The following is a 55,382-nucleotide window of genomic DNA, read 5'->3' as shown; positions in this document are numbered from 1 at the left end:
TCCTTCGGATCGGTCGTGGTCGGCAGCACAGACAGGCCGTCCTGACCGCAGGCCCACGGCATCTTCTTCCAGACGTCGTCGCCAAGAATGTGTGCGGTGGCTTCGGCTTCCTTCAGACGTTGCAGCGGAATCGGGCTATGAAACCCCTTCGGCAGCACATTGCCGCTGCCCGCATCCTCGAGCCGTTCAAACAACTGACGCATGATGCGGAAGCTCGACGGTGCAATTCCACCGTAACCGCCCGAGTGGATGCCCTCGTCGAGCACCTGCACTTCGAGACTGCCCGAGATCAGGCCGCGCAGCGACGTCGTGAGCCACAGTTGGTCGTAGTTGCCTGCACCGGAATCGAGACAGACGACGAGACTCACGCGACCGAGGCGGTCGCGCAACGCGTCGACGTACGGCAGCAAATCGTAGCTGCCCGATTCTTCGCAGGTCTCGATGAGACCGACGCAGCGCGGACGCTCCACGCCCTGCGCGTCGAGCGCGGCAAGCGCCGTCACGCTGGAATAAATGGCGTAGCCGTCGTCCGCACCGCCACGGCCGTAGAGCTTGCCGTCTTCGAACTTCGGCGTCCACGGCCCGAGGTCCTTGCGCCAGCCGTCGAACTCGGGCTGCTTGTCGAGGTGGCCGTACAGCACGATGGTCTCGGTGCTGCCCGAACGCGTGGCTGGCACTTCGAAGAAGATCACCGGCGTGCGGCCTTCCAGACGAATCACTTCAAGCTTGAGGCCCTTGACCGGCTGACGCTCCGCCCACTGAGCGGCGTCGCGCACCACGCGATCGATGTAGCCGTTGCGCGCCCAGTCGGCGTCGAAGCCGGGGCTTTTGGCCGGTACCGCAATGTAGTCGGTGAGCGCATGCAGGATTTCGTCGTTCCACTTGCGTTCGACGAATTCACGCAATGCGGCCGTGTCGAGCGACGGCTGAGTCGGGGTGACGATGTCGTTCATGGGTGAGTCCTTGGGGATGTCGTATGTCAGTGACGTGCCGCGCCACGTGCCAACCGGGCGGCCCGTCAGTGCAGCCAGATCCTGCACCGTGGGTTCGAGACGATCGAAAATCAGTCGGACGCGCGCTGGCCGTATGGCGTCATGATAGCCATTCCGCGCCGCTTCGGTGGCCGAAGTTCACGCCATTCAATTGCCCGAGCCCGGCGGCCCGAACCGGAACACAATTTCGCCAGCAGCCCCGCTGGCCTTCACGCATGTGACGGTTTGCAGGCCTCTGCCCGGCACGTCGACCGAATGCTCGGTATCGGCCGCGCTGCAACGCCAGTAATAGGTCACCTGGCGCTCGCAGCGATTCGTGACTTCGTAGCGATAGTCGGTGACGTTCGCCGGCAGCGCGCGAATCGCGCCGCACGGCTGACCGCTGTTGTCGAGCGGCTCCGTAGGCGTTGACGGTGTTTGCGCGTGCAACGTGCCACTCGCCGCGAAGGCGAGAAGCACCAGCAAGCCTGAAATCCCCGCGTGCCGCTTTCCGTGGGTCGACATCAGATCCAACGCCATGCAATGGCGATGGCGCCGATGGCGACACCAATCGAGATGACCACGCCGAACCAAGCCAGCTGCGCACGCCGCGCACGACGACGGCTGGATTCCGACGTGTCGTAGAAACGACCCAATCCGCCCGAATAAAGCTTTTCCCAGCGAATTTCCATGGCGCACCTCACAAATCGATCAAACCGGCCCGCACTGCTTGTTCTTTTCTTCTTTATCGAAAGTTTTGAGGCGCAAGACAATTCGGATAAATCCGGGCACATTCCATAGCATGAAATACCTTGGAATCTTCCTAAAATTCCGACACCGCGCCGTCGCTTGAAGATCGCACTATTCTTTAGGAATTGCAATAGCGTGAACTCGCATAATGCGACGCCAAAGCCACGAGAGACCACGTCATCGACGATGGTTATCAACGTCCGAAGCGATCTCACGCACGCTTAAACGTGGTGCACGGAATGGATTTAACGGGGGAATTGTGAAGACTTAGGAGAATTGTGCCGGAACGGCTTTTACGCAGACACTGCGCGCTTGTAACAAAACGTTTCAATGAGGGGACAAGCGGTCGTTCGAATCGGGCGATTGAACGTGCGCGTCAAAACGCATCGGCCAGCGGTAAAGCGCCGCGACAATGGTGGAGAAAGCCGGAGGCTTGTCAGTCCCGATGGCTGAAGGCAACGTAGCGCGGCGATCCGCCGGAGGCGGTGCCGCGCACGAAAAGGAAGGGGAATGTGACTTTAGCGTCCCAGGAAGGCCGCCCCTACTGACAACAGCACGAATCCGCCGACACTACAGGCGATCGCGATTGCCAACAGGCGTTGAAAGAGTTGCTCGCGCTCACTAGCGCTGCGATGGGAACGGGGTGCATCGTGATGAATCGTTCCCCACCCACTCGAATACACTTTTTTCCAACGGATGTGCATAAGTTACCTCGCGTTGTTTAGTGCTCGTAGCCTTGCCGGTCATCGATTCTCGCTATCGGAATCGACGAGACGCAGGGCTAGTATGCGCTTTGTCTGCGAACGGTAAACCCCTCATCCGTGCTGCGTCGCCGCAAGCCAAACGGTTGATTCGTATGGTTTTCGAGACGGGAAAGTGCGATACCGAATACCGTCACAATGACGCGATTCGAGCTTTTTGGCCTGACGTGTCAATGCGACAGAATGTCGCAGGTGCGACAAGTTGTCGCGCAACCCGCATGAACCGTGGAATCCACTGATTTTCTGACTGCGACACACGCGAGCCTGTCGCAGGTCACACTCGGGCAATCAGTGCCGCAGCGACACCGGACCCACTGGGAAATAGGGATCGCGCACCGCGTTTCGTGCGGCGCAACATCGATTTTTTAAATAAACGACAAATCTGGGGTAAATCCGGGGGAAGCGATCTGCCCGGCGCTCGACTCCCCCCATTCCCATCAAGATTCAAACGGATTTTTGACCTGTTTCTCTGTGGTCCCTGCCGGTGATTCGGCATGCGCGGGCAAGTCGGCGTCGGCAAGCTCGTTCACCACGGCATCCAGCACCGCTTTGAGCACCCGCGCGTGACGCAACCCTTCGGCATCGCGGCGCAACTCCAGATTGCCGAAGATCACCACGTGATCCTTATGGTTTTCGACGCTCAGCTCGCCGAGCGAGAGGGCATCGGCATCGTTGGCGAACGGCGAGAAGCGGTCATTGGCGGAAGACGATGACGTCATGAGGACTCCTGAATCGGGGGAAATCAGTCGTAAAACCGGTTGAGGGTCAACGCACGACAACATCCGGGGGATATCCCAAATGCTGTCGGTGAGCTTAACGGATGATCGTACGCAAGAAGTCGAGCACCGTCTGCACTTCGCGATACGTCGGCACGTCCTGCTCGCGTTTTCGCTTGCTGCCACCGCCCGCCGCCTTGGGTTTAGGCAGCGACATCGCCGTGCTTTTAACGCTCGCGGGCATGCCGGGGAAGAAGTCGATTCCGGCGAGTTTTTCAAGTTCGGCCACGCTCACGACCGAATAGTCGCCCGTCGCCTCGTTCGCCACCAGATACGCGCCCGCCTGCTTGCGCTTCGGGTCGTAGACGACCTTGAAGAGCTGCGTGGGCACCATCACCCGGTCACCCACTTGCGTGATCGTCTTGCCCTTGAAAAGCGGTCCGGTGATCACGAACAATTCGCCCCGATCCTGCGCGAGCTTACGCACGCTCGACTCGATGCCCGCCCACAGGTAGCGATTGTTCTCGCTGTTCTGCGGCACCATGTTCGACAGCGAAAAACTTTCGGACTGTGCCTGCGAGTCCGGCATGTCGGCGGAAGGCGCCATGTGCCCACGGTCGTAGCCAGAGCGCACGTAATCGCGCAACTCGGCGCGTTCGCTCGCGGGCAGTTGCGACTCGGCGTGGAAGTTGTTCACGCGCGAGATCTGGCGAGCGTCGCTCAGCCCGGCGCGGGTGAGATGTTCGGCGGACCAGAGCGGTGTGCGCGTCACGCCCGAGTGCATCACGCCGAACGCACTGAAGCACACCTCGCGTGCGGCACGCGTCATGGCGCTGTTGGTGATGTCGGGGGCCGTGCCCGACCAGTAGTGATCGCCACACGCCGATACCGCAGCATTGGCCGCGTTCGGGAACGCCACGACCGCAGCAACAGCCCCGATAGCGAATACGGAAGAAAGGGAGAGAGAGATTGCCAACTGCCCGGCCATCGCGCGCAAGCGGCTTGCGCGCACTGCGGTGACCGTCCATCGAGACTGCTTCATCGCACTGCTTTGGGGAAGACGTAAGGGGGTGCGATTGTAGCGGATGAACGGCTATTCGGGGACGACGTTCCCCGCGCCGTAAGCGGCGCATTGCAATGTCTGGGCGGGGCCGAGATTGTCACATTCGTCCGCCTGTGCGCTCGGCATCCAGGCCTGCTCAAGGAAGAGCAGGCAGAGCATCAACGCGAGCATGAGAAGCAGCGTCTTCATTGCGGCATCCGGGTTGGGTTGCCGCATTGTATGCGGGGATGTCCGTACAAAACCCATCCCCGGCGCACTGAATTGTTTCGTTTCGTTACCGAGCCTGGCGGCGCGAGCGGTCCGGTCAGGCGTCAGCCACGTCGCCACGCTGCGCGACGAGCGCCGCCAAGGCCTCGCTGTCCGGCCCCAGTGCACGCAGACCGTTCACCACGCCGACACGGTCGGGCATCGCGCGGTTCTGCGACATCTTGAATTTGCCCTCGATGCGACGAATCGGAATCTCCACACCCACAATGGCGCGCAGCATGCCGTCGATGAAGTCCTCCGGGGCATCCTCGACCGCCCACGGTGCGGGAAGGCGCAGCTCCTGCGAGTTCGTCAGGTCACCGACCAGTCGCCGCAGCCAGGCCGCGTCGTCGATCACGCGTGGCTTGCCCCATACGTGCACAGCTGCGTAATTCCACGTCGGCACGACCTTGCCGTGCTCGGCCTTGGCGGCGTACCACGAGGGCGTGATGTACCCCTGAGGCCCCGTGAATGCGATCAGGCAATCGTCCACATCGCGCAGTGCCGGTCCATGCGGATTAGCGCGTGCCAGATGCCCGCGCAGCGTCCCGAACTCACCTTCGTCGGCATACATCAGAAACGGAATCGAATCGGCGATCAGCCCCTGCGCACCGGCGCTCACGAGCAACCCGAGCGGATGCGTACGAATGAGATCGTGCAGGACTTCAGAGCGATCTTCGGTGAAGGCGGCGGGCTGATACATCGATGACTCCGGACATGGGGGTGGGGTTGGAATGACGCTAAGCGTACGTCCACGCGTGGCTCTGGGCCAAGACCCAATATCGATGATTTTTTTGATGCCACGCTCGAGTGTCGAAAAGCGACCTGACGGAGGGCATTCGCCGCCCGTCAGGCATCCGTTCCAACGATGCGTGGAACGGTCAAAGGAACGACTTGGCCTGATCGAGCACCTTGTCGCAGACCTTGCGGGTGAGTTGTTCTTTGAGGCCACCGCCGTTCAGATCGACGGTCTTGCCGTCGGGCGACGACAGCAGCCCCTTCGCGCCGTCGAGATAGCCGGGGCTGGCGGCAGGCGAGCCGGACTGCGTGCCGATCTTGCCGAGCAGCTTGTCCTTCACGTCCGTCGCCGAATTCAGATTTGCGCCGCCCAGATAGTTGTTCTTGATGCAGAACTGGAGCACACCGGTCGCATTGCCGATGCTGCTCGATGTGAGCGAGCCGCCCCCGCCCGACGCCAGGCCGCCGAGGCTGCCCGCCAGACCGCCCGTATTGCCACCGCCCGAGTTCCCGCCGCCAACGGCGTCCATCAGGTTGCCGATTTGCGCATAGGCGGCCATCGGCATGCCGACTGCCATCACCAGTGCGACGCTCGCGGCGCCCGCACCAGCCCATCGTTTCAGGCCCGCTGTCGTTACGGGGCTTGCCTTGCATTCCATGCGTCGGGACATACGATCCTCCGGGATGTGAATGACGTGGGGTCAGGTCGAGCCACTATAACAGGCCATCTCCCACGGTCTTTCACACGTCCCGTGCGCCTCAGAACAGCGCCGCAGTCGTATCCACGGTTTCCGGCACGACGACACTGGCGTCGACACCGGCATTTTCCTTGAGCAGGAAGACGAGATGATGTCCGGAGAGCAGCTCGATGCGACGGTCGCGCGCGAACTCCTCGACGCCGTCGTCGAACTCGCCGGTGGTGATCAGCATGCCGCGCGCAGCGCCGATCTGTTGCATCTCGGAGAGCATTGCACGCGCCGCCGTCAGTTCCAACCGCGCGCTGCGATCCATCTCGCGGAAGATGTGGACGACGACGTCGCCGCCGAAAATCGGATGCGGGTCCCATGCGCGGCACGTCAGCATGCCTTCCTGTTCGCCGGGCACCAGCGGCGGGCCTTCGAAACCATGCGAGCGCAGCAGATGGAACATCACCTGGGTGAAGTCCTTGTCGCTGAGCGTCATCAGATTGAAGCGGCGGTCGACGGCCACATCGGCATCGGTGATGACTTGCGTCATATCGACACCTGCCACCGGCGTTACCGGCTGCAGCGCGTCGGGTCGTGCCGACACGCGCGCACCGAGCGCCGCCAGATGCGTGGTGGCGTCACCTTCGCTCAGCACGAGCGCCGCGAAATCGGCGCGGGCCGCATGTACGCTCGCAAGACAGATGCGCGCGTCGCCATCATTCGCATAGAGGTTGAGAACGACGGCCCCCACGTGCCGCAGCGGATCGGCGGCGAACAACTCATGCAACGAACGCAACACAATCTGTTGCAGCGCACCGGCATAGGCCTGTGTGCGGACGGCCTCACCGGCGGGCACACCTTGCACAGCGTCTTCCGCCGCGTTGTAGTGATAGTCGAGCGCCGTCGGCACGGCAGCGTCGAGCGTCGGCACGTCGTACCCGATGGCCAACAGCTTGAGGTTCTCGACGTAATGTGCGGCGAGCGTTTGCTGGAACGCTTCCGGATAGGGACTGCGGCTGAGCACGATGCGCGCGTACCCCGTCACGGCAGCGGCCTCGCCGCGTAGCAGCGCGCCTTCGAAATCGGCCACGGCCGCGTTGTGACGGGTGCTCTCGGCGCGCGCTGCTTCCGTCGCCTTTTGTTGGGCGATCTGAAGGATCATCGACCCCTGGGTCCGGCGAATCTTCGAGGCTTCGTATTCGCGCTCCGCGTGGACAAACTCGCTGCGCGCCTTGGCGACGGTCTGCTCATAGCGTCCGGACGCGCCGGGCATTGCCAGCGCCAGTCGCCCCGGCTTCTCGGGTGCGAACGTCTCCCACTCGGGCTTCGCCAGAATCTTCGGCAAATGTCGCGTATCGAGCACGGGAGGCGTATTGCGCGCGCGCAGATCGGCCGGAGGAATGCGCAAGTCGCGGGCGAGCCCATCGGCAAGCAGGCGCTCCAGTCGCGCCACTTCGAACTTCGCGCGCGCACCCTGCGCGGCGGCGTCCGCCTGTCGCCATGCCAGCCGCAAGCGCTCGCTTGCGACCGGGTCGGCGGCCGGTGCTTCTTCCCAGGCACGTTGCGCCTGATCCAGCGCGCGGACTTCCGCCAGCGAGCGCGCCTGCGATTGTGCGTGCTGCTGTTCGCGCGTGTGCGCTGCGCGCCAGAACTCGCGCGCCAGCCGATCGATGATGCTCTCGAATCCCCGATTCACTACTGCCCCCGCATGCAATTTTGATTTTGTTTTGACGAGCGAACTGACTGCCGTACCTCGACCATGCTCAGACCGTGCCTGCGCTGCGCCGGGACGGTCCGTCTTTCTCTCGGTATCGTCATGCGGACAGACCATCCACCGCCGACAATTTCCGATCATTCCCAACCATTACGTAGGGGACGATTGTAGGACGTTGCCCCGGTTCGCCGCAAAAAAATCTTTGATTCTCAAGAGATCGGAGCATGTCACGGTTGCAACGCCAGCGTCCTGATCGTCATCAAACCGCCATCGCTTCCGGGCAAGCTCCGGGGTCGAGCCTCGCCATCGCGGTCTCCCCCCGGCAGACGGCCGACGCGCCGGTCGCGAACGCCAACAGCCTTCAATGAGGTACGTCGGCGGGTTCGCGTACCGAACGCCGCTCAACGCCGCGTGAATACCCCGCTTTTGGGACGAGCCCGTCTCCGCGACTCCAATGGCGACTACCATGACGCGATCTCGCCGAACGTCGCTCAGCGCCGATTGCGCCCGACTTCCGGCGGTTGCCCCCTCTTCTCCGAAATCGCGTCATGACCGAACTCGCTCCGAACGCCGCCCCCACCACCTCGGCCACCCCTGCCACTTCGACGCCTTGCCTGCGCACCGCGTGGTTCAGCGCACTGGCCTGCCTGCTGCTCGCGCTCGTCGCGATTCCCTGGGTCGACCGCCCTGTCGTCGACTTCGCCCATGTGCACACACAAGGCACTCGCTGGATTCAGCACATCGCAGAGTTGCCCTCGCCGCTGTTCGTGCTGGCGTGGCCGACGTTTCTGATCGTCGGCGCGGTGTTGTTCTTCCGCCGCAAGCTGCCGTCGTGGGCGGTCACGTTGTGGCTCGCGGCGGGCGCTGTCGGCGTTGGCAGTCTGGCCAAGCAAGCGCTGAAATTCGTCTTCGGACGCACCTGGCCCGCCACGTGGATCCATGAGAATCCGTCGTATTTGCGAGACGGCGTTTTCGAATTCCGGCTCTTTGGCGGCAACAGCGCCGCCTTCGCATCGTTTCCCTCCGGTCACCTCACCGTGATCCTCGCGTTCACGACCGTGCTCGCCCTGCGTCATCGCGTGCTTCGCGTACCGTGCGCCATCGCCATTGCACTGACGGCCTTCGGACAACTCGCCGCCGCCTATCATTGGACGAGCGACGCGCTTGCCGGGGCCGCACTCGGTATTGCCGTCGGCTCGCTCTTCGTCATGGGCTGGCAGCACTGGCAGGCAGGCCATCGCGCCTGAACCGGGCGTACGACAGCGCGGACAGCAGCGCCTACCGAATGCCACGACCCCGTGCATCTGCGCACGGGATCGCCGCATAATGTCGGCGGAAAACTAAAAACATGACCGCCGATCCACTGCTTCCCCTCCTCCCGCTCATCGCCGGTGCCTGCATCGGCGGCTTCGTCCAGGGCTTGTCCGGCTTTGCGTTCAGTCTGGTAGCGCTTTCGTTCTGGGCGTGGTCGTTGCCGCCCACGCTGGCAGGTCCGCTCGCCGCCTTCTGCTCGCTCGTCGGCCAGATCCTCGCGTTGCGCACCGTGCGCCGGGCGGTGCCGCTGGCGCGTCTTGCGCCGTTCGTATTGTGCGGACTGGTGGGCGTGCCGGTTGGCGTGTGGATTCTGCGCTACCTCGATCCGGTGTGGTTTCGGGCGGGCATCGGCACCATCCTTGTCATCTATTGTTCAATCCTGTTGCTCGCGGCGCACCTGCCACGCATTGCGCACGGCGGCCGGGCGGCCGACGGCGTCGTCGGTTTCATCGGCGGCGTGATGGGTGGCATCGGAGGGCTCGTCGGCGTGGTGCCCACGCTGTGGTGCACGCTGCGCGGATGGGACAAGGACATGCAGCGCGCCGTCATGCAGATCTTCTTCATCGTCATGCACACGCTCACCATCACGCTTTACGCCGTGCATGGTGTGATCACCGCGCAGACACTGCACGCGTTCGCGATTGTCGTACCGTCGATGATCCTGCCGACGCTCGCGGGCGCGTGGGCTTACAAGTTCCTCTCCGACCACATGTTCCGGCGCATGGTGCTGGCGCTGCTGGCCTGCTCCGGCGTGACGCTGCTCGTCGGCACGGTGCCCGAACTGCTGGCGCGTTAAGACGGACGTCGCACAGACAATGTCCGTCGCAACGCGTGAAAGTACGCGCGCGCGGACACATTCGATGCAAACGAGCATCAGGCCCCGGCGTTACGATGGGATGATTCCCGTCGCCTGCCGGGCTCGCCCCCGCGCCCTTGCCATGTCTGCCGTAGCCTCGTTTCTCGATCGTGCCGCCGCAGGCAATGCGCTGGCCGAAGTGCTCGCCACGCACGCGTTGCTGTCGCGCTGCGCACCTCCCCTGGTGCTCGCCATCCCGCGTGGCGGTGTGCCGGTCGCCATGCCGATCGCGCGCCAGTTGAACGGCACGCTCGACGTGTTGCTCGCGCACAAGCTGCGAGCGCCCCATCAGGCCGAACTCGCGGTCGGCGCAGTCGACGAATTCGGCGGCATCTTTCTTGCCGATCATGCGCTCTCGCTCGGCGCAACCGGTACGTATCTCTCGCATGAGAGCGCCCGCCAGCGAGCGTTGATTCAGCAGCGGCGTCAGGCCTATACACCGGGACGCGGCGCACCACACGTCATGGGTCGCCCCGTCGTCATCGTCGACGACGGCATCGCGACGGGCGCCACGATGACAGCGGCGTTGCGCGCGATGCGACGACTGGGCGCAACGCCGCTCGTAGCTTGCGCACCGGTGGGTGCGCGCGACGCCATCGCACGTCTGAGCCCGCTGGCCGACGCCGTCGTCTGTCTGGAAACACCGCAGCCGTTCTATGCGGTCAGCGTGGCATACAGCGACTTCGCACAGACGGACGACGCGACCGTTATCGCCTTACTCGCGATGGCGGCGGATCGTCCTTGATTCGCCGTTCTCCCCTGCCCATACGCCACCGCCAGCCCGTCCCTTCAACGTCCTCTCGCATCCGGCATTGCCCGCCGTAGCGGCGCACCCCGCGATTGCACTACACTTGAGCCTGCTGCGCGCAACGTATCGGTCGGCTCACCTTGAATCGCCACGACGTCAGGGACCACGACCGGCACATCCTGAATCACGAGCGCGCGGCATGCGCCGCCTCTTGCCCCTCAGTGTCGATGGAGCCTGTGATGACGACGTCCCTGATTCTCAACGTGATCGGTCCGGATCGCCCGGGTCTGGTCAATGCGATCGCCGATCGCGCCACCGCCGTCGGCGCCAACTGGCTGGAAAGCCGTCTCGCCAATCTTGCGGGCCAATTCGCCGGCATCATCCATCTTCAGGTTCCCGACGAGCAGACCGAAGCGCTCACTAAAGCGATGCACGCGCTTGAGACGCACGGCCTGCAAATCTCCGTCACCCACGCGCAAAGCGCCGCCGCCGATCCGGGCGCGCGCGCGCTTCAGCTCGATCTGGTCGGACAGGACCATCCGGGCATCGTCAAGGAAATCTCACACGTGTTGTTCACGCGCGGCATCTCCATCGACGAACTCGCCACAGAGTGTGTCGAGGGCTCGATGTCCGGCGGCACACTGTTTCGTGCGACGGCGCGCCTGCACGTGCCTGCGAGCGTAAGCACCGATGCATTGCGTGAGGTTCTGGAAAGCCTGGCCGACGACCTGATGGTCGATGTCGAACTCGATTCGCCTCCCGGTGCGTGAGCGCGCGCCGATGAAGCGAGTCTTCCTGTTCCTGCTCGGGGCGGTGGCCATCGTCGCCCTGCTGTCTTTGTTGCCTCTGCCGTTCGAGCGCCAGACGCATGTCGTCACCGTGGTCACGCTGCGCGCCCCGCCGCAAGCCGTCTACGACTACGTGACGACACCGGCGAACTGGCCGAAATGGCATCCGGCATCGCTTGCCGTGCAAGGCATGACCGATCATCCGCTGACGGTCGGGGAAGAAGTCGCAGAAGAATTCCGGCTCGCGGGACGTCACGGCATCCTTCACTGGAAGGTCGTGGAGGCAAAGCCGCCGTTCGAATGGCGCATCGAGGGTGAGGTCAATCGACGGCCGTCGGGTGCCGTGCGCTACACGCTGACGCCGGACGGCACGGGCACGCGCTTCAAGCGCGACTTCATGTATCGCACCCCGAATCTGCTGTTTCTGATCCTCGATCCGGTCTTTATCGGCCCGCGCATGCGTGCCGAGTCGGCGCAGGGGGCCAAGCAGCTTGAGCAGATGTTCGAGGCGCTCGCGCCGGGCGTGCCGTCACCGGCGTCGGTGCCGGAGGCCGCCAGCAGCGCAGGGCAATAAGCGACGTAAGCGAGGTAAGCGAGGTAAGCGACGCCCTGCCCCTGCCTGCACGCGGACGATTACTCGTTGAAGGTCGCCGCCATGGTCTCGGCGGCACGCTGAAGTTCGGGCAGGAACGTCATGAGCTGTTCGAGCGTGCAGTGTTGCGCGCTGGCCTGCACGGCGATGGCCGCACATGCGCGGTTGCGGTCGAGCATCACCGGCACCGCAACGGCGATCATGCCCGGCACGTGCTCTTCGTTATTGGTGCCCACACGGCGCTTGCGCGTCTCGACGAGTTCCTCGCGCAGATCCTCCAGATCGGTGATCGTGTTCTCCGCGCGGGGACGCAGCGGCAGGTGCGCAATCAGCTTCTCACGTCGCGCTCTGGGCAGGAACGCCAGCAACAGCTTGCCGCTGGCGGTGCAGTGCAGCGGCACGCGCGAGCCGGGCGAGAGCTTGAGCTGACGCGACCAGTCGGTCTCCACGCGATCGAGATAGACGAGGTCGTCGCCCGACAGCATCGACAGATTGCAGGTCTCGCCGAGCTTGTCGACCAGTTGCTGAAGCACGGCATGGCGCGCCGCCGCCGGCCCCACGTGCATCAGCGCATTGATGGCCATGGCGCGCACACGCGACGACGGCTCGTAATGTCGGCTGCCTGCTTCACGAGTCACGAGCCACGCGGCTTCGAGTTGTTTGAGAATGCGATGCACTGTCTGCTTGGGCAGACCGATCGCGGCGACGATCTCCGCGAGTGTCATCGGGGCGCCTGAGGCGCTGAGGATTTCGAGAATACGAAATGCGCGGACGGCCGCGGCGTTCGACTGATTGCTCATGCCGGTTGGGTCTCGGGTTCGAGTTGTGTTCTAGATCGTTATCGCTCGCGGCGGCTCCCTCCAGTCCCACATCGACACGCCACCGCGCCAGCCCGCTCCCAAGCCTCCACGTCGCCGTGCCGTCGCGCCGCGACGTCCCGTTTTCCGCATTCTAGTGCCAATCTTCTATTCAGACGATTGGAGATAAACCCGGAGAGATGCCTGATATTTCATACCAACGGCCAGAGACCGGGGGGATGGCGCGCCCGGGACGGCCTGCGACCAGCGTCACAAATCGTCCCCACAGAAGCTTGGTAGCGCAGCAGCACCGGACGCCCGAACCGGGACGCCCTGCCCCCTGACCGTTACGCCTTGCCCGACAACACGCGCAGACGGTGGATCAGGCTGGACGTGTCCCAGCGCGAACCGCCCAGTGCCTGAACGTCGCCATAGAACTGGTCGACGAGCGCCGTGACCGGCAGCGAAACGCCGTTGCGCTGCGCTTCCGCCAGACACAGCCCGAGGTCCTTGCGCATCCAGTCCACCGCGAAGCCGTAATCGAACTTGCCGTCGATCATCGTCTGGCCGCGATTGTCCATCTGCCAGCTGGCGGCTGCGCCCTTATTAATGACGTCGAGCACGAGCGGCATGTCCAGCCCGGCGCGCTGACCGAAGTTGATGGCTTCCGACAACCCTTGCACCAGTCCCGCGATACAAATCTGGTTGACCATTTTGGCCAACTGACCGGCTCCGGCTTCGCCGATGCGCGTGACGGCACGACCGTAGGCGCCGAGCGTGGCGGACACGCGATCGAATGCCGGGGCGTCGCCGCCGCACATGATCGTCAGCACGCCGTTCTTGGCGCCGGCTTCGCCGCCGGAGACCGGGGCGTCGACGAAATGCAGGCCCTTCTCGCGCGCGACGGCGTAGAGCTCGCGCGCCACATCGGCCGAGGCGGTGGTGTGATCGACGAAGACGGCGTCCGCCTTCATGCCCGCGAATGCGCCGTGCTCGCCGAGCACGATGCTGCGCAGGTCGTCGTCGTTGCCCACGCAAGCGGCGACGATGTCGGCGTCGCGCACGGCCTCGGCGGGCGTGGCTGCTGCATTGCCGCCGTACTCCTTGGCCCATTGCTGCGCCTTGGCCGCCGTACGGTTATAGACCGTCACCGAGTGACCGGCACGTTGCAGATGGCCAGCCATCGGGTATCCCATCACGCCCAGACCGAGGAAGGCGACGCGAAGGGAGATAGAGGCGGGGGTAGCAGCGGAGGCAGCGGAAGATTGCGTTGTGGGGGAAGTCAATTCAAGGGCCTCGCAGGTTGGTTCACTATGAGCGACCGGAGGGCACGCAGTGCAGGCGTGCGCACACGGCGGTCTTGTCTGAAATACAGGGGGCTTGCGAGCCGTCATTATAGAGACGGCCACCGCCCGCACGCTAGCGCCATCCCCCGCCACACGGGGCATCGCGACGATTTCGCCCCAGTTTGGTGCTTAACCGGACCGTCCGGACGACATCCAATAATCGCTCGTAACAATCAGGGGGTCCGGCCTGTTTGAAAAATTGTGTTTCCGTGACTGGCGTTACCGCTGCGTTCCGATACAATGCGCGGCATGGCTGATTTTGATACCTGTTGGTCAATTCGCGTTTACTACGAGGACACGGACGCCGGAGGCGTCGTCTTCTACGCCAACTATCTGAAATTCTTCGAACGGGCCCGAACCGAGTGGCTCCGTTCGCTTGGCATCGAGCAACTTGAACTGGCCCGCAATACCGGAATGATCTTTATTGTGCGCGCCACGGCACTCGATTACCTGAGCCCTGCCCGGCTCGACGATCTCGTCGTCATCAAGAGCCGCATCGAACGTATTGGCGGCGCCTCCGTCGACTTCCTTCAGGAAGCCTGGCGCGACGCCCCCGACGGCAGCAGCGAACTGTTGGCGCGCGGCAGCATCAAAATCGGCTGCGTGGCCGCAGACACGTTGCGCCCCGGCAAGATTCCCGCGCACGTGCGCCTCGCCATGCAATCGGCAGCCAGGACGGCTCAAGCCTTAGCGGATGCAGCTGCCCGATCGGCAGCCGCCTGAAGCCAGGACAATAATTCCGGTCAGTCAATAACCACACCATGCCCGATCAAGACCTTTCCATCATTTCGCTGGTCATGCATGCCAGCGTGCTCGCCCAGGCAGTCATGGGCCTGCTGCTGCTGCTCTCGCTGCTCTCGTGGACGCACATCTTCCGCAAGATCTTCGCGATCCGTCGCGCGCGTGCTCAGACCGAGCGCTTCGAGCGCGACTTCTGGTCCGGCGGCGATCTTCAGGCGCTGTATCAAAGCGCGCTGAACAACCGTCACCAGACCGGTGCGCTGGAACGCATCTTCGAATCGGGCATGCGCGAATACATCAAGGCGAGCGAGAAAGGTCTGAACGATCCGCATGCCATTCTGGACGGTGCGCGCCGCGCCATGCGGGCTTGCTATCAACGTGAAATGGACTCGCTCGAAGCGAATCTGCCGTTCCTCGCGTCGGTCGGTTCGGTCAGCCCATACATTGGTCTGTTCGGTACGGTGTGGGGTATCATGAACGCTTTCCGCGGCCTCTCGAACGTGCAACAGGCAACGCTCGCCAACGTGGCGCCGGGTATCGCGGAAGCGCTGGTGGCAACTGCCATCGGTCTGTTCGCCGCTATCCCTGCCGTGGTTGCCTACAACCGCTTCGCCACCGACATCGACCGGCTGTCGATCCGCTTCGAGAGTTTCGTCGAAGAATTCTCCAACATCCTGCAACGGCAGATTCACTAAGCATTCCGGGAGCGCCGAGACATGGCAGGTTCTATGCGCAACGCTCGCCGCGGCCGTCGCGCCATGGCGGACATCAACGTCGTACCGTACATCGACGTGATGCTGGTGCTGCTCGTCATCTTCATGGTGGCTGCCCCGCTGGTCGCGCCGTCGATCGTCAATCTGCCGAGCGTCGCCAATGCGAGCCCGCAGCAGCAGACGCCGCCGGTGGTCGTCAATATCGAAGCGGACAATCGCATGCTGGTGCGTTACAAGGATGGTGAAAACACCATCGAGCAACGCATGAGCGCGGGCGATCTGACCGGTTTCCTGCAAGGCCGTCAGGCGGCGAATCCGGATCAGCCGGTCGTCATCGCCGCCGACAAGTCGGTGCGGTACGAAATCGTCATGAACGTGATGTCCGATCTCAAGGCTCAGGGCGTGAAACGCGTGGGCCTGCTCGTCAAGCAGAAATGAGTCGCACTGTAGCTCGCTCCGACCGTCCCATCGGTCCGCGCAAAGATGAGCGCGGCACGGGACGGGCATTCCTTCTCGCGCTGTTCATGCATGCGCTGCTGTTCGCCCTGCTCTTCTACGGCATGCGCTGGCAGAACAGCTCGCCCGCCGGTTCCGAAGCGGAATTGTGGACGCCGACCGAAGTGGCCGAACCCACACCGCCCGTCGTGACGCCGCCGCCCACCCCGGCCCCGCCGGCCGTGGCCGCCCCCACGCCACCGGCCGAAGACGCCGACATCGCCCTCCAGCAGAAAAAGCGCAAGCAGGAACAGCAAGCCGCCGAACAGGCGCGTCTGCTCGAAGCGCAGCAGGAGAAGGCGCGTCAGGAAGCACTCAAGCAGAAGCAACTTGCCGAGCAGCAGGCGGCTGCCGAACTCGCGCGCAAGAAGGCGGCAGACGACGCGGCACGCCAGCAGAAGCTGGCCGATCAGAAGAAGGCTGACGAACAGAAACGTCAGAAGGAAGAAGACGCCAAGAAGGCCGAACAACTGAAGCAGCAACAATTGGCAGACGCGCAGAAGAAAGCGGATGCCGAGAAGAAGGCTGCGGAAGACAAGGCGGCCAAGGCCAAGGCTGCGAAGGAAGCGGCTGCGCAGAAGGCGGCGGATGCGGCACGCGCCGATCGTCTGGCCTCGTTGCGCGGCATGGCAGGAGGCACTCCGGGCGCGACCGGCAACGGTCTGGGCTCGCAGGCGGGCGGTACCGGCTCGGGCGCCGGCGGCACGGCATCGGCGGGTTACGCCGACCGGGTGCGCGCCAAGGTCAAGCCGAATATCGCTTATGGTGGCGACACCGAGGGCAATCCCACGGCGGTCGTGACGGTACGTCTGGCACCGGATGGCAGCGTACTGTCGATGCAGTTGGCCAAGTCGAGCGGCAACCCCGCGTGGGACGCCGCCGTACAGGCCGCCATCACCAAATCCGATCCGTTGCCGCGCGACACGAACGGCAAAGCCCCCCCGACCGTCAACCTGCGCTTCAGTCCAAAAAACTGAGTGTGTTGTCAAACGGGAACGAAAACCGAGCGATGCGAGTCCATTTTCATTCGAATGTGGTAAAAATGGCCCTTGCAACGCGTAACTGACCAATCGAACGCATGCGAATTTCCAGTCAATATGCATGGCGTGCGCTGGTGGCCACCTGGCTCACCGCGGCTTGCACGATCGCCCATGCGCAGACACCGCTGACCGTCGACATTACGGGCGTCGGCTCCAACCGTTACCCGATCGCCGTGTCGACTTTCAAAGGCACGGCGCCGACGGATATCGTCGCCGTCGTCAAGGCCGACCTGAGCAATAGCGGTCGCTTCAATCAGATCGATACGGGTGGCGCCACCGTCGGTGTGGACGATTCGGTCGATCTCGGTACGTGGCGCGCCAAGGGTGCAAACGCTTTCGTCTCCGGCACCATCGCCCCGGCAGGCAACGGCAACTTCCAGGTCAGCTTCCGTCTTTACGATGCCGTGAATGGCCAGCCGCTCGGCGGTCTGGCGCTGACGTCGTCGCAAGCCAACCTGCGTCTGACCGCCCACAAGATCGCCGACTACATCTATCAGAAGTTGCTGGGCGATCGCGGCGTGTTTGCCACGCGTCTGTCGTACGTGCTGCACAACGGCCCGAACTACCAGCTTCAGATTTCCGACTCGGACGGTCAGGATGCACGCGTCGCCCTGAACAGCCGCGAGCCGATCATCTCGCCGGCCTGGTCGCCGGACGGCACCAAGGTCGCCTACGTCTCCTTCGAGAAGCGCAAGCCGGTCGTGTACATCCACGATCTGCCGAGCGGCCGCCGTGCCGTGCTCGCGAACGAGAAAGGCAACAACTCGGCACCGTCGTGGTCGCCGGACGGCACCAAGCTGGCCGTGGCCCTCTCGCGCGACGGCAACACGCAGATCTATCAGGTCAACGCCAATGGCGGTGGCCTCAAACGTCTGTCGCGCAGCGGCGCGATCGACACCGAACCGCAGTATTCCCCGGACGGCAAATGGATTTACTTCACGAGCGATCGTGGAGGTGGTCCGCAAATCTACAAGATGCCGGCCGGTGGCGAGAGTGAAGGCGGCGCGCAGCGCGTGACCTTCAAGGGGAGTTACAACGTCAGCCCGCGAATCAGTCCCGACGGCAAGTTGCTCGCGTTCATCGCGCGTCAGGGTGGCGGATTCAAGCTGAGCGTGCAGGATATGAGCACTGGCGATGTTACGGCTCTGACCGACACCAGCCACGACGAGTCACCGAGTTTTGCCGCGAACGGCAAGTACATTCTTTATGCAACGCAGTCCGGGGGCCGAAAGGTTCTCGCGGCAGTCTCGGTGGACGGGCAAACCCGGCAGATTCTTCAGGTTCGAGGAGGGGAAGTTCGCGAACCCTCCTGGGGCCCTTTTATGCAATAACATCAACAGCAACATCAATCGGAGGCTCATATGAGTTCCCTGCTTCGTAATATCCTCGCCATCTCTTCGCTGGCCGCTCTGGCCGCTTGCTCGTCGGGTGTGAAGCTCGACGACCAGGCTAACGCCAACAAGGGTCAGACCACGACCGACGCACGTGCCGTCGCCCCCGTCGACGCATCGGCTGACGAACTGAACAACCCGAACGGCCCGCTCGCCAAGCGCAGCGTGTACTTCGGTTTCGATTCGTACAGCGTCGATTCGCAATACACCCCGCTGCTCCAGGCTCACTCGGCCTTCCTGTCGAAGTACTCGCAACGTCGCGTGCTGCTGCAAGGCAACACCGACCCGCGCGGTACGAGCGAGTACAACCTGGCCCTGGGTCAGAAGCGTGCTGAAGCCGTCCTGAAGACGATGACGGCACTGGGCGCCAACGCCAACCAGATGGAAGCCGTGTCGCTGGGCAAGGAAAAGGCTACGGGTACCGACGAAGCCACCTGGGCCCAAGACCGTCGCGTCGACCTGGCTTATTGATTGAATCGTCATGACGTCTCGTTTGCTTAAAAACATGATCTGCGCGGTGACGCTCGGCACTTCGGTGCTGAGCCCGCTTGCGCATGCCGGATTGTTCGACGACGACGAGGCGCGCAAAGCGATCCTCGATATCCGCAGCCGTCTGGATTCAGACAAGCAGCGGATCGAGGGGCTCACGCGCAACGTGCTGGATTTGAACAACCAGATCCAGCAGTTGCAACGTGATCTGGCCGATCAACGCGGCCAGAACGAAGATCTGAAGAACCAGCTTGCGAACCTGCAACAAAGTCAAAAGGATTTCTACAACGACCTCGATGGCCGTCTGAAGAAATTCGAACCGCAGCAGATGACCGTCGGCGGCGTGACCGGCACCGTCCAACCGGGCGAGAAGGAAGTTTTCGACGCCGCGCTGACGAAATTCCGCAACGGTGACTACAAGGGTGCGCAAACGGATTTTCGGACCTTCACGGCGAAGTATCCCGCCAGCCCGTATCAACCCGAAGCGCAGTTCTGGCTTGGCAATGCGCAGTACGCCAACAAGGATCTGAAGGGTTCGACTGCGACGCTGCAAGGGATCGTGACGAAGTACCCGACGAGCCCGAAGGCTGCCGAGGCCATGCTGGCAATTGCCAGCAACCAGGCGGAATCCGGGCAGACTGCGGCAGCGAAGAAAACGTTGCAGGATCTGGTGGCCAAGTACCCGGACACCGAATCGGCAGCGGAGGCCAAGAAGCGCTCGGCCAAGCTGAAGTAAGACGCCCCCTGGGAGGTTGAGCGAACCAACCTTCCGTGTGAGGTCACTCGTCAAACGAACGACGCCGCCCCTGGGCGGCGTTGTCGTTTCCGGCGCGCACTTTACGAGCGATGGGCATGACCTCAAGTAGAATACGGACTTTCCAAACGTTCGAGGCGCGGCGTCTCAGGGGATGCGTGTGGACCGTCAGTGTCCCGCACGTCATGGCGACCGTACCCGCGATGTGATCGTGCACAGGTTGCGCATCACGTCTGATAACAACACTGCCTGCCGCGCCCCGTGGCTCGCGTCAACGTATCGAACGGCCAGTCCGGCCGCTATCGTCTTCTCGCCTCATGACCGACGTCGATCTGAACGCCCTCTCCCACACTGTCGTGTGGCTCACCTTTGGCCTGGCCTTCGTGTTTGGCGCTGTGCTCCAGCGCACGCACTTTTGCACGATGGGCGCACTCTCCGACATCGTGAACATCGGCGACTGGAATCGCATGCGGATGTGGTGGCTCGCCATTGGCGTCGCGACCATCGGCACGGGCGTGCTCGCCTCGCAGGGCATCGTCGATCCGGTCAAGGCCATTTACACGACGCCGCGCTTTACCTGGCTCTCGTATCTCGTCGGCGGCTGGTTCTTCGGCTTCGGCATGGTGCTCGCATCCGGATGCGGCAGCAAGACGCTCGTGCGCATCGGCGGCGGCAATCTGAAATCGTTGCTCGTCTTCGTGATGATCGGCGTGTCGGCATACATGACGCTCAAGGGCTTGTTCGCTGTCTTGCGCGTGGCCGCGCTCGATAGCGTGCAGACGACGTTTGCAACGTCACAGGATCTGCCCACGCTCCTTGGCGGTCTGTTCGGTGGCGACGTGCACCGTGCGCAACTCGTGCTCGGCGTGATCGTCGGTGGCGCATTCGTGATTGCCGCCGTTGCCCGACGCGAATTCTGGACGTTCGACAATCTGCTCGGCGGGCTCGTGGTGGGCACGATCATCGTGGCGCTCTGGTACGTCTCGGGCAAGATCGGTTACGTCGCCGAGAATCCGAACACGCTTGAAGAGAGTTTCGTTGCGACGAACTCCGGCAAGATGGAAGCACTATCGTTCGTCTCCCCGCTCGCTTACACGCTGTACTGGCTGATGATGTGGAGCGACACCAGCAACGTCATCACGCTGGGGATTTCGAGCGTGCTGGGCGTGATCGCCGGTTCGTTCGTGTACGCACTCGTATCGCGCAACTTCCGCTGGGAAGGTTTCCACGGGACGGAAGATACGGCGAATCACATGGTCGGCGGTGCGTTGATGGGATTCGGTGGCGTGACGGCGCTGGGTTGCACGGTCGGACAGGGGCTCTCGGGTGTGTCGACGCTGGCGGTCGGCTCGTTCGTCGCCATCGCGGCGATTCTGGTGGGCGGCGTCTGTGCGTTCAAGTATCAGATGTGGCGCATTGAGCGCAGCGTTTGAGCGTAATTCGCGTGCAACTGCGAGAAACAGCCTCGAAATGGACACATCCGCGTCACAGAAGTCTTGACACTATAACGACCGCGACGCTATAATCTTTTTCTTCGTTGGGTCGTTAGCTCAGCTGGTAGAGCAGCGGACTTTTAATCCGTTGGTCGCAGGTTCGAATCCCGCACGGCCTACCAAACGAATTCAAGGGGTTGCGAGTCATCGCAACCCCTTTTCTTTTTTGCTCGCGTGGGCTTTTCTGCCTTCGCCGCACTTTCCATCGCTTCGGTGCAGGCGATGCCTCTATCCAATATCAGAGGCATCATAATCGCCACACCATCGATTATCGATGCTTGATCATCGCGAGTATCGCGTTCGACAGGTCGTTCCCTTCGATGCCCACACGATCCACTGCATCGAAGTGGTGACCGTCACGCTGACGCACGATCTGAACATCCAGCCCATGATCGTCCAGAAGCGTCTGAAACTGCGCTTGCAACCGATGAAACTCGTCTGACTCGTCTCCGCCCACGCTGAGAATGTAAGGCAACGGCACACGCGGAAGATGTCGGATCGGGCTGAAGTCGGCGACTTCGCGTTCGTCGAGTTGCACCGCCTTGTTCAGATAGCACAGGCGAATCGGCTCGAGATCGTAGAGTCCGCTAATGGCACACGCCCCCTTGATCAAATCGAGCGGCGCATCGTAAGACGTCCAGTCGGTGCCGGCCAATGCCGCCGTCAGATGACCACCGGCCGAGCTGCCGCATACAAAGATCGCGTCACCATCGACCCCAAGGTCCGCCGCATTTCTATACAGGTGCAACACAGCCTGTCGATTGTCCTCAACGATATCCCCCATACGAACGGCGGGCGCCAGACGGTAGTTCACGACCACGAAGTTGATGTCGTTGGCCTGATAGAGACCGGCGAGCGCGCTGAAATCCGACTTATCCAGCGATTGCCAGTAGCCGCCATGAATGAACACCAGGGTGGGTCTACCCGTACGTTGGGCAGGGAACAAGTCGTAGGTCTGCTTCTCGTCGGGTCCGTACGCCACATCCTCACGGACCGCATTTGCTCGGCGAAATGCTTCACTGGTGCCGGCCCATCGAGAGAAGATTTCGAGATGATCGGGAATGCCTGCGCGAACGTTGTATTGACGATCCAGCGCCTCTTGATCAAATGAACGGTAAACCGTCATGCTAGCCTCACTATTCGAAATTGAAGTTGATCTTCCGCCGCGTTTCTCCGGCGCGAAAAGCGAATCTAAGACGGATGCGCCACAGCTGCACGCGAGTAAGTGTCAATCTATGCCGAGGTCACGCCATGTTCGGGAAGAGTGAAAATCGAGAGGACTACCAGCTCATCAAACGCCCTGTGGGGGGCATGGCGCGCGACCTGCCCGATCGGTACTTCATCGACCATCACGAGCATGTCCGAGGTCAATTGATCTATGCATGTTCGGGCTCCATCATCGTGACCACCGCACAAGGCAACTGGGTCGTCCCTCCACTGCGCGCGGTCTGGGTTCCGCCGAAAGTGAGGCACTGCATGCAGGCCGTGGGCCCTATCGAGATGCGTACGCTGTATTTCGACGCCGATCACGTACCGCTTCGCGCCAGCGATTGTTGTGTGATATCGGTTTCGCCGCTGCTACGCGAACTCATCGAAGCCGTCACAAGAATTCCAGTCGACTACGATATGGAGGGAAGAGACGCAGCCGTTGTGAAGCTGCTGTATCACGAGATCAGACCGTTGCGCATCGAGCCTCTGCACCTTCCGATGCCATCGGACGAACGTATTGCCCGTATCTGCCGGTGGATTCTGTCGAACCCTGCCGAAGAAACGTCCGTCGCCGCATGGAGCCAAGTGGTCGGCGCAAGCGAGCGCACGATCATTCGCTTGTTTCCGGAGCAAACCGGCATGACATTCACACGATGGCGACAGCAAGCCCGACTGCTCGCCGCGGTTCAGATGCTCAGTGCACAACGCTCGGTGACGGACATTGCATCGTCGCTCGGCTATGACAGCACAAGCGCGTTCAGCGCGATGTTCCGTAAAGCGCTCGGATGCACACCGACCGAGTTTTTCAAAACCGGCGGCTCCTGATGCGAATTGGCGTAATCGCGACACACGTCTGCACCACCGCCACATTTTCTCCTTTTTGAATCCTCCAGAATTAATGGACAGCCGCAGCGGCGGCACCTTTCTGGAGATCAAATGAGCATCTACAAACGCATCGCCGAAGCGGGACTCACCCTACCGCAACTCTCGGTGACATCCGCGCCCTTCAAACCTTTCAAGCTGCACGAAAACACACTGATCGTATCGGGACAATTACCGGTGCGCGATGGCGCACCTGTCTGGACCGGCAAGGTGCCCGCCGACGTGTCCACCGATGACGCACGCAACGCCGCGAGACTTTGCGTCATGAACGTACTCGGATGGGTCCACGTTGCCACGGACGGGCAATTGGATCGCGTGAAGCATGTGCTGCGCGTTGGCGGCTTTGTTGCGACGTCGGAAGGATTTGCAGACGCACCTTCAATCGTGAACGCAGCATCGGAGCTGCTGACACAACTCTTCGGCGAGGCCGGTGAGCATGCACGGATCGCCATCGGCGTCGCAAGCCTTCCGTTCAACGCGCCCGTGGAAATCGAGGCCACGTTCGTGCTCGCCCCATGAACCCCACCACCGGTTACGCCGACGTACTCGTCGGACTGCAATATGGTGACGAGGGAAAAGCAAAAATCGTCGACAAACTTGCCAGCGATTACGACATCCTCGCTCGCTTTAATGGCGGTGCAAATGCTGGTCATACAGTGGATTCACCACAGGGCCGTGCCCGACTTGCCCAAGTGCCTTCCGGCGTGTTTCATCCGAAGACGTTGCTTTACATCGGATCGGGATGCGTGGTCAATCTGACTAAGCTGTCGGATGAGATCGATACGCTGGCCAACATCGGCGTCGGGCTCCATGACCGTCTGTTTGTCAGCGAGGAATGCGCGCTGATTCAACCCGCTCATCTGGAATTCGATGCGGGGAACGGCGCGGACATCGGTACGACCGGCAACGGCGTCGGGCCGTGTTACGCAGGTCTGGCCCTTCGTTCGCATCGTGGTGTACGAACTGCGCTTCAGCTTCGCGATCTGGTTGCGGATGAAGCCTGGACGTTCACGCAGATGGCGCAGTATGCGTCCCTGAGCGGAAACGCCCCGGAAGACGAGACGGCCAGGGCATTGACAATCGCCACCATGCGCAAAGCCTGGCAGCGCTTGCGAGACACGATCACTGTGGTGGACTCCCAGTGGATCACTCGCAAGGTCATGAACGGCGCGAGAGTGCTTTTCGAGGGGGCGCAGTCAGTCATGCTCGATGTCACTGCAGGAGCGCAACCCTACGTCACGTCCAGTCACACGTCGCCCTCGTTTGCTTTTGTCGGGGGCGACCTTCCCTGCAAGTATCACCGCAAGACGATCGGCGTCGCGAAAGCGATCGCTTCTCGCGTCGGCTCGGGTCCGTTTCGCTCGGAGTTCGGGGGCGCACGGTCCGCCCGATACTGCGCCGACGCCGCGCTACGGGGCATCGGCTGGCGAGAGGAAATGGATCGGTTCGACGCCGACGCCCTGCTCAGTTCAGACGACGATTTTTCCGTCGGCACCGCGCTTCGCATTCTGACGCGCGAGTACGGCACTGGCAGCGGACGCCCGCGTCGCCTTGGACGGCTGGATCTTGCCCAGTTGGCGGACGTCGTGAAGCGACATGGCGTGGACGAGCTCTATCTGAACAAATGTGACTGCCTATCCCTTTTCTCGAAGACACGCGACGGCCAGATCCCCGTACTCGTGAATGCTGCCAGTGACGGCACACCAGCGCCCGAGCTCCGGCACTTTCCTGCTTTCGACACACTGCCTCCAACGCCAAGCGCTTTCGATGAGCTTCCGCGCCCCTTGCAGACACTGCTCCAGACAATTCAAGCGTTCACCGCATGCCGCATCGTCGGCATCGGCCTTGGACCCGGCCGTGAGCAGCTACTTCCTATCACTGAAGGAGACCTCAGCCATGACACCTGATTACCTCGACACTGAAATGCGACGGACCGATCTCGCGTGGAGCGACTGGCCCGCCATCGAAGCCTTCTTGCAAGACGAACTGATTTGCCGTGCGGCAGTCAACGACACCCCGTTTCCTTACGTGGTGCCACAGAGTTTCACTTTCACGGGTGACGCGTTTCTGATCCACTGCTCGCGATTCGGGACATTCTCCAGGCTCATTCAACAAGATCCTCACGTAGTCATCGCTATCGATCGTCCCGTGGCTCTGCTGAAAGCCCCCAAAGGCCAAAACACCAGCCTTGAGTACTACAGCGTTATCGCGCGGTGTCGGGCGATGACCAGTCTCGACACGCATCACGTGATCGCGCACCAGAATGAAGCGCTGGCGAAGTTCCGCCCGGAAAACGACTACACCGCGATAGAGCCTGCCGCCGCGAATCAGATAATGGCCATCCGTTGCCGCATCGAGAGCCTCAGCGCGAAAAAGCGCATTCTGGCCGACGGCCAGCACTCACCGCCCGGTCAACCGAAAGCACCGTATCTTCGCTATGCGTTCGAGCGAGGTGCGTGCGTATCCGGCTTACCCGAGGAAGCCTTCGATCCTCATCGTTTCGGTCGCAGTCAATAGTCTTCCCACACGAGCCGAACGAACACCAGCCACGCCCGGCTGAAATTTGAAAGGAGTATCACAACTCACATTGGCGTAACTTCGATTGCTCACGACATTTTCCAGCGCGCCGCCCGAGTTTTGGCGCACGACATTGATACCGCCAGCATCGAAATTCGGTGCTGACGAATTCAACGAGACGCGCAAATGGAGAGAGTCGTATGCAAATGCAATCGATTGAAGTGAGCAGAGTTTCGGCAGCACAACGTTTGGAACGATTGCCAGTGTGTGGATATCACCGATGGTTATTTCTGGTGATATCGCTGGCATTTTTCTTCGACAACATTGATCTCGCAACCATGGCGTTCCTGCTCGGCTCGATCAAAGCCGACTTCGCACTCACAAACGTGCAGGCAGGCATGATCGGTAGCGCGAGCTTCGTTGGCATGGCTATCGGCGCCATCTGCTCGGGTGTTGCCGCTGACCGCTTCGGACGAAAGCCGGTGTTTCAGATCAGCATGCTGGTCTGGGGTGCCGGAAGTGCGCTGTGCGCGCTGGCACCGGGACCGGTAGCGCTCGGCGCTTGCCGGGTCTTGCTTGGCATTGGCATGGGGATGGAGTTGCCCCTTGCACAGACCCTGTTGTCCGAATTCATTCCGACCAAAAAGCGCGGTAAATACCTCGCGCTGATGGATGGAAACTGGCCGCTCGCATTCATCTGCGCAGGCCTCCTTTCCTACGCGATACTCGCCCAACACAGCTGGCGTGTCCTGTTCGCCCTGGAAGCCGCACCAGCCCTGTTTCTCTTCGCGGTTCGTCGATATGTGCCCGAGTCGGCACGCTGGCTCGAATCTCAGGGGCGATATGCCGAAGCCGACGAAGTCGTAGCCAACATTGAGCGCTCTGTGATGCGCAGGCTCGGTTTGGACACTTTGCCGTCGATTTCACCTACGCCGGTAGAACCCGTCGCAGGCGGGCGCGGCCTACGCGTCATCTGGTCGGCAAACTATCGGGTGCGCACCCTTGTGGTCGGGGGATTATGGTTCTTCGCGCTACTGGGATTTTATGGGTTGAACACATGGCTGGGCGCGCTGCAACAAGCCGCTGGCATCGCGGTAACGAAGTCCGTGTTGTTTACGGTCTACATATCGCTGGGTGGCATTCCCGGGTTCCTCGCCGCAGCCTGGGCGGTGGAGCGGATCGGACGAAAGTTGACGTGCGTCGCCACCCTCGTGGGCGGTGCAATCGCGACATACGTCTTCGGGCAACTGTTGCAGATTGCCGCTGCCGAATGGGCAATTTATGCGGCCGGGGCGTGCATGCAGTTTTTCTCTTTTGGCATGTGGGCCGTTTTGTATGCTTACACGCCGGAGCTGTTTCCCTCCAGAGCGCGCGCCACCGGTTGTGGATATGCATCGCTCTGCGGTCGAATCGGTGCTTTGCTTGGACCGACATTCGTGGGCGCCATCGTTACCTGGTCGACGAGCGATGCGGTGTTTCTCTTTTCGGCGACCTGCTTCGGCATCGCTGCGGCATGTGTCTGGTGCTTCGGCGTAGAAACCAGGGGATCTCAACTCGAGACGGTGTCGACGTGATGTGAGCTTCGGTTGGGGGGTACCACGCATATCTCCCCAACCGAATGGCATTCAATTCATCGAGCCTTCAGCGCGGTGCCCGCGATCACCGGACACGATGGAGGCAACGCCCGCCCGAACAGTACGGCGAGTCCGCACGCGGATGTGAACATGCCGAGTCCGTCATGTCCGATGCCCGGGACTTCTACGACCTGCTGTGCGAGACCGTCCGGATGGCGCTTTTTCAGGTAGTCGAAATACGCCAGCCCACGCGCGAGCCGGTACGGCCCCTGCGCCATTCCCCCACATGACCGATCGATGAAGTGCGTGTACGGATTCGTGTCGGCCTGCCCGAGCAGGTACACGACATCGCGCGCGACGTAATGCGCTTCGAGGTCACGTGCATCCTGCGAGGCCACGTAGGGCGGTGCGGACTTCAGGCCGTACTTCCATTGCGTCGCACGCGGACACGTGCCGTCCGCGATGGCCTGCGCATTCGGCCGCTCGTCGTCGAAATACAAATAGCTCGACGGATTCGCAACCACGTAACGCACCGCAATGCCCGCACGCGCGAGTGCATCGCCTTCGCGCCCCGTCACGGCGTAACGTTGCAACAACTGCGCGCCGGCCGAGTGCCCCATCATGACGACCGTCGACAACGACGGATACAAACTGCGATTGGCGAAATGTGCGAGCAACGCGTCGAGCGCCTCGAACGAGCTGATCGGCCCCGGCTTACGTGCAGGCTCCCCGCCCTTCCATCCTTCCTGCGACCACGCCAGCGTCGATGGTGACAACGAAAACGCCCGCGTATCGGCGGGCGTCAGAAACTGGGGTGCTACGACCATCGTACTCTTGCGGTCCTCGTCAGCCTTCTCGACAACCTGCAGCCCCGAGGCGTAGTACACATCGGCATTGCGCAGTGTGCCGTGAATGACGATGAACACACGCGTGACGTCAGGCGCAGGCTGATTCAGCGGATGGTCAGCAAAGACAGGCAGCACAGCGCTGCCGTGCGGCGTGTCGACGGCAATGCGTTGATCGGCAACCGCCTTAACAGGGGCCTCAAGACGCGCCCGCTCGCTGGACGTCGCCGCCTGGACGGGATGTGCACAACCCAGCACGCCTATGATGGCACTGGCGCTAAACTGAACACCCCGCGTCAAGAAGCTGCCGACAAACGGCTTCGGCGACGACCGCAATGCCGCAACGGCAACAGAAATGAATGACATGGTGACGGCTCGCTTAAAAGAGATGACGCGGAGCTGGAGTCAGCATGCGGAAATCATGTGATGTGACTCGGCATAGGCTCGCAACACTTCGTTAATTCGCGTTTGCCAACCGGTCCCAGTGGCCTTGAAAGCGTCAATGACCTCACGGTCCGCTCGCATGTTCAGCGTGACTTTTCGCTGATTCTCCGGGAGTACGGGACGACCACGGCGCTTGAGAATCGCGGCGGCCTCGGCTGGCCCCAACGCTTCGGAGAGCACCTCGCGCGCGGGTCGCATATTGCGCAATTGCGCTTCTGTTAAAGGGGGGTTATCCGGATCCGCTTTCGCTGCCCTGGTGATAGCGGCATCTTCGGCGTCGGTCATCGGGTGACGCTTACGCTTCGTCATACACTCTTACCTCACGTCTGTTGGCTTTGCGGAGGCTTATCACGCGAATCACCCCGCTTCTGACGGTGAACACCATCACGTGAATACGTTCGTCGATCGGGCCGGTCGCTACGAAACGCTTGTCGTTGTACTCGTGGCGAATGTCCGCCTGCAGCATCGCGCACTCAAAGTCGAACCACTCTGCAAAAGCCAGCGACAGTCCATGCTTTCTCCGGTTGGCTTCGTCTTTCACCGGATCAAACTCGATTTGCATTGATTTATTGTATGGGCATTAATTAACGTGCGTCAACAGATGCACTTGGTGACGATCCATACCCATCATTGCAGCGACACCGGTCTCGGAGCTTTCAGGAGAATCCGAACGACCGAAGCGTCCCTTTCAGAAGCCGTCACAACGCTTCGATGCTGTTCAGACCCACTACGATCCAAAGCTATTTCGTCGCCCACGGTCCCGACGGTGACGGTTCGCCATCAATCACTGCACCGTTCGGCTATACCCCGCCAGCTTCGGCACCATCTGCGCATACACCGCCGGGTTGCCAGCGACGATTTCGCCAAGGCGCAAGTAATCGCCGCCGCCCGCGTAATCGCCCACCCGGCCACCGGCCTCGGTGATCAGCAGACTCCCGGCGGCCATGTCCCATGCGTTCACGCCCTGCTCGAAGAAACCGTCGAGCCGTCCGGCGGCGACGTTCGCAAGATCCAGCGCGCATGCCCCCGGGCGTCGCAACCCAGCACATGCACCGCTCATCTCGATGAACAAGCGCGTGTAGGTCTCTACATCGTCCGTCTCCCGGAATGGGAAGCCAGTGCCAATCAGCCCATCGGCCAGTTGCGCCCGCGCGCCCACCCGAATCGGACGCTCGTTCAGAAACGCCCCGCCACCACGCGTCGCCGTGAACAGCTCGTTCGCGTTCGGGTCGTAGACCACCGCCTGAACCACCTCGCCCCGATACGCCAGCGCAATCGACACGCAGTAATAGGGAAAGCCGTGGATGAAGTTCGTCGTCCCGTCCAGCGGGTCGATGATCCATTCGAAATCGGAACCGCCAGCCTCCCGTCCCGACTCTTCCGCCAGAATCGCGTGATCCGGATAGGCCCGCCGCAGCATCTCGATAATCGACGCCTCCGACGCCTTGTCCACCTCCGTCACGAAATCGTTGTGCTGCTTCTTGCTGACGGTCAGCCGACTGAGATCGCCCGAAGCGCGATGGATGATCTGTGCCGCGCCGAGGGCGGCATGGATCGCGACATTAAGCATGGGATGCATGGAACGAAATCCTGATGAAAAGCGACGACAACCGCCGCTCGGGGGATGAAACGAAACACAAGCGTGCGTGACGGCGCATCACGTCTCCATTGAACGCGGAGCATCGTCGGCATCGGACGAGCCGCGCCGCCAGCGCGCATTTCGCGCCACCAGCTCGCGCACCAGCGCCCAATCCGCGTGCTCGCAAAAGTCGACCATCATCGTGCCGCACGGCCCCTCGAACGCGGTCAGCCGCGCGCTCAGCATGTCGTTGATGCCGCGTTGATCGGGCCTGACACCACCACATGCCACACGATGCGGATTCGCGCCCATGCCGGTGCCACTGCAAAAGTTGACCACCCAGCGCTCAGCAGCAAGCGCATCGCTGCGAGCGAGCAGTGCATCGATCCGCCGCCACTTGAAATCGATGGACGCTTCCACCGGCACACGGTACTCATCCTGAATCGTGAACGACGCACCGGCGCGCTCAATATCGAACGTGGCGTTGTCCGGCCACGCCGCGAGATCGATCCCCATCGGGGCAATCGCCGTCGGCGCATAAGCAAAACGCCGCCACAACACAATCGCCCCGCGCACATCTCCCAGACGAGGAATCGTGTCACCCAGATACCAGCGGACATGCGCCGCATAGCGCTGGACGTACGACGCAAAGGTCCGCGCGAAGCTCTGCGAGCAGTGCCGGTCGCCACACTCGTCCTTCACCGACATCACGATGCACTCGCCCGGATGGCGCACGAAAAACGCCGCACACGTCGCGATGACGTCGTCGAACATCAGCCCCAACGCAATGCGCTGATGATTGATGTGAAAGACATCGTCCTCGTGACGACAGCGAATATCGAGTACCCGCACGCCATGCGCCAGTTGAACAGCCAGACTCGCACGCTGCGTCCGGGCGAGCGCGTCGTCCACGGTGTAGGCACACGTGTCGTGACTGCCGGGCAACGTCAGGCAGTTGAGTGGGATGTCGTCCGGCAGATCCGTCATCCAGGCGGCCTTCGCGACACGTGCTACCGTTGCATCTTGTTCGTTCGTCATCTTCTTGCCCTTTTCGTCGTGCACGCTGCGCGAAGCAAGCTTTGCGTCCCCTTACTCGCCACGCCATGCCGAAGAAACAAACGTCCTGGGTCACCGCCGCCGATGTCGCCCGCCGCGCGGGTGTGTCGCGCTCCGCCGTCTCGCGCGCGTTCTCGCCGACCGCCAGCATCGCCCCGGAGACCCGGGAACGCGTCATGGAAGCCGCACGCTCGCTCGGCTATCAGGTCAACCTGATCGCCCGCGAGATGATCATGCAGCGCAGCAGCATGGTCGGCGTTGTCACCGCTGGCTTCGAAAACCCGTTCCGCGCGAAACTCCTCGCACAAATCATTGCTGCCCTCGGTCGTCACAAACTCACCCCCATCGTGGTGAACGCGGAAGATCCCGTGCAAATTCAGCAGTCGCTCGACATGCTGCTGAGCTACCGGATCGGCGGCATCATCATGACCTCGGCCTCTCCTCCGCTCGGACTCGCCCGCCAGTACCTTGAAGGCGAGATTCCCGTGGTGATGATCAACCGCGCGTCGAACCTGCCCGGCGCAGACGTGGCAGTGAGCGACAACGCCGAAGGCGCCGCACTCGCGGCCCGGCTCCTGAGCGACGCCGGCGCGACGCACCTCGCCTTCGTCGGTCCGACCAAACCCAGTTACAACGGTCGCGCCCGCTGCGCTGGCTTCCTTCGTGCGACGCAACACATCGCCAGGGAAAACCCGACGCTCGCTCACCCGGTCGAAACCCACAGCACACCTGGCGACACCTACGAATGCGGCGTCGCGGCTGCACACGCCCTGCTCTCGCCGCAGAACCGGCCAGGGCAAGCCCCGTGCCCCGACGGCGTGTTCTGCTCGTCCGATCTGCTCGCGCTCGGCTTCATCGATACGGCACGTCTGCACTTCGGCATGCGCGTGCCGGAGGACGTGCGCGTCGTCGGCTTCGACGACATCCCCGCCGCGAACTACGACAGCTACCAGCTCACGACCATCGTTCAGAACACGCATGCGCTGGCGGACACCGCCATCGAACTGCTCATCGACCGCATGAACGCGTTCTCGGGCGCCTCGCGAACGCGCATCGTCCCGGTCACGAGCGTGGTGCGCAGAACTTGCGCGCGATGACCTCGCCCATCACTTGAGTCCGCCGGAAAACCCGTGCAGCAAATAACGCTGCACGTATCCCGCGACGGCCAACGTCGGCAGCGACGCGATCATGCCCACGCTCATCAGATCGCCCCAATCGATGCCGTTCTCCGTGACGTAGCCCGCCACCGCGAGCGGCAACGTGAACTTGCTCGGCGACGAGACGAACAGCAGCGCAAGCAGAAACTCGTTCCACGCGGCAATCAGCACGAAGATCGCCGTCGCAACCAATCCCGGTGCGCACAGCGGCAACATGATGTCTACCAGCCGACGGAATAGCCCTGCGCCATCGATGCAAGCCGCTTCGTCGTAATCGACGGGAATCTCACGGACGAACGACAGCAGCATCCAGATCGATAGCGGCAGCGTGTACACCTGATAGGCGAGCATCAGCCCGACTTCCGAGTCGAGCAGATGCAACGTCTTCGCCAGCGAAAACAGCGGCACCGCGACGGTAATCGGCGGCATCAGCTTGACCGCCAGTACAAGCATCAGAAACACCACGTCGAGCCGCCCCGGAAAGCGCAGGCGCACTAGCGCGTAGGCCGCCGGGAACGCCAGCGTCAGCGACAGCAATGTCGTGCCACAGCTCACCAGCAGAGAATTGAGCACCTGACGCCCGATGCCGCTCTCCCAAACGGTCTGGAAGTGCTGCAAGGTCGGTGTCTGCGGCCACAGCGCCAGCGGATGGTCGAGACGCTCCAGCGTCGGCGTGAACGCCGCACCGAGCATCCAGACACACGGCAACAGCAACATCGCCAGCGCAGCGATGCGCAACGTCCAGAGCAACGCTTTCTGCCCCGACCGACGGAACGTGAGGGACGACGTACCTGCATTCATCGCGCCCCCGGCTTACGAATCGACATCCAGACATTGACCGAGACGAGTACGGACGCGACGAGCAACATCAGCACCGACGCCGCACTCGCGGGGCCCATACTGAAAAAGCGAAATCCGGTGTCGTAGACGTATGTCGACAGTGTCTGCGTTGCGTTGCCGGGGCCACCGCCGGTCAGCGCATAGACCTTGTCGAACAGCTTGAACGTGTCGATCGAGCGCAACAGCATGGCCAGCACGAACTGGGGCACGAGCAGCGGCAACGTGATGTCGCGCAAACATTGCCACTCGCTCGCGCCGTCGGTGCGCGCCGCTTCGAACAACGCCGGATCGATGGACTGAATACCCGCAAGCACGATCAGGAACGCCATGGGCGTCCATTGCCAGACGTCCACAAGGATCAGCGACCAGATCGCCAGTCCCGGATCGGACAACCATTGCACGCCCGGCAGACCGAACTTCGCGAGCAGCGCGTTCAGGAACCCGCTGAAATTCAGCCAGTTGCGCCAGATGGCCGAGCACACCAGCGTAGAGAGCATCATCGGCAGGATCAGCAGCGGCATGACGAAGCGCCGCCCGCGAAACGCGCGGGAGAACAGCAGCGCCAGCGCTGCGCCGAGCACCACCTCGCACACCGACGCCACGATTGTGAAATGCACCGTGTTGAAGAAACTCGCGGCGAAGTTGTCGTCGGCGAGCACCGTCCGATAGTTCTTCAGCCCGGTGAACGCCCGATGCCCCGACGCGTAGTCGACCTGGAAGAACGAATCGAACAGCACTTGCAGCACCGGATATAGCGCCAGCACAGCGATAACGAGAAAGGCAGGCCCCACCAGCCAGATCAGGGGCCACCAGCGACGTGCAGCGCGCATGGAATCGTCGGGACGTTAGTTGGCCGCGGTCGTCAGCACCGGTGCGATCTTCTGCGACACCTGACGCAGCGCAGCTTCCGGCGTGAGTTGCCCCGTAATCACGAGTTGCAGGGCGTCGCCCAGCAAGCTCTCGATCTGCTCCCAGTTCTTCACACGGGGACGCGCACGCCCGGCTTCAAGCGCCTTCAACTGATCCGGATACCAGCGGAATTGCTTCACCAGCGTGGGATCTTCGAACACGCTCTTGCGCGTGGGCGGAATTCCCATGACGGCCAGACGCGTCTGCGTGTCGCGCGACGTCAGATACGCCAGAAATTCCTGTGCGAGCGCCGCATGCTGCGCGTCCTTCGGAATGGCCATCTGCCAGATACCGAGCATCGGCGCCGGTCCCTTGACCTGCCCCGGTGGCGCCTGCAAGGCGACCTCGCCCACCACGCGCGACTGCTTCGGATCGTCCAGCGCGGGCACCCACGCCGGCCACACTTCAATGGCTTGCGCCGCCGCGCCCTTTTGCAAGGCATCGCGCACTTCGGCCGCGCCATAGACCGCAACGTCCTTCGGCGCATGCGCCTTGAGCGCGACGAACATCTTCAATGCCGCGAGCGCCTGTGGCGAATCGATGGCGGCGCGACCGTTTGCATCGATCACGTCGCCGCCATACGCCCACAGAATCGGAAGAAACCCCGTGACCACCGGATTGCCCTTGGTGCCGCGAAACACCACGCCGGACACGGTGGCGTCGGTGCCGGTCGTCTGGGCGATCTTCAGCACGTCGTCCCAGTTGCGCGGTGCTTGCAGCTTGTGCTTCGCGAGCAGATCGCGACGATACGCAAACATCTCGACGTTGCCGACCACCGGCAGCGCGTACAGATTGCCGTTCGGCGCGCGGCCGAGCGCCACGGTCGACGCCACCATGTCGGCGTCGACCAGCGTCGCAGGCAGCGGCTTGAGCCAGCCGTTGGCCATGAATTCGGGCGACCACGTGTCGTCCATCATCACGAGATCGTAGGCGCCCGTGCCCTCGCGCATCGACAGTTTCAGCTTCTGATAGAGGTTCGCGTTCGGCAGCTTCAGCAGCTCGATGTCTGCGGACGGATGCGACTTCTTGAAGCCAGCGACGGCTTCGACGAGGCCCTTGCCGTAAATATCGTCACGCCCGGCGATCACGAGATCGGCCGCGCTCACGCTCGTCGCCACGACGAACAGACCAACGGCGGCGGCAACAGCGGCTGACAAAGCGCGCAGACGGATAGACAGTTTCATGCGATCTCTCACTGGGTTGACGATGGCATCGAGCTTTGTTTGCACACGTGTGCAAATTCATCACTGAAAAATGCCACTTGCATGGCATGACCGTCATTCTGGCGAGGGATCGTTAAAGAATTGTGGCAAGCGAGACGCCCGGCCTCGCTAAAGTTTTCGGCTCAGGTGCCGAAGAAAGATTTCATACCCCGAAAAGTTGAGCATTGACGTCGTGCGAACAACGATTGGCGATGGAATAGCCGACTTCGGGATACACGGGGAAGGCAGCGGTATGCCTTGCAAGTCAGATGTCGAGGAGAAAAATTATATGTTGGTGAAAGTAGTGCTGGGCACACTTGCCGGTGTGGTGATGATGCACGCGGCGCATGCCGAAGACGCAGGGGACTGGATCACGGCAGCGGAAACGTCGAAGTCTGTCTGGCAGGGAAAGCGCGGCAGCGGCACGATAACCAATGTCGATGGCAAGAAGAACAACGGCTACAAGTACCTCTATCAAAAGAAGAATAAGACCAACAACACTTACGACTACGGTCAGGCCCTGGTGTTGCTCGAATCGTGCCGCAAAGGTTATGGATTCGTGTACTACAACGGCATGGAAGGTCAGTACGTGAGCAAGGATCAGTTCGTGCGCTTCGGCCCGACGGTCGCTGACAATATCGGCACGTTGGCCTGCCTGAGCTGGGACAACGAGACAGGTCAGATCTCGCTGGCCGAGAAGAAAGACGCGTGGGAGTTCATCGCCTCAGTCAAGGATTCGGGTAACAAGGTTTATCTGAAGAACGATACGGCGCGTAAGCGCGCCTATAAGGGCAAGCCGTCCGTGTCGATTCTGTCGCGCTTCGACAATCTGCGCGAAAACACCTTCGATTACAACGAAGTCATCATTGCGTCGGCGGATTGCGAACGCGGTTACGGCACGCTGTACGAACTGAATTTCGACGGTGGCGTTTCCGACAAGTGGGACATCGCGCTGAACGGCAAATCGGTCGCATCGGCGGTCGGCGATGCGGTTTGTAGCAAACGATGATTCATCGATTCATTCGCTAGCAGGCAAATGAAAATGGGCGCATCACAGCGCCCATTTTCATTACGTCACGACGGATCAGGCATCCGGACGCGCGCCCTTCACCGCCGCCGCCGCGTGTCCGGCAGCGTCGCCGTGATGACGCCCTGCCATCTCGCTGCTGCCCGGATCGCCAGCGGGCAGACGGTGATTTTCGATGTCCTGCACGACCTGAATCGCCGTAGCGTCGATGCCATCGGTCAGCGGCTTCGGATCGAGGCCGATGCCCAGCACCATCACGGCCATCGCACCAAGCAGCGCGAACTCGCGGCGGCTGACGTCCTTGAGCGACGCCACACGGGCGTTGCCCACACGACCGAAGATCACGCGCTTGTACATCCACAGCGTGTAAGCCGCGCTCAGCACCAGCGTGAGCGACGCAAGCGCGCCGATCCAGAAGTTCGCCTTGATCGCGCCCATCAGCACGAGAAACTCGCCGACGAAGCCCGACGTGCCCGGCATACCGACGTTCGCCATCGAGAACAGCATTGCGAAGGTCCCAAAACGCGGCATCGTTGCGGCCACACCGCCATAGGCATCGATGGACGAGCTACCGGTGCGGTCATACAACATGCCCGTGCACAACAGCATGGCGCCCGACACGATGCCGTAAGAAATCATCTGCATCACGGCGCCGTCGGTCCCCATCTCGGAGAAGAGGAACAGGCCCAGCGTCACCAACCCCATGTGCGCCACCGCCGAGTACGCCAGCAGCTTGCGCAAATCGGTCTGCACCAGCGCCACCAGACTCGCGTAGATCACCGCGACCAGCGAGAGCACCACCATCAACGGCGCGAGGAAATGGCTGGCGTCCGGCAACAGCGGCAGGTTAAAGCGCAGCAGCCCGTAACCGCCCAGCTTCAGCATGCCGAGCATGACGGCCGCACCGGTCGGTCCGTCGAGGTGCACCTCGGGCAGCCACGTGTGGACCGGCCACATCGGCACCTTGACCGAGAACGCCCCGAGAAAGCCGATAAACAACATCACCTGTATCACGAGCGGCAGGTGCAGCGCCTGCCAGCGTGCGATGTCGAAGCTCTGCGTCTGCATGTACAGATAGAGCATCGAGACCAGCATCATTAGCGAACCGGTCAGCGAAAAGAAGAAGAACTTCACCGCTGCGCGCGTGCTGTTAGCCCGGCCGTAGACACCGATCAGCAGGTACAGCGGCAGCAACGTGGCTTCGAAGAATACGAAGAACAGCATGCCGTCCTGCGCCGAGAACACGCCCTGCATCAGGCCGGAGAGCACGAGGAAGCTGCCGAAGTACGAACTCATGCGCGTGGTCACGGCGCGCCACGACGCGAGCACAACGATGATCGTCGTCACACCGGTCAGCGCCACGAGCCACAGCGAGATGCCGTCGATGCCCACATGCCACGACGCGTCGAACGAGTCGATCCATCGGAAGCGCTCGACGAATTGCAAACTGGACACACTGGTCCGGAATCCGCGCACGAGCGGCACGAGCGGCGCCGCCGAGATTACGGCGGCGGCGAGCGACGCCCAGCGAACGGTATTGGGGAATCGATCCTGGCCGAGCAGCATGACGAGCGCGCCAGCCACGATGGGAAGCCAGATCAGAAGGGACAGGATGGGAAACATTGGGGGTCCTGGTGTGCCGCAACAAAAAACGAGCGCAAATGCGCTACGTTGACGGCGCCAGGGACGAACCTACCCTGCGCGCATCGCGAGAGCGAAACGCGCAAATCAAGGCTGTTCAATGCCTACGGGAGGGGACGCCGGGCGCAGGGGCGTCAACGAAGGTGGCAAGCATACGCGTCCGAAATACATTTTGCATCGCAGCAAATTTTACAAATGATTGCGAGCATCATGTCCGACCGGCCGGTCGGCGATTGTCGCGTCGACGAAAGCGCCGCGCGACAATGGGCCGCAGTCCGAACGCGCACACGCATGACAAAGTCAATCGATGCGTGCGCCGATTTCGTCAATAACGCATTGTGGAATTTGAGGACAGTGCGGCGCGTTGCTCAGGCCTTCGGACGACGCAGATCGAACATCGGACCGATCTCGGCATAGTCGCCGAGATAACCCGCGCGCATGACCGGATGCGCTTTGGCCGTATCGAAGAGACCGTCTTCGCGCAGGAACTCGCGACGGATGTGCACGCCGACCACCTGCCCCAGCGCAAGCCAGTTGTTCATCGGTTTGCCGTCGAGATCGTGCATGCGCACGATTTGCAGCAGCTTGCATTCGAGCGACGCGGGCGACTCGGCCACGTGCGGCACGTCCACATTGACGCCAGGCGCTTTGGTCAAGCCAGCCAGTTCGAACTCGTCGACCTCATGCGGCACGGGGGCAGACGTCCGGTTCATTTGCTCGACGAGCGACTTGCTCGTCAGGTTCCAAACGAACTCACGCGTGGCTTCGATGTTCGCGATCGAGTCCTTGTAACCCTCGCTGCAAAAACCGATGATGGCCGGGAACGACGCGAAGGCGCCGAAGAAGCTATACGGCGCGAGGTTGACGCGACCTTGCGCGTCACGGCTCGAAATCCAGCCGATCACGCGCGGCGCGACAATCGCCTTGAACGGGTCGTGAGACAGGCCGTGGCCTTTGGCCGGGTCATAGAAGTGAACGTCATCGGGATGGGACATAGCGTCAGTCATCAGCTGTGTTGCGGGATTGCGTCGATGCTATCGCACTCTGCGAGGTTGCGTCCGTCGACCGCTTCAACGCGTTCAAGCCCGTGATCACGCAGACGCGCCGCGCCCCAGTCGCGCGATCAGCTCACCATGCGACGGCCACTGCGCGGCGAGCGCCGCCGGGTCGGCCATCTCGAAGTCTTCGAAGGCGAAGCCCGGCGCGACGGTGCATCCGACCAGCGCAAAACTTGTCGACGGTGCGGGCTGCGCGGCGAACCAGTGACCTGCGGGCACCACATGCTGCAACTGCTCGCCGTTCCCGACATCGTGTCCGAGATATGTTGTGGTGAGGTGGCCGGACGGATCGATCTCGTGAATCCAGAGCGTGCCGCCGAGATGAAAGTGCCAGACTTCGTCGCTACGAATGCGATGAAACGCGGAAAAGTCGTTTGCTTCGAGCAAATAGAGAATCGCAGTGGAAATGCTGCGTGGCCCGGAAAAAACACCGGACAGCGCGTCGGCGGCGACCGTTCCGGCGGCGCGGTACGTCTCGCGGTAATGCCCGCCCTCAGGGTGTGGCATCAGCCCCAGCGAGGCGACGAGATCGGCAACAGACAGCATATCGGACTCCTTGTAGGTCAGTCTGGGGGGAAGACAACGGAGGCATCCGCGAAGCGATTCATCAGACGAAACATTGATTCCGGTCATCAAAACATCCATCGGCATCGCGCAGCTCCGTCACCTTAGCCCAAAATGCGCAGGGGCAAAGGGTTCCGGACATGACGGCGTGGGAATCGGCGAGATTTATCGATTTGTGCGACGATTGCCATGTTGCGTCGCGCAAGGCGACGCGTTTTTCATTGCACGCGCCGCTTTGGCGCCGTCAGATCATGCCTGCCACTCTCAAGATTGACTTTGTCTCCGATGTCGCCTGCCCGTGGTGCGCCATCGGTCTCGCCTCATTGAAGACCGCGCTCGCCCGTCTGGGCAACGAGGTCGAAGCCGACCTGCACTTCAGCCCGTTCGAGTTGAACCCCGACATGCCGGTCGAGGGCGTGCCGCTTGCCGACTACATGTCGCGCAAGTACGGTCTCTCGCCGGAGCAGATGGCGCAGAACCGGGCGAACATCAGTGCCCGTGCTGCCGCCGAAGGTTTCCCGATGCGCATGGAGTTGCGCACGCACGCTTACAACACGTTCGACGCGCATCGACTGCTGCACTGGGCGCAGACCGTGGGTAACGACAAACAGCTCGCCCTCAAGGAAGCCCTGTTCCGCGCGTACTTTGTCGACGGCAAGCGCACGAGCGATCCCGAAGTGCTCGTCGACGCCGCGCAACAGGCCGGTCTCGACACCACTCGCGCGCGCGAGATTCTGTCGACGCACGAGTATGCCGATCAGGTGCGTGCGCTGGAGCGCCACTATCAGAATCTCGGCATCAGCTCGGTACCGGCGATCATCTTCAACAACCGACATCTCGTGAGCGGCGGACAGCCGCCGGAAGTCTTCGAGCAAGCCATCCGTCAGATTCTGGCCGAGGGCTGATCCGTCATGTCGTCGCTGCCTCCGACCGCCGACACATCGGCGGCAAGCGCGCCGCCCGCCCCTGCCGCGGCGCAATTGCACGAGCCCCCTGCCACCGGACGCGGGCTCGCCATGACGGCGATTTTGCTCGCCGTCTCGCTCGCCAGTCTCGATACCGCCATCGCCAACACGGCCTTGCCGCAGATGGCGCTCGATCTGAATACGACGCCGTCCGCCTCTGTCTGGATCGTCAACGCCTACCAGTTAGCGATGGTCGCAACGCTGCTGCCCTTCGCATCGCTGGGTGAGCGCGTTGGCCACAAGCGTGTGTTCATGTGGGGCGTGGCGGTGTTTCTCGCCGCGTCGCTGCTGTGCGCGCTCTCGCCGTCGCTCGGCTTCCTTGCGGGGGCGCGTGTGCTGCAAGGCGTGGGCGCCGCAGCGGTCATGAGCGTGAACATTGCGCTGATCCGCTTCCTGTATCCGGCGGCGCAGTTGGGACGTGGTGTCGGGCTGAACGCCCTGATCGTCGGCATCTCGTTCGCCATCGGGCCGACGGTCGCGTCGCTCGTGCTGGCGTTCGCGAGCTGGCCGTGGCTGTTCCTGATCAACGTGCCGACGGCATTGCTGGCGCTGGCATTCTCGCGTCGCAACCTGCCCGACACGCCGCGCAGCGAGCACAAGCCGGACATGATTGCGGCGTTGCTCAACGTGCTGACGTTCTCGCTGCTGATCTTTGCGCTTAGCCAAAGTGCGCAGCAGGCCGACTGGCATCTGACGCTGGCCTGCTTCATCGGCGCGCTCGTCTTCGGCTGGGCGTTGATCCGACGCGAGCGCGGCCATCGTGCGCCGATGCTGCCGGTCGATCTGATGCGTCTGCCCGCGTTCGCGTTGTCGACGCTCACAGCCATCTGCGCCTTCGCGACGCAAGGGTTGGGACTGGTCTCGCTGCCCTTCTACTTCGAGAACGTGCTGCATCGCAGCCCTATCGAAACGGGTTTCCTGATGACGCCGTGGCCGTTCTTCGTGGCCGCGATTGCGCCGGTGGCCGGACGTCTGTCGGACAAATATCCCCCGGGCGCACTGGGTGCGATCGGGCTGGCCATGCTGAGTGCGGGCATGGCGTTGCTGGCGATCATGCCCGAGCATGCGCAGTTATGGGATATCGGCTGGCGTATGGGATTGTGCGGGCTGGGCTTCGGTTTCTTCCAGTCGCCGAACCTGAAGGCATTCATGCACAGCGCACCGCCTGAGCGCAGCGGCGGCGCGAGCGGTATGGTCGGGACGTCACGTCTGCTGGGTCAGGCAACGGGTGCCGCACTCGTAGCACTGGCGCTGGGCCTGTTCGGCACGCACGGTTCGACTTGGGCACTGGCATGGGGTGCGGCGTTTTCGGCGGCCGGGTGTCTGGCGAGTGGATTACGGTTGGTGGGGAAACGCGCTCACTGACCACGTTTGACCGAGCCATCATACAAAGCCCCGCCAAGCGCGGGGCTTTGTCGTTTCTGAGCGCCACTGTCAGGGTTGACAGGTGCGCAATTGGCCAGCGTCACCTAGATTGAAAGCGCCGCCAGCTTGTCGTCAGGCGGCAGGTCCGAAACGCTTACCGTCGTTTGGCGAGCGTCATTTGCACATCCCTGATCGAGAGATATTATGGCGACCATCACCAACCTCTCCAACACCCAGGTTGACCGCGCGGGCGGCACCCAGTTCGCCATCACTGGAACGGGATTTTCGAAAGCGGTACAGGTGTACTTCGTCGATTCCGCATCCAGGAAGATCCCTGCGAGCAGCTTCACCATCGTCAGCGACTCTCAGATTACAGGCGTGTTTCCGACATTCCCCACTTCGGGGAAGGCAATCGTCAATGTGACCGTCGGGGAGGATGCGACACCGGCCAAGGCAAGCGCGCCAACGAGCGTCCTCAGTCTGGCCGCTTCCGCAGGCACGCGTGAATTCGTGAATGAGCTTTTTGTCATCGATAGGAGTTCCAGCGCTCTGGCATAGCCGCACGTGGGTTCGCAATTGGGGGCTCGGCAACTGCTTGGTGAGGACCCGGCGCTACGCCCCACATGACTACTCCACCGTCACCGACTTTGCCAAATTTCGAGGCTTATCCACGTCTGTGCCACGCGCAACGGCGGCGTGATACGCGAGCAACTGCATCGGGATGGTGTGAAGAATCGGGGACAGCAGACCGTAATGTTCGGTCAGCCGAATCACTTCAATATCCGGCCCCGGTGATAACCCGCAATCGCTGTCGGCGAAGACGTACAGCTTGCCGTTGCGCGCGCTCACTTCGTGCATGTTCGATTTCAGCTTCTCCAGCAGACGGTCGTTCGGTGCAACCGCCACCACCGGCATCTCATCGCTCACCAGCGCCAGCGGCCCGTGCTTGAGCTCCCCCGCCGGATACGCTTCTGCGTGTATGTACGAGATCTCTTTCATCTTCAGCGCGCCTTCCATCGCCACCGGAAAGTGCAGGCCGCGCCCAAGAAAGAGAATGTCCTGACGCCGTGTCAGTTGCTCCGCCCACGCAATGATCTGCGGCTCCAGCGCGAGCACCTTGGCAATCGCATCCGGCAAGTGACGCAACGCTTTCAGATGCTGCTGCTCGTCCTCGTCCGACAATCGGTTGCGGCTCTGCGCCAGCGTCAGCGCCAGAATGAACAGCGACACCAGTTGCGTCGTGAATGCCTTGGTCGACGCCACACCGATCTCCACCCCTGCCCGTGTGAAAAACGTCAGCGCACACTCGCGCGCCAGTGCACTCGTCGCCACGTTGCAGATCGCCAGCGTGTGCAACATCCCGCGTTGCTTGGCGACGTGGACCGCGCCGAGCACGTCCGCCGTCTCCCCGCTCTGCGAGACCGCGACGACCAGCGTCTTCGGATTCGCCACGCTGTCGCGGTAGCGATACTCGCTCGCGATCTCCACACTCACCGGCACCTGCGCGAGACTCTCGATCCAGTACTTCGCCGTGAGCGCTGCGTGATAGCTGCCGCCGCAAGCGAGCAACAACACAGAGTCCACCGCATTGAACACGCGCCACGCGTTATCGCCGAACAACTCCGGCATGATCGACGTGACGTCCAGCAGCGTGTCGGCGACGGCTCGCGGCTGCTCGAAGATTTCCTTCTGCATGTAATAGCGATACGGTCCGAGATCCGCCGCACCGCTGTGCGCTGCCACCCGGTTCACCGCACGCTCCACGCGCTGTCCCTGAGCGTCCACGACCCAATAGCGATGCAGTTGCACGTCCGCAACGTCGCCGTTCTCCAGATAGACGATGCGGTCGGTGACGTTGGCGAGCGCAATCGCGTCGGACGCGATGAAGTTCTCGCCGTCACCCACACCGAGAATCAAGGGCATGCCATCGCGCGCGCCGACGAGACGATGCGGCTCGTCGCGACAGATCACCGCAATCGCGTAGCTGCCGCGCAGTCGCGCCGCTGCCGACTTCACCGCCTCGAACAAGTCGCCGTCGTACAGATGGTCGATCAGATGCGCGATGACTTCGCTGTCCGTCTGGCTCGCGAAAACATAGCCTTGCGCCTCAAGCGCCGAGTGCAGTTCCTCGTGGTTCTCGATGATGCCGTTGTGCGAAAGCGCGATACGCGGAGTCTCGGCATTCGGCGAGAAGTGCGGATGTGCGTTGTCCGTGACCGGCTTGCCGTGCGTTGCCCAACGCGTGTGGGCAATACCGGTGTAACCCGTCAAGCCAAGACGTCCGACCTCCTCTTGAAGATTCGCCACGCGCTCGACACTGCGCGCACGCACCAGCTCACGCTCGCGATACAGCGCGACGCCGCACGAGTCGTACCCGCGATACTCCAAACGCTTCAGACCGTCGACCAGATTGGGAACGATGTCCCGCTGCGCGACCGCGCCGATGATTCCACACATAACGCTTCTCCGAAATGAGTCGTTGCCAGCCAGTGAAGCGATGGTAGAGTTGACGCATTGAAATTAATCATCAATTTTCTTATATTCATGAAATTTAAATTCACACAGCCATCATTGTGAAATAAAATTTCACACTATCGGATGCCTGCCCGGAAACCCCATGCCAAGCCTCACCCTCGACGATCTGGACTTACGAATCCTCGGCGCGCTGCAACTGGACGCATCGATCTCGAACCTCGAACTGTCGCGACGGGTGCACGCCTCAGCCCCGACCTGCTTGCGACGTGTGCGCGCGCTACGGGAGGCGGGTGTGATCGCCCGCCAGATCGCCATCGTCGACGCCGCGAAGCTCGGCCCGACACTGACAGCCGTCGTAGAAGTGAGCCTCGACCGGCAGACCGCCGAGGATTACGACACCTTCGAGACCTACATCTGCGACGAACCGTCCGTCACGCAGTGCTATCGCGTCTCGCCGGGGCCTGACTTCGTCGTCATCGCCGAAGTCCCCGACATGGCCGCCTATGACGAACTTGCGCGGCGGCTCTTCAAAAGCTCGGCCAACATTCGCAACGTGCGCACCTTCTTTTCCACGCGTCGCGCGAAGTTCGAAGCAAATGCCCCTGTCACGCCAATTCATCCGAACACTTCTCGCTAAATGAAAATGTTCATTTGAACATTCGACATCGTCATTTGAATGTCACTCTCGGCTGTCAAAGTGGCGCCCATTCCAGAACGAATGTGCACATCACGACCGTCCGATGGACCTTTCAGACCGCCAGACCCGCATCGTCGCCCTCTTCCGCCAGCACGGCGAAATGAGTGTCGACGCCCTCGCCGAGCACTTCAGCGTTGCCACGCAGACGATTCGTCGCGACGTCAATGCACTGTGCGACGCGAATGTACTGCGCCGTTATCACGGCGGTGCGCGTCTGATGACGCCGGGCGCCAACCAGCCCTATGAAGTGCGGCGGGTCCGTAACCTCGAAGGCAAACTGCGCATCGGTCACGCCGCGGCTGAACGCATTCCGGACGGTGCAACCGTTCTGCTCGGCATCGGCACCACGCCGGAGCAGGTGGCCGTGGCGCTCGTGCATCGCAAACGTCTGTGCGTCATCACGAACAATCTGCGTGCAGCACTGGTGCTCGCGAGCAACCCGGAACATCGCGTCATCGTCCCCGGCGGCGAACTGCGCTCGCCCAACCCCGAGATTCTGGGCGACGAAGCCGACCGACTGTTTCGCGCCTACCGTGCCGACGTGGGCGTGTACAGCGTGGGCGGCATCGACGACGACGGCACGCTCCTCGATTACGACCGCGTTGAAGCGGCCTCACGCGAAGCGCTGCGCGACGCCAGCCGCTACCGCATTCTTGTTGCGGACGCCTACAAGTTCACCCGCAAGCCCAGCGTGCGCGGCGGGCAACTCGACGAGCAAGATCTCGTCATTACCGACGCCCCACTGCCTGCCTTGCTGAACAATCGCATTCGCGGGGACTCGCCCGAAATTCTCGTTGTTTGATCAGACCGCTTCGAACGCTCCGACACTCATCGCTCACGCCCACGACAGAGACCGCACATCATGTCATCCGCTTCGTTTCGCGCTTCCACCGTCCGCCTCGCTGCCATTAGCGTGGCCGCCTTCGCCTGCGTTTTCGGTACGCTTGCGTCGTCTGCGGCCAGCGCCGCCCCGTTGATCGTTGCGCATCGCGGCGGCACGGGCGACACCCCCGAAAACACCGTGCAAGCCTTCACCAACGCGCTGCAAAACGGCGCCCAGGCGCTTTGGATGACGGTGCAGGTCACGCGTGACGGTGTGCCCGTGATGTACCGTCCGGCCGATGTCTCGGCACTGACCGACGGTCGTGGCAAGCTCGCCGATCTCGACTATGCCGACGTGAAGAAGCTGAACGCCGGTTACGCCTTCTCCCGCAAGGACGCCAACGGCCAGACCGTCCACCCCTTCCGCGACCACCCGTTGCCGATCCCCACGCTGCGCGAAGCGCTGGCCGCCGTGCCCGCCAACGTGCCCGTGCTGCTCGACATGAAGCAAACGCCTGCCGCGCCGCTGGTCGAGGCCGTCATCAAGGTGCTCGACGACACGAACGCCTGGTCGCGCGTGCGCCTCTACTCGACGGAAGCAGAGGCGACGGACCGCATGCGCGCCCGTCGTCCGCAAGCACAACTCTTCGAATCGCGCGACGCCACACGCAACCGTCTGGTGGCCGCCGCCCTCGCGGGCCAGTGCGCCGCGCCGCCCGCCCCGGGCACGTGGGCGGGCATCGAATTCCATCGCCAGGTAGAGGTGGTGGAGCGCTTCACGCTCGGCGAAGGCGTGTCGAAGATCGTCGCGAACTGGTGGACACCGGCCGCCGTGCAGTGCTTCAAGTCGCGCGGCGACGTGCACCTCGTCGCCTTCGGCGTCGAAACGCCGCAGGACTTCGAAGCCGCGTCGCAACTGGGCTTCGACGCCGTGATGACGGACTCTCCCGCGCGTTTGCGCGCCGCGCTGGCGAATCAGGGGAAAGACGCCGCGAAGTAATACGCGCACTAACGACAGAGCAACGTAACCACGTAGCGCCCGGGACGCGCGTCGATAACAGACGCACCCCCCGACTTCCCGCCGATCCTTCGTCTCAGACATTCGGGAAGTCGAGTTTCATATTTTTAGGATTCCTAATTTCTCATGTGACGCGAAATCCCGGGAAACGACACCGGGACGCGCATCACCCTTTAGCCTCACCTCGCTCAGGAAACACGCCATGAAGGTTTTCGTCCACTCGCCTCTCGCCCGTGCCGTTGCACTGGTCATCGGCTGCGGCGCCGCTACGCTCGCGCACGCCCAGTCCAACATCACGCTTTACGGCATTGTCGACGGCGGCGTCGGCTACGCCAGCAACGTCGCCAGTGTGACCCGCGCAGGTGCGGCGGGCCGCCCGGCCACCATGACCGGCGCGTCGAACTACGCGTTCCAGAGCGGAACGTGGCAAGGCAGCCGCTGGGGCATGCAGGGCACGGAAGATCTCGGCGGTGGCCTAAAGGCGTTGTTCCGCCTCGAGAACGGCTTCAACCTCGGCAACGGCACGGCCAGTCAGGGGGGCGCAGAGTTCGGCCGTCATGCGTATGTCGGCTTGCAGGACAAAGCGTACGGCACCGTGACGCTCGGCCGTCAGTACGACCCGCTGATCGATCTCGTCGGCTCCGTCGGTGGCACCGCGCTGCTCTCGGGCGTTGCCGCACACCCGGGCGACGTCGACAATCTCGACCACAGCTCGCGCGTGAACAACAGCGTCAAGTATCGCTCGCCGACGTGGGGCGGCTTCACGTTCGGGGCAATGTACGGCTTCGGCGGGCAGCCGGGCACGATGGGACGTCAGAACACCTGGGGCCTCGCCGGACAGTACGCGAACGGCCCGCTCACGTGGGGCGTCGGCTTCTCGCACGCCAACAACGACAAGGCGAGCGCCACGGACACGACCATCGGTAGCTGGGCGGGTTCATCCGAGTCGGCATTCGCCTCGTCGATCAACGCCGGTTACGCCAGCGCCAAGGCACGCGACGTGATCGCCACATCGATGACCTACCAGATCGGCGACGCGACGCTGGGCGCGAATTACAGCCACACCGAATACTCGGCGGGCACGTTCTCGCGCTTCACGCGCACGGCGAAGTTCGACACGGTCGGCGTGCTGGGGATGTATCGCTTCACGAACGCCTTCCGTCTGGGTGGCGGCTATAGCTTCACGAAGGTGAACGCCCCGGCGGCAAACGTTTCAGGTGCGAAGTACCACCAATTCAACCTGGCGGCGTTTTACAACCTGTCGAAACGTACGGAGTTGTATGCGCTGGCGGGCTACCAGAAGGCCTCGGGCAGCACGCTCGACGCCTTCGGTAACGTGATCGACGCGACGGCTTCGGTCGGTGACGCCGCGAACGGCATGTCGTCCGCCACCAACTCGCAGACGGTGGTGCGATTGGGCGTCAGCCACGTGTTCTAAAACAGGGGCGCAATACGAACAACGGCCCTCACGGGCCGTTGCTGCGCATGCCGTATGGCATCGGACTACGCTGCCTGCGCAGGCAGCGCCGGGACAATCTCTACGCGCGGACGCGGCAACGTCGTGACCGCGTGCATCTGCGCCCGCAGCCAGTCGCGCGGACTGCTGCCGGTCTTGCGACGGAAAGCGCGCGCGAGCGCCGACGCGCTGTCGTACCCGACCTCCTCCGCCACGCGAGCGATCGGCTGACCGTCGCGCAGACGCTTTTGTGCCAGACCGATGCGCCAGTCCAGCAGATAGTCCGCAGGCGACTGGCCAACCACTTCGCGAAACTGCGCGGCGAAATTCGCGCGCGACATGTTGGCAGTGCTCGCGAGCGACTCGACCGTCCACGCTTCGCCGGGTTGATTGTGGATGACGTTCAGTGCGCGCGCGAGACGCGGATCACCCAGCCCGGCCAGCATGCCGAAGCTCACCAGACGATGCTCAAGCACGTGGCGCAGCAACTGAATCACGAGCAACTCGAACAGGCGGTCCATGACGGCCAGACGTCCGCAGCTCTGCCCGAACGCTTCCGCGAACAGCCAGTTCAGTGTGAGTTCGAGCGTGGAGAGCGATTTCGTCGGCAGAACGAGAAACTCGGGCAATGCGGCGACCAGCGGATTGTTGTGGCCGCCGTCGAACGATAACGACCCGCACACCAGTTCTGTGCGGTCCGCTTCGCCCGAGAGCAATTGATGATGATTACGGCGCGGGAAGAAAATCAGCGACGGTTCGGCGATCTGTTGCCGCACACCATCTTCCGTCACCAGTGCAACTTCGCCCGAGCGCAGCAAGTGCAGGTGACCGCCATCGTGGGCGTCGACACCATAGCTGGCGATACCGCACATGCCGCCGCTATGAAACACACCGGCGCGAACGCCGAAATTCGAAATCAGGGTGGAGAGCCGGTCCATGGCGCACTCGTCGAAAAAACCCGGTGCGCCGATTATGGAGGATTTACGCAACCCTTGCTTGGACCGCCCTTCGCCCCGCTTCTTACCACTCTCCTTGCCCTTGCCATGCCTGGGCAGAAGCTCAACTAACGCATTCACCCGACACGCGCTCAGGCGCGGTTATCGGCGGCAGCAGCCACCGGCGTGGCCGTCCCGATTTCCGAACGCACTTCAGCGCGCGAGCGGCCAACCGATGCACCTTGTTGCAGCAGCGACGGATACGTTTGCAGCGATTGATCCAACTGGCCCGATGCACGGGCTACACGCAATTCTTCAAGCACTTGCGCGCGGCTCACACCTTGCGACGCGACGGATTGACCAGCGTCGGCCGTTTGCGTCTCGGCGAAAGCCGAAGCGGAAGCCAGCGATGCAGTGGCGATAAGAGCGGCGGCGAAAATACGAGCGTTCATGATCAAACTCCTTTCGTTCGGCAGCGTGTGCCGTGTGTCGTTTTCCCTTGTGCGTCCATCCGTTTCACCGGAAGAACGCTAGCGGGCATGACTAGAGATTACGAAAGGACAGCGCGGCTTGCACGGCAGGACGTCTGCAAGATGCGACCATTCGTCCAGTTCTGACGAACGTGATTGGCGCGCGCTATGACGTCGATAGCGAACGCTGATCGGATGGCCGAAAAAGGGGAGATTGCGGCGGTTTTTCGAGCGCCCGACGCCCGCTTACGCCCCGGCGGTGCGCCGCTTCACTTTGATGTCGGCGACCGGGATCACGGCAGCCGCCGCATCCCCAAGAAGACGACGCAACACATTGGGCTGGTTGACGAGATCGGCCAGCGTGTAGCGGTCGAGCACCGCGAAATACGAGCGCAGCGCCTCGCCCAGCACGCCGCGCAGATGGCACGCCGACGTGATGACGCAAGCGTTGTCTCCCTGATGGAAGCACTCCACCATCGCGAAATCGGGTTCCATCGCACGCACGACTTCCCCTAGTCCGATGCGCTCCGGCGCGCGACCCAGACGAATCCCGCCCGAGCGTCCGCGCACGGTATGCAGAAAGCCCAGCTGGCCGAGCTTCTGCACGATCTTCACAAGGTGATTCTTGGGAATGTCGAAGGCGTCCGCCACGGACTGCACATGCACAAGCTCGTCGGGATGAACCGCGACGTAGATCAGGGTGCGCAGACTGTAATCGGTATGGTCGGTAAGTCGCATCGACGGCGGACGTAGGCGAAAAGCGGATTGGAAGCGGGAACGAATCAGGCGGCGCACGGCGCGCCGCCTCTGATGATTTTGCGAGTCAGTTTAACATGGCCCCGGCATGCATCTTATGTCCCGTGCATGCCGTACGCCCCGATTTTTTGCAGAACGCTCGAGCGCGTACGGCGCGAGAATTTTCTTTTCGCGATAAGGACTTACCATCAAACGCTTACCAGCGCATCGTCAGCCCGCCCATCCACGAATAGTCGTAGGTTTGCGGGTTCAGACCGCGCCGATAGCCGACGTCGAGATCCATCCACGATGTCGGGCTGTAGATGGCCCCGAGAATCATGAAAGCCGGGTTCGTCTTCTGCGCAAAATCGGGGTTTTGCGACGTGCCCACGTCCAGAATCAGTTGCGTCGACGGCAACACGCGATACAACACCGCTGCCGACGCCTTCCACACCCCCTGCCGCTGCCCCTGACGGTTCGCCTGATAGGCGCCGCCGACGTTGGCCAGGAAGGTCCAGTCGTCGATCTGATACTGCGCGAGCAGCGTCGCTCCGGCATTGACCCGGCCCGTGCCCAGCCCGCGCTGATCGTTGCCGGACGGAAAGGTCAGGTACGGCTTGAGGCCGATGCTGAACGCGCCGTCGTCGTACATGCGCCACTTGGCGCCCGTCTCCACGTCGCCAACGCCGCTGCCTGCGCTCTCGGAGCGGTTCTGGATATTCGTGTAAGGCACATTGACGTACAGATCGAGCGCTTCGCCGAAACCGCGCGTAAGCGTGCTGTTCCAGAGCGTCTGACGGCCGATGTCCTCCTGCTTCGACGTGACTTCGCCGTTCGTCTCGAACTGCCAGTTGCCGTCACCCTGCGTGCCCGTGTCGTCGGAGGTCAACGGGTGTGCTGCGAACGCGCTGAGCGGGCAGAACAGCGCGAGATACATCAGTTGCTTCTTCATGAGTCGTTCTCTTTTTTCGTGTGCCGTCCCGGGCCGCACGCCAACGCACGCGCCAGGACGAAAGTGTGTGGGGGCAGTGCCCCCGCCCCAGCGGGGCGGGTGGCATTGCAACTGCAATGTGCGAGGCGAGCTTTCAGACTTCGCTCATGAATCAGAACCAGCGGCCGAAGCGGCGCATGTAGACCGTCTTCACCATTTGCGCCAGCGCGATGTACCCAAGCATCGTTGCCACGAGCCAGTAGAAGTACGAGAACGGCAGGCTGACGAAGCCGAACGCCTCGGCGAACGGCGAGTACGGCAGCCAGCAAGCGATCGCAATGGCGACGGACGTCGAGAGCATGATCGGCAGCGCCGGCGTGCTTTGCAGGAACGGAATCTTCTGCGTGCGCAGCAAGTGCACGACCAGCGTCTGCGAGACGAGCCCTTCGATGAACCAGCCTGAATTCATGATGACCTGACCGGCGTCGCCGCCATGAGCGTGATACAGCGCACCCGCACCGAAGACCGTCCACATCAGCGCATAGGTCGTGATGTCGAACACCGAAGAGGTCGGCCCGATCCACAGCATGAAGCGGCGGATGTTGCTGGCGTCCCACTTGCGCGGCTTCTTCAGGAACTCCGGATCCATGCGGTCCCACGGCAGGAACATCTGCGAGATGTCGTAGATCAGGTTCTGGATGAGCAACTGCATCGCCAGCATCGGCTCCCACGGCAGAAACGCGCTCGCCACCAGCACGGAGAACACGTTGCCGAAGTTCGAGCTGGCCGTCATGTTCAAGTACTTTAGGATGTTGCCGAACGTCTCGCGCCCCTTGATCACGCCTGCTTCGAGCACCATCAGGCTCTTTTCAAGCAGGATGATGTCGGCAGTCTCCTTGGCGATATCCGCACCGGTGTCCACCGAGATGCCCACGTCGGCATCGCGCAGCGCAGGAGCGTCGTTGATGCCGTCGCCGAGGAAGCCCACCGTGTGGCCGCTGGCCTGCAACGCCTTGACCACACGCGCCTTGTGCAGCGGGGCGAGCTTGGCGAACACGGTCGTGCGGCCCACGACTTCGCGCAGCGTGGCGTCGTCCATCGGCTCGATGTCGGCGCCGAGCAGCGGCGTGCCCGGTTCCAGTCCGACCTGACGGCACACCTTGATCGTGACGATGGGGTTGTCGCCCGTGAGCACCTTGACCGTCACGCCATGCTCGCGCAGTGCGGCAATCGCCGGGGCGGCGGAATCCTTGGGCGGATCGAGGAAGGTGAGGAAACCGCACACCGTCAGCTCACGTTCGTCGGACGTCTTGTACTGCGTCTTCGTCTCGCCCGCCGGAATGTCGCGGGTGGCCACGACCAGCACGCGGAAGCCGTCCTCGTTGTAAGCCTCGGCGCGCGCAATCAGCATGGCGCGAGCCGTGTTGTCGAGCGCACGCACACCCTGCGGGGTCTTCACGTGCGTGGCGACGGACAGCATTTCTTCGACGGCACCCTTCGTGATCATCTGATGCTCACCGCGATCGTTCGCGACCACGACGGACAGGCGGCGACGCACGAAATCGAACGGCAGTTCATCGATCTTGGCAAACGCGCGCGGCTGCACCGACTCGCCGATCTCGTTGGCGCGACGGATAATCGCCACGTCGATCAGATTGCGCTGGCCGCTCTGGTGATAGCTGTTGAGCCAGCCCAGACGCAGCACGTCTTCCTGCTCGTCGCCCGCCACATCCAGATGCTGTTCGAGAATGATGCGGTCCTGCGTGAGCGTGCCGGTCTTGTCGGTGCACAGCACGTCCATCGCACCGAAGTTCTGCACCGAGTTCAGGCGCTTGACCACCACCTTGCGGCGCGACATCGCCAATGCGCCGCGTGCGAGGTTGGCGCTCACGATCATCGGCAGCATTTCAGGCGTCAGCCCCACAGCCACAGCCAGCGCAAACGTCAAAGCGCTGACCCAGTCGCCCTTGGTGAGGCCGTTGATCATGAAGACGATCGGCACCATCACCAGCATGAAGCGGATCAGCAGCCAGCTCACGCTGTTCACGCCACGGTCGAAGCTCGTCTCCACGCGCTTGTGGCTGACGACGTTCTTCGCCAGCGCGCCGAAATACGTGTCGCCACCGGTCGCGACGACCACGCCCACGGCCGTGCCGCTCACGACGTTCGTCCCCATGAAGCAGACGTTGGACAGATCGAGCAGGTTCGCATTGCCCTCGCCCGCTGCGATGGACGCCGATTTCTGTGCGACAGCACCCAGCGTGTCGTACTTCTCGACGGGCAGCGCCTCGCCGGTGAGCACCGCCTGACTGATGAACAGGTCGCGCGATTCGATCAGACGCAGATCGGCCGGGATCATGTCCCCTGCCTGAAGCGTCACGATGTCGCCCACGACCAACTCGCGCATGGCGACCTCGTGACGCTCAGACTTGCCCGACGCCGACAAACGGCGGCGCACGCTGGCGGTGGTGCGCACCATCGCCTTGAGCTTTTCGGCCGCCTGAAGCGACCGGAACTCGGAGAAGAAGCGCAGCAGGCCGCTGATCGTCACCATCGTCGACAGGATGATGATGCCCTTGTAATCCTGATCGCCCGGATCGGCGAAGTAGACGTCGGTAAAGAAGCTGATCGTGACGAGCGCGAGCAACACGAAGACAAACGGATTGTTGAAGGCACTGACGAGCTGGCGCGTCCAGTGCGGCGGCTTGTCGTGGGCGATCTCGTTGGGCCCGTAGCGCGTCTGGCGCTGGCCGACGTCGGCCAGCGGCAGGCCGCTGACATCGGTGCCGAGCGTGTGCAGGACCTGGTGCAGCGGTTCGGTCGCGAGACGTGCGACGACTTCGGGGCCCGAGAGCGGCAGGTCGGACGCTGTGGCGTTGTCGACGAAGCCGCGCTGCTTATGGCGGGAGCGGTGGTTATTTGTCATGACGATTTCCTGGCGCAACTGACGCTTGCCCTGATGGGCGAGGCGGCCGGCCGGTCTCGTCAGTCGCTACCGAAGATCAGCTCTCCGGAAAAAAGCGCGAACGCACCCAGCCGCGCCGCGCAGCGCGCGGTCGGTGAAAGCAAAAATACGTGTATGGGGTTCTGGCATCGGGTCGCCCGCCGGGAAGCCATACGTCAAAGGTACGGTCCCGACGGGCCACATTCGACTACTTCCGTCTTCCATTTCGGACTCCTTAGGTTCGTTGATTCGATACGCAGGAAAACGCGCGTTGCGTCATCCGGCAGTGATGGGTCGAATCGGTCAGCCGCGCGGCACTAGGCGTGCGCGGGCATGCCCGTGGTGGCCGCGCGACGCGAGGCGTCGTCGGACCAGAACACGCGGCGCACGCTGCGCTCGCCCGACAGCCGCATGACGAGCGACGTGAGCGAAGCGCGCGAACCTTGCGGGCAGTCGAGCGTGACGGTGGCAGACGCCTCGTCGCGGTCGCTCCAGCGGGTAATGCTGACGTGCGTGGCGCGCAGGCCGAGCGCGGTGAGATCGATGAACATCTGCTTGCGCAAGGCCCCGAGGGCCTCGGCCAGGCAAACGATGGTCAGATGCGACACCGGTGTGGTGCGCGTCGGTTGGCTCTGGAAAGCCTGGAAGGTTTGAAAAGCTCGCATGATTTCCTCGCATGGCTGCGAAGTGTCCGTACCGCATGTGAGCGCGCGGCACGAACGGCCGGCTCGCGAGAACGCATCGTCGCAACGCACGGCAAAAAACGCATGCGCAAGACGACAGCGCCCATCACAGGCACGACAGTGGAAACTTTTGCGGGAATGACGCCGGAAACATACGCTCAGGGCGAGCGTTCAAGTGGC

57 protein-coding genes and 1 tRNA gene (1 of these 58 cut by a window edge) are annotated in these 55,382 nt (G+C 62.4%); 28 read left to right on the top strand and 30 right to left on the bottom strand.

Annotation, left to right across the window (positions count from 1 at the left end; all coding sequences use genetic code 11):
• The 9 genes from NTU39_RS09485 to NTU39_RS09445 form a co-directional block, all read right to left on the bottom strand.
• Positions 1–953, bottom strand: partial view of a M20 family metallopeptidase gene (locus tag NTU39_RS09485; protein WP_039403732.1) — the 5' portion only. The gene continues 508 nt to the left of window position 1, outside the view; 953 of the gene's 1,461 nt are visible here — the first part of the coding sequence; the start codon lies at positions 951–953; its stop codon lies off the left edge, out of view.
• Positions 954–1,139: 186 nt separating this feature from the next.
• Positions 1,140–1,496: a hypothetical protein gene (locus tag NTU39_RS09480; protein WP_257959729.1), complete on the bottom strand. Its 357-nt coding sequence runs from the start codon at positions 1,494–1,496 to the stop codon at positions 1,140–1,142.
• Entirely contained in the window at positions 1,496–1,918 is a 423-nt protein-coding gene (locus NTU39_RS09475; RefSeq protein ID WP_150664718.1) for a hypothetical protein, read from the bottom strand. The genes NTU39_RS09480 and NTU39_RS09475 overlap by 1 nt, the downstream gene beginning before the upstream one ends.
• Before the next feature lie 1,001 nt (positions 1,919–2,919).
• Positions 2,920–3,201, bottom strand: a complete 282-nt coding sequence (locus NTU39_RS09470; RefSeq protein WP_150664717.1) for a hypothetical protein — start codon at positions 3,199–3,201, stop codon at positions 2,920–2,922.
• A 94-nt stretch (positions 3,202–3,295) separates the two neighbouring features.
• On the bottom strand, positions 3,296–4,240 hold the full coding sequence (locus NTU39_RS09465) for a DNA/RNA non-specific endonuclease (protein WP_257959728.1): 945 nt from the start codon (positions 4,238–4,240) through the stop codon (positions 3,296–3,298).
• Positions 4,241–4,291: 51 nt separating this feature from the next.
• On the bottom strand, positions 4,292–4,450 hold the full coding sequence (locus NTU39_RS09460; RefSeq protein WP_157127412.1) for a hypothetical protein: 159 nt from the start codon (positions 4,448–4,450) through the stop codon (positions 4,292–4,294).
• 115 nt (positions 4,451–4,565) lie between these two features.
• On the bottom strand, positions 4,566–5,210 hold the full coding sequence (locus NTU39_RS09455) for an FMN-binding negative transcriptional regulator (protein WP_150664716.1): 645 nt from the start codon (positions 5,208–5,210) through the stop codon (positions 4,566–4,568).
• Between the two features lie 178 nt (positions 5,211–5,388).
• Positions 5,389–5,823, bottom strand: a complete 435-nt coding sequence (locus NTU39_RS09450; RefSeq protein WP_373275396.1) for a DUF2501 domain-containing protein — start codon at positions 5,821–5,823, stop codon at positions 5,389–5,391.
• Between the two features lie 181 nt (positions 5,824–6,004).
• On the bottom strand, positions 6,005–7,627 hold the full coding sequence (locus NTU39_RS09445) for a restriction endonuclease (RefSeq protein WP_257959727.1): 1,623 nt from the start codon (positions 7,625–7,627) through the stop codon (positions 6,005–6,007).
• A gap of 566 nt (positions 7,628–8,193) precedes the next feature.
• On the opposite strand from NTU39_RS09445, the gene NTU39_RS09440 reads away from it, so the two are divergent.
• The 5 genes from NTU39_RS09440 (at position 8,194) to NTU39_RS09420 (ending at position 11,925) form a co-directional block, all read left to right on the top strand.
• Entirely contained in the window at positions 8,194–8,892 is a 699-nt protein-coding gene (locus NTU39_RS09440; protein ID WP_257959726.1) for a phosphatase PAP2 family protein, read from the top strand.
• Between the two features lie 101 nt (positions 8,893–8,993).
• Positions 8,994–9,755, top strand: a complete 762-nt coding sequence (locus NTU39_RS09435) for a sulfite exporter TauE/SafE family protein (RefSeq protein WP_257959725.1) — start codon at positions 8,994–8,996, stop codon at positions 9,753–9,755.
• Between the two features lie 142 nt (positions 9,756–9,897).
• Complete coding sequence (locus NTU39_RS09430) at positions 9,898–10,560, top strand: phosphoribosyltransferase (protein WP_150664712.1); 663 nt, start codon at positions 9,898–9,900, stop codon at positions 10,558–10,560.
• Positions 10,561–10,802: 242 nt separating this feature from the next.
• Entirely contained in the window at positions 10,803–11,333 is a 531-nt protein-coding gene (locus NTU39_RS09425) for a glycine cleavage system transcriptional repressor (protein WP_150664711.1), read from the top strand.
• Positions 11,302–11,925, top strand: a complete 624-nt coding sequence (locus NTU39_RS09420) for an SRPBCC family protein (RefSeq protein WP_150664710.1) — start codon at positions 11,302–11,304, stop codon at positions 11,923–11,925. Before NTU39_RS09425 ends, NTU39_RS09420 begins: the two co-directional genes overlap by 32 nt.
• A gap of 59 nt (positions 11,926–11,984) precedes the next feature.
• On the opposite strand, the gene NTU39_RS09415 is transcribed toward NTU39_RS09420, so the two are convergent.
• Complete coding sequence (locus tag NTU39_RS09415) at positions 11,985–12,743, bottom strand: IclR family transcriptional regulator (protein ID WP_150664709.1); 759 nt, start codon at positions 12,741–12,743, stop codon at positions 11,985–11,987.
• A gap of 344 nt (positions 12,744–13,087) precedes the next feature.
• Entirely contained in the window at positions 13,088–13,936 is an 849-nt protein-coding gene (locus NTU39_RS09410; RefSeq protein ID WP_246184617.1) for an NAD(P)-dependent oxidoreductase, read from the bottom strand.
• A gap of 390 nt (positions 13,937–14,326) precedes the next feature.
• Between NTU39_RS09410 and ybgC the strand changes: the two genes are divergently transcribed.
• From ybgC to NTU39_RS09365, 9 genes are all read left to right on the top strand, one after another.
• On the top strand, positions 14,327–14,809 hold the full coding sequence (ybgC, locus tag NTU39_RS09405) for a tol-pal system-associated acyl-CoA thioesterase (RefSeq protein WP_150664707.1): 483 nt from the start codon (positions 14,327–14,329) through the stop codon (positions 14,807–14,809).
• Between the two features lie 38 nt (positions 14,810–14,847).
• A complete protein-coding gene (tolQ, locus tag NTU39_RS09400) occupies positions 14,848–15,522 on the top strand; it encodes a protein TolQ (RefSeq protein ID WP_039399508.1) in 675 nt (224 codons plus the stop codon).
• Positions 15,523–15,543: 21 nt separating this feature from the next.
• On the top strand, positions 15,544–15,978 hold the full coding sequence (gene tolR, locus NTU39_RS09395) for a protein TolR (protein WP_046291400.1): 435 nt from the start codon (positions 15,544–15,546) through the stop codon (positions 15,976–15,978).
• Complete coding sequence (gene tolA, locus NTU39_RS09390; protein ID WP_150664706.1) at positions 15,975–17,012, top strand: cell envelope integrity protein TolA; 1,038 nt, start codon at positions 15,975–15,977, stop codon at positions 17,010–17,012. Before tolR ends, tolA begins: the two co-directional genes overlap by 4 nt.
• A 101-nt stretch (positions 17,013–17,113) precedes the next feature.
• The gene (gene tolB / locus NTU39_RS09385; protein WP_150664705.1) at positions 17,114–18,406 is read left to right on the top strand and encodes a Tol-Pal system beta propeller repeat protein TolB; all 1,293 of its coding nucleotides are present in this window, start codon (positions 17,114–17,116) and stop codon (positions 18,404–18,406) included.
• A 30-nt stretch (positions 18,407–18,436) separates the two neighbouring features.
• Complete coding sequence (locus NTU39_RS09380; RefSeq protein WP_174984711.1) at positions 18,437–18,937, top strand: OmpA family protein; 501 nt, start codon at positions 18,437–18,439, stop codon at positions 18,935–18,937.
• Positions 18,938–18,947: 10 nt separating this feature from the next.
• Positions 18,948–19,691: a tol-pal system protein YbgF gene (gene ybgF, locus NTU39_RS09375; RefSeq protein WP_246184598.1), complete on the top strand. Its 744-nt coding sequence runs from the start codon at positions 18,948–18,950 to the stop codon at positions 19,689–19,691.
• Positions 19,692–20,026: 335 nt separating this feature from the next.
• Positions 20,027–21,142, top strand: coding sequence for a YeeE/YedE family protein (locus NTU39_RS09370; protein WP_150664704.1), 1,116 nt, complete (start codon positions 20,027–20,029; stop codon positions 21,140–21,142).
• A 106-nt stretch (positions 21,143–21,248) separates the two neighbouring features.
• Positions 21,249–21,324 (top strand) — tRNA-Lys (locus NTU39_RS09365).
• Positions 21,325–21,470: 146 nt separating this feature from the next.
• Here the strand turns inward: NTU39_RS09365 and NTU39_RS09360 are convergent.
• Positions 21,471–22,328 carry an alpha/beta hydrolase gene (locus tag NTU39_RS09360; protein ID WP_150664703.1) on the bottom strand — a complete coding sequence of 286 codons (858 nt, stop codon included), beginning with the start codon at positions 22,326–22,328 and terminating at the stop codon, positions 21,471–21,473.
• Between the two features lie 125 nt (positions 22,329–22,453).
• On the opposite strand from NTU39_RS09360, the gene NTU39_RS09355 reads away from it, so the two are divergent.
• From NTU39_RS09355 to NTU39_RS09335, 5 genes are all read left to right on the top strand, one after another.
• The gene (locus NTU39_RS09355) at positions 22,454–23,236 is read left to right on the top strand and encodes an AraC family transcriptional regulator (RefSeq protein WP_150664982.1); all 783 of its coding nucleotides are present in this window, start codon (positions 22,454–22,456) and stop codon (positions 23,234–23,236) included.
• A 111-nt stretch (positions 23,237–23,347) separates the two neighbouring features.
• Positions 23,348–23,812 carry a RidA family protein gene (locus tag NTU39_RS09350; RefSeq protein WP_150664702.1) on the top strand — a complete coding sequence of 155 codons (465 nt, stop codon included), beginning with the start codon at positions 23,348–23,350 and terminating at the stop codon, positions 23,810–23,812.
• A complete protein-coding gene (locus NTU39_RS09345; RefSeq protein WP_257959724.1) occupies positions 23,809–25,200 on the top strand; it encodes an adenylosuccinate synthetase in 1,392 nt (463 codons plus the stop codon). The genes NTU39_RS09350 and NTU39_RS09345 overlap by 4 nt, the downstream gene beginning before the upstream one ends.
• Positions 25,190–25,810 (top strand): pyridoxamine 5'-phosphate oxidase family protein, encoded by a 621-nt coding sequence (locus tag NTU39_RS09340; RefSeq protein WP_174984709.1) that lies wholly within the window; start codon positions 25,190–25,192, stop codon positions 25,808–25,810. Before NTU39_RS09345 ends, NTU39_RS09340 begins: the two co-directional genes overlap by 11 nt.
• A gap of 200 nt (positions 25,811–26,010) precedes the next feature.
• Complete coding sequence (locus tag NTU39_RS09335; RefSeq protein ID WP_257959723.1) at positions 26,011–27,384, top strand: MFS transporter; 1,374 nt, start codon at positions 26,011–26,013, stop codon at positions 27,382–27,384.
• A 56-nt stretch (positions 27,385–27,440) separates the two neighbouring features.
• Here NTU39_RS09335 and NTU39_RS09330 read toward each other — a convergent pair whose 3' ends face one another.
• The 5 genes from NTU39_RS09330 to NTU39_RS09310 all read right to left on the bottom strand — a co-directional run bounded on the left by NTU39_RS09330 (position 27,441) and on the right by NTU39_RS09310 (position 31,290).
• Complete coding sequence (locus NTU39_RS09330; protein WP_257959722.1) at positions 27,441–28,595, bottom strand: alpha/beta hydrolase; 1,155 nt, start codon at positions 28,593–28,595, stop codon at positions 27,441–27,443.
• A gap of 39 nt (positions 28,596–28,634) precedes the next feature.
• Positions 28,635–28,982, bottom strand: a complete 348-nt coding sequence (locus tag NTU39_RS09325) for a BrnA antitoxin family protein (protein WP_257959721.1) — start codon at positions 28,980–28,982, stop codon at positions 28,635–28,637.
• Positions 28,969–29,235 (bottom strand): BrnT family toxin, encoded by a 267-nt coding sequence (locus NTU39_RS09320; protein WP_257959720.1) that lies wholly within the window; start codon positions 29,233–29,235, stop codon positions 28,969–28,971. Before NTU39_RS09320 ends, NTU39_RS09325 begins: the two co-directional genes overlap by 14 nt.
• A gap of 222 nt (positions 29,236–29,457) precedes the next feature.
• Positions 29,458–30,252, bottom strand: a complete 795-nt coding sequence (locus tag NTU39_RS09315) for an inositol monophosphatase family protein (RefSeq protein WP_257959719.1) — start codon at positions 30,250–30,252, stop codon at positions 29,458–29,460.
• Between the two features lie 78 nt (positions 30,253–30,330).
• Positions 30,331–31,290 carry a phosphatidylinositol-specific phospholipase C gene (locus tag NTU39_RS09310; RefSeq protein ID WP_257959718.1) on the bottom strand — a complete coding sequence of 320 codons (960 nt, stop codon included), beginning with the start codon at positions 31,288–31,290 and terminating at the stop codon, positions 30,331–30,333.
• Between the two features lie 65 nt (positions 31,291–31,355).
• Here NTU39_RS09310 and NTU39_RS09305 point away from each other — a divergent pair, with 65 nt between their 5' ends.
• A complete protein-coding gene (locus NTU39_RS09305; RefSeq protein WP_257959717.1) occupies positions 31,356–32,405 on the top strand; it encodes a LacI family DNA-binding transcriptional regulator in 1,050 nt (349 codons plus the stop codon).
• A 9-nt stretch (positions 32,406–32,414) separates the two neighbouring features.
• On the opposite strand, the gene NTU39_RS09300 is transcribed toward NTU39_RS09305, so the two are convergent.
• From NTU39_RS09300 to NTU39_RS09290, 3 genes are read right to left on the bottom strand one after another with little or no spacing between them, the layout of a single operon-like run.
• Positions 32,415–33,266, bottom strand: coding sequence for a carbohydrate ABC transporter permease (locus tag NTU39_RS09300; RefSeq protein ID WP_150664695.1), 852 nt, complete (start codon positions 33,264–33,266; stop codon positions 32,415–32,417).
• Positions 33,263–34,135, bottom strand: coding sequence for a carbohydrate ABC transporter permease (locus NTU39_RS09295; RefSeq protein ID WP_257959716.1), 873 nt, complete (start codon positions 34,133–34,135; stop codon positions 33,263–33,265). Before NTU39_RS09295 ends, NTU39_RS09300 begins: the two co-directional genes overlap by 4 nt.
• A gap of 15 nt (positions 34,136–34,150) precedes the next feature.
• Positions 34,151–35,398, bottom strand: a complete 1,248-nt coding sequence (locus NTU39_RS09290; RefSeq protein ID WP_257959715.1) for an ABC transporter substrate-binding protein — start codon at positions 35,396–35,398, stop codon at positions 34,151–34,153.
• Between the two features lie 307 nt (positions 35,399–35,705).
• Between NTU39_RS09290 and NTU39_RS09285 the strand changes: the two genes are divergently transcribed.
• Positions 35,706–36,425 carry a hypothetical protein gene (locus NTU39_RS09285; protein ID WP_150664692.1) on the top strand — a complete coding sequence of 240 codons (720 nt, stop codon included), beginning with the start codon at positions 35,706–35,708 and terminating at the stop codon, positions 36,423–36,425.
• Positions 36,426–36,500: 75 nt separating this feature from the next.
• Here the strand turns inward: NTU39_RS09285 and NTU39_RS09280 are convergent, their stop codons facing one another.
• From NTU39_RS09280 to NTU39_RS09270, 3 genes are all read right to left on the bottom strand, one after another.
• Complete coding sequence (locus tag NTU39_RS09280) at positions 36,501–38,066, bottom strand: complex I subunit 4 family protein (protein WP_257959714.1); 1,566 nt, start codon at positions 38,064–38,066, stop codon at positions 36,501–36,503.
• 386 nt (positions 38,067–38,452) lie between these two features.
• Positions 38,453–39,079 carry a flavin reductase family protein gene (locus NTU39_RS09275; protein ID WP_150664690.1) on the bottom strand — a complete coding sequence of 209 codons (627 nt, stop codon included), beginning with the start codon at positions 39,077–39,079 and terminating at the stop codon, positions 38,453–38,455.
• 96 nt (positions 39,080–39,175) lie between these two features.
• Entirely contained in the window at positions 39,176–39,688 is a 513-nt protein-coding gene (locus tag NTU39_RS09270; protein ID WP_150664689.1) for a cupin domain-containing protein, read from the bottom strand.
• A gap of 269 nt (positions 39,689–39,957) precedes the next feature.
• Between NTU39_RS09270 and NTU39_RS09265 the strand changes: the two genes are divergently transcribed.
• The 3 genes from NTU39_RS09265 to NTU39_RS09255 all read left to right on the top strand — a co-directional run bounded on the left by NTU39_RS09265 (position 39,958) and on the right by NTU39_RS09255 (position 42,594).
• The gene (locus NTU39_RS09265) at positions 39,958–40,611 is read left to right on the top strand and encodes a DsbA family oxidoreductase (RefSeq protein WP_150664688.1); all 654 of its coding nucleotides are present in this window, start codon (positions 39,958–39,960) and stop codon (positions 40,609–40,611) included.
• 6 nt (positions 40,612–40,617) lie between these two features.
• On the top strand, positions 40,618–42,036 hold the full coding sequence (locus NTU39_RS09260) for an MFS transporter (protein ID WP_257959713.1): 1,419 nt from the start codon (positions 40,618–40,620) through the stop codon (positions 42,034–42,036).
• Between the two features lie 204 nt (positions 42,037–42,240).
• On the top strand, positions 42,241–42,594 hold the full coding sequence (locus NTU39_RS09255; RefSeq protein WP_150664686.1) for an IPT/TIG domain-containing protein: 354 nt from the start codon (positions 42,241–42,243) through the stop codon (positions 42,592–42,594).
• A gap of 69 nt (positions 42,595–42,663) precedes the next feature.
• On the opposite strand, the gene glmS is transcribed toward NTU39_RS09255, so the two are convergent.
• Positions 42,664–44,493: a glutamine--fructose-6-phosphate transaminase (isomerizing) gene (glmS, locus tag NTU39_RS09250; RefSeq protein ID WP_257959712.1), complete on the bottom strand. Its 1,830-nt coding sequence runs from the start codon at positions 44,491–44,493 to the stop codon at positions 42,664–42,666.
• 160 nt (positions 44,494–44,653) lie between these two features.
• On the opposite strand from glmS, the gene NTU39_RS09245 reads away from it, so the two are divergent.
• The 4 genes from NTU39_RS09245 (at position 44,654) to NTU39_RS09230 (ending at position 48,486) form a co-directional block, all read left to right on the top strand.
• On the top strand, positions 44,654–45,148 hold the full coding sequence (locus NTU39_RS09245; RefSeq protein ID WP_257959711.1) for an Lrp/AsnC family transcriptional regulator: 495 nt from the start codon (positions 44,654–44,656) through the stop codon (positions 45,146–45,148).
• A gap of 103 nt (positions 45,149–45,251) precedes the next feature.
• The gene (locus tag NTU39_RS09240; RefSeq protein ID WP_257959710.1) at positions 45,252–46,010 is read left to right on the top strand and encodes a DeoR/GlpR family DNA-binding transcription regulator; all 759 of its coding nucleotides are present in this window, start codon (positions 45,252–45,254) and stop codon (positions 46,008–46,010) included.
• Between the two features lie 60 nt (positions 46,011–46,070).
• Complete coding sequence (locus tag NTU39_RS09235) at positions 46,071–47,030, top strand: glycerophosphodiester phosphodiesterase family protein (RefSeq protein ID WP_150664682.1); 960 nt, start codon at positions 46,071–46,073, stop codon at positions 47,028–47,030.
• A gap of 220 nt (positions 47,031–47,250) precedes the next feature.
• Positions 47,251–48,486 (top strand): porin, encoded by a 1,236-nt coding sequence (locus NTU39_RS09230; protein ID WP_257959709.1) that lies wholly within the window; start codon positions 47,251–47,253, stop codon positions 48,484–48,486.
• A gap of 65 nt (positions 48,487–48,551) precedes the next feature.
• Here NTU39_RS09230 and NTU39_RS09225 read toward each other — a convergent pair whose 3' ends face one another.
• The 6 genes from NTU39_RS09225 to NTU39_RS09200 form a co-directional block, all read right to left on the bottom strand.
• On the bottom strand, positions 48,552–49,442 hold the full coding sequence (locus NTU39_RS09225; protein WP_150664680.1) for an AraC family transcriptional regulator: 891 nt from the start codon (positions 49,440–49,442) through the stop codon (positions 48,552–48,554).
• A 149-nt stretch (positions 49,443–49,591) separates the two neighbouring features.
• Positions 49,592–49,891 (bottom strand): DUF4148 domain-containing protein, encoded by a 300-nt coding sequence (locus NTU39_RS09220; protein WP_150664679.1) that lies wholly within the window; start codon positions 49,889–49,891, stop codon positions 49,592–49,594.
• Positions 49,892–50,155: 264 nt separating this feature from the next.
• A complete protein-coding gene (locus tag NTU39_RS09215; RefSeq protein ID WP_150664678.1) occupies positions 50,156–50,647 on the bottom strand; it encodes an Rrf2 family transcriptional regulator in 492 nt (163 codons plus the stop codon).
• A 214-nt stretch (positions 50,648–50,861) separates the two neighbouring features.
• Positions 50,862–51,596, bottom strand: coding sequence for a transporter (locus NTU39_RS09210; RefSeq protein ID WP_257959708.1), 735 nt, complete (start codon positions 51,594–51,596; stop codon positions 50,862–50,864).
• A 151-nt stretch (positions 51,597–51,747) separates the two neighbouring features.
• Entirely contained in the window at positions 51,748–54,501 is a 2,754-nt protein-coding gene (gene mgtA, locus NTU39_RS09205; protein ID WP_257959707.1) for a magnesium-translocating P-type ATPase, read from the bottom strand.
• Between the two features lie 335 nt (positions 54,502–54,836).
• Complete coding sequence (locus tag NTU39_RS09200) at positions 54,837–55,184, bottom strand: hypothetical protein (RefSeq protein ID WP_150576584.1); 348 nt, start codon at positions 55,182–55,184, stop codon at positions 54,837–54,839.
• Positions 55,185–55,382 lie beyond the last annotated feature (198 nt).

This window comes from Pandoraea commovens (assembly GCF_024704525.1).
Taxonomy (GTDB): Bacteria; Pseudomonadota; Gammaproteobacteria; order Burkholderiales; family Burkholderiaceae; genus Pandoraea; species Pandoraea commovens.
The sequence above is the reverse complement of the archived record's forward strand: the minus strand, read 5'-3'. Positions and strand labels throughout refer to the sequence as shown.

What these genes read in the sequence shown, in the direction of transcription:
- NTU39_RS09305 (WP_257959717.1), top strand. Translation starts at nt 31,356, where the DNA reads ATGCCGAAGAAACAAACGTCCTGGGTCACCGCCGCCGATGTCGCCCGC.
- NTU39_RS09345 (WP_257959724.1), top strand. Translation starts at nt 23,809, where the DNA reads ATGAACCCCACCACCGGTTACGCCGACGTACTCGTCGGACTGCAATAT.
- NTU39_RS09215 (WP_150664678.1), bottom strand. Translation starts at nt 50,647, where the DNA reads ATGCGACTTACCGACCATACCGATTACAGTCTGCGCACCCTGATCTAC.
- NTU39_RS09270 (WP_150664689.1), bottom strand. Translation starts at nt 39,688, where the DNA reads ATGCTGTCTGTTGCCGATCTCGTCGCCTCGCTGGGGCTGATGCCACAC.
- NTU39_RS09460 (WP_157127412.1), bottom strand. Translation starts at nt 4,450, where the DNA reads ATGAAGACGCTGCTTCTCATGCTCGCGTTGATGCTCTGCCTGCTCTTC.
- NTU39_RS09300 (WP_150664695.1), bottom strand. Translation starts at nt 33,266, where the DNA reads ATGAATGCAGGTACGTCGTCCCTCACGTTCCGTCGGTCGGGGCAGAAA.
- NTU39_RS09380 (WP_174984711.1), top strand. Translation starts at nt 18,437, where the DNA reads ATGAGTTCCCTGCTTCGTAATATCCTCGCCATCTCTTCGCTGGCCGCT.
- NTU39_RS09325 (WP_257959721.1), bottom strand. Translation starts at nt 28,982, where the DNA reads ATGACGAAGCGTAAGCGTCACCCGATGACCGACGCCGAAGATGCCGCT.
- NTU39_RS09450 (WP_373275396.1), bottom strand. Translation starts at nt 5,823, where the DNA reads ATGGCAGTCGGCATGCCGATGGCCGCCTATGCGCAAATCGGCAACCTG.
- NTU39_RS09290 (WP_257959715.1), bottom strand. Translation starts at nt 35,398, where the DNA reads ATGAAACTGTCTATCCGTCTGCGCGCTTTGTCAGCCGCTGTTGCCGCC.
- NTU39_RS09355 (WP_150664982.1), top strand. Translation starts at nt 22,454, where the DNA reads ATGTTCGGGAAGAGTGAAAATCGAGAGGACTACCAGCTCATCAAACGC.
- NTU39_RS09415 (WP_150664709.1), bottom strand. Translation starts at nt 12,743, where the DNA reads ATGAGCAATCAGTCGAACGCCGCGGCCGTCCGCGCATTTCGTATTCTC.
- NTU39_RS09230 (WP_257959709.1), top strand. Translation starts at nt 47,251, where the DNA reads ATGAAGGTTTTCGTCCACTCGCCTCTCGCCCGTGCCGTTGCACTGGTC.
- NTU39_RS09210 (WP_257959708.1), bottom strand. Translation starts at nt 51,596, where the DNA reads ATGAAGAAGCAACTGATGTATCTCGCGCTGTTCTGCCCGCTCAGCGCG.
- tolA (WP_150664706.1), top strand. Translation starts at nt 15,975, where the DNA reads ATGAGTCGCACTGTAGCTCGCTCCGACCGTCCCATCGGTCCGCGCAAA.
- NTU39_RS09265 (WP_150664688.1), top strand. Translation starts at nt 39,958, where the DNA reads ATGCCTGCCACTCTCAAGATTGACTTTGTCTCCGATGTCGCCTGCCCG.
- NTU39_RS09280 (WP_257959714.1), bottom strand. Translation starts at nt 38,066, where the DNA reads ATGTTTCCCATCCTGTCCCTTCTGATCTGGCTTCCCATCGTGGCTGGC.
- ybgF (WP_246184598.1), top strand. Translation starts at nt 18,948, where the DNA reads ATGACGTCTCGTTTGCTTAAAAACATGATCTGCGCGGTGACGCTCGGC.
- NTU39_RS09350 (WP_150664702.1), top strand. Translation starts at nt 23,348, where the DNA reads ATGAGCATCTACAAACGCATCGCCGAAGCGGGACTCACCCTACCGCAA.
- NTU39_RS09220 (WP_150664679.1), bottom strand. Translation starts at nt 49,891, where the DNA reads ATGAACGCTCGTATTTTCGCCGCCGCTCTTATCGCCACTGCATCGCTG.
- NTU39_RS09470 (WP_150664717.1), bottom strand. Translation starts at nt 3,201, where the DNA reads ATGACGTCATCGTCTTCCGCCAATGACCGCTTCTCGCCGTTCGCCAAC.
- NTU39_RS09455 (WP_150664716.1), bottom strand. Translation starts at nt 5,210, where the DNA reads ATGTATCAGCCCGCCGCCTTCACCGAAGATCGCTCTGAAGTCCTGCAC.
- NTU39_RS09330 (WP_257959722.1), bottom strand. Translation starts at nt 28,595, where the DNA reads ATGTCATTCATTTCTGTTGCCGTTGCGGCATTGCGGTCGTCGCCGAAG.
- tolR (WP_046291400.1), top strand. Translation starts at nt 15,544, where the DNA reads ATGGCAGGTTCTATGCGCAACGCTCGCCGCGGCCGTCGCGCCATGGCG.
- mgtA (WP_257959707.1), bottom strand. Translation starts at nt 54,501, where the DNA reads ATGACAAATAACCACCGCTCCCGCCATAAGCAGCGCGGCTTCGTCGAC.
- NTU39_RS09340 (WP_174984709.1), top strand. Translation starts at nt 25,190, where the DNA reads ATGACACCTGATTACCTCGACACTGAAATGCGACGGACCGATCTCGCG.
- NTU39_RS09310 (WP_257959718.1), bottom strand. Translation starts at nt 31,290, where the DNA reads ATGACGAACGAACAAGATGCAACGGTAGCACGTGTCGCGAAGGCCGCC.
- NTU39_RS09335 (WP_257959723.1), top strand. Translation starts at nt 26,011, where the DNA reads ATGCAAATGCAATCGATTGAAGTGAGCAGAGTTTCGGCAGCACAACGT.
- NTU39_RS09480 (WP_257959729.1), bottom strand. Translation starts at nt 1,496, where the DNA reads ATGTCGACCCACGGAAAGCGGCACGCGGGGATTTCAGGCTTGCTGGTG.
- tolB (WP_150664705.1), top strand. Translation starts at nt 17,114, where the DNA reads ATGCGAATTTCCAGTCAATATGCATGGCGTGCGCTGGTGGCCACCTGG.
- NTU39_RS09360 (WP_150664703.1), bottom strand. Translation starts at nt 22,328, where the DNA reads ATGACGGTTTACCGTTCATTTGATCAAGAGGCGCTGGATCGTCAATAC.
- NTU39_RS09440 (WP_257959726.1), top strand. Translation starts at nt 8,194, where the DNA reads ATGACCGAACTCGCTCCGAACGCCGCCCCCACCACCTCGGCCACCCCT.
- NTU39_RS09430 (WP_150664712.1), top strand. Translation starts at nt 9,898, where the DNA reads ATGTCTGCCGTAGCCTCGTTTCTCGATCGTGCCGCCGCAGGCAATGCG.
- NTU39_RS09435 (WP_257959725.1), top strand. Translation starts at nt 8,994, where the DNA reads ATGACCGCCGATCCACTGCTTCCCCTCCTCCCGCTCATCGCCGGTGCC.
- glmS (WP_257959712.1), bottom strand. Translation starts at nt 44,493, where the DNA reads ATGTGTGGAATCATCGGCGCGGTCGCGCAGCGGGACATCGTTCCCAAT.
- tolQ (WP_039399508.1), top strand. Translation starts at nt 14,848, where the DNA reads ATGCCCGATCAAGACCTTTCCATCATTTCGCTGGTCATGCATGCCAGC.
- NTU39_RS09285 (WP_150664692.1), top strand. Translation starts at nt 35,706, where the DNA reads ATGTTGGTGAAAGTAGTGCTGGGCACACTTGCCGGTGTGGTGATGATG.
- NTU39_RS09260 (WP_257959713.1), top strand. Translation starts at nt 40,618, where the DNA reads ATGTCGTCGCTGCCTCCGACCGCCGACACATCGGCGGCAAGCGCGCCG.
- NTU39_RS09295 (WP_257959716.1), bottom strand. Translation starts at nt 34,135, where the DNA reads ATGCGCGCTGCACGTCGCTGGTGGCCCCTGATCTGGCTGGTGGGGCCT.
- ybgC (WP_150664707.1), top strand. Translation starts at nt 14,327, where the DNA reads ATGCGCGGCATGGCTGATTTTGATACCTGTTGGTCAATTCGCGTTTAC.
- NTU39_RS09225 (WP_150664680.1), bottom strand. Translation starts at nt 49,442, where the DNA reads ATGGACCGGCTCTCCACCCTGATTTCGAATTTCGGCGTTCGCGCCGGT.
- NTU39_RS09370 (WP_150664704.1), top strand. Translation starts at nt 20,027, where the DNA reads ATGACCGACGTCGATCTGAACGCCCTCTCCCACACTGTCGTGTGGCTC.
- NTU39_RS09315 (WP_257959719.1), bottom strand. Translation starts at nt 30,252, where the DNA reads ATGCATCCCATGCTTAATGTCGCGATCCATGCCGCCCTCGGCGCGGCA.
- NTU39_RS09245 (WP_257959711.1), top strand. Translation starts at nt 44,654, where the DNA reads ATGCCAAGCCTCACCCTCGACGATCTGGACTTACGAATCCTCGGCGCG.
- NTU39_RS09410 (WP_246184617.1), bottom strand. Translation starts at nt 13,936, where the DNA reads ATGGGATACCCGATGGCTGGCCATCTGCAACGTGCCGGTCACTCGGTG.
- NTU39_RS09465 (WP_257959728.1), bottom strand. Translation starts at nt 4,240, where the DNA reads ATGAAGCAGTCTCGATGGACGGTCACCGCAGTGCGCGCAAGCCGCTTG.
- NTU39_RS09425 (WP_150664711.1), top strand. Translation starts at nt 10,803, where the DNA reads ATGACGACGTCCCTGATTCTCAACGTGATCGGTCCGGATCGCCCGGGT.
- NTU39_RS09275 (WP_150664690.1), bottom strand. Translation starts at nt 39,079, where the DNA reads ATGTCCCATCCCGATGACGTTCACTTCTATGACCCGGCCAAAGGCCAC.
- NTU39_RS09320 (WP_257959720.1), bottom strand. Translation starts at nt 29,235, where the DNA reads ATGCAAATCGAGTTTGATCCGGTGAAAGACGAAGCCAACCGGAGAAAG.
- NTU39_RS09420 (WP_150664710.1), top strand. Translation starts at nt 11,302, where the DNA reads ATGTCGAACTCGATTCGCCTCCCGGTGCGTGAGCGCGCGCCGATGAAG.
- NTU39_RS09235 (WP_150664682.1), top strand. Translation starts at nt 46,071, where the DNA reads ATGTCATCCGCTTCGTTTCGCGCTTCCACCGTCCGCCTCGCTGCCATT.
- NTU39_RS09200 (WP_150576584.1), bottom strand. Translation starts at nt 55,184, where the DNA reads ATGCGAGCTTTTCAAACCTTCCAGGCTTTCCAGAGCCAACCGACGCGC.
- NTU39_RS09255 (WP_150664686.1), top strand. Translation starts at nt 42,241, where the DNA reads ATGGCGACCATCACCAACCTCTCCAACACCCAGGTTGACCGCGCGGGC.
- NTU39_RS09240 (WP_257959710.1), top strand. Translation starts at nt 45,252, where the DNA reads ATGGACCTTTCAGACCGCCAGACCCGCATCGTCGCCCTCTTCCGCCAG.